Raw genomic sequence first — 54,779 nt, forward strand, 5'->3', positions numbered from 1 at the left:
ACGCTGATGTCGCTGTCTTCCCACTGGTGCACCAGGGCACGGGTCTCGGCGTCGTCGACGCTGACCGTGATCGCCTCGCCCTACCGCGAAATCACCCGGCCGGTGCTGGATTACGTCAAACGGGTGACGAAGGAATCGCCGCGCACGGTGGTGACGGTGTTCATCCCCGAATATGTGGTGGGGCACTGGTGGGAGCAGGTGCTGCACAACCAGAGCGCGTTGCGGCTCAAGGGCCGGCTGCTGTTCATGCCGAACGTGATGGTGACTTCGGTTCCGTGGCAACTGAATTCGTCGGAGCGGCTCAAGGCGCTGCAGCCTCGTGCCACTCCGGGCGACGCGCGCAGGGGATTTCTGGAATGACGGAACTGACTCTGACCACGGGCCCGGCGGCCAACGGCGGCAGCTGCGTGGCCCGCCACGACGGCCGCGTGGTGTTCGTCCGCTATGCCCTGCCCGGCGAGACCGTACGGGTCAAGGTGCTCGACGAGCGCGGATCGTATTGGCACGCAGAGGTTGTCGAGGTGATAGATCCGTCACCGGACCGGGTCGCGTCGCTGTGCCGGATCGCCGGCGTCGACGGTGCCGGGTGCTGCGATCTGGCATTCGCCGAGCCCGGTGCGGCGCGTCGGCTCAAGGGCGCGGTGGTGGCCAACCAGCTGGCCCGGCTGGGCGGATACACCTGGGGCGACGAGCAGAGCGACGAGCCGCCCGCGGCCGAGCCGGTGGGTGCCGGTGACGTACTCGGCTGGCGCACCCGGGTACGGCTGGACACGACCGGCGACGGCCGGGCCGGGTTCCACCGCTACCACAGCGCGGAGCTGGTGACCGACCTCGACTGCGCACAGCTGCCGGCCGAGCTGACCGACGGATTGGCAGAGATGCGTTGGACCCCCGGCGCGCATGTGCACGCGGTGCTGGATTCCGACGGACGCAGGCACATCGTTCAGTCGGGCCCCAAGACCGGCCGCCGAGACGGTCGTGCGGCCGGTGCGAAGAGTCAGACGCGCGTGATCGAAGGCGAGTACGAGGCGGTGCAGCGCATCGGTGACCGGCAGTGGATGCTGCCGGTGACGGCGTTCTGGCAGGCCCACCGTGACGCGGCCGCCCTCTACAGCGGACTGGTAGCCGATCGGTCCGGCCTGCAGCCGGGCATGACGGCGTGGGATCTGTACGGCGGTGCCGGGGTCTTCGCCGCCGCGTTGGCCGAGCAGGTCGGGCCTGACGGACGGGTGCTGACGGTCGACACCTCCCGGGGGGCGTCGCGTGCCGCGCGCAGCGCGTTGGCCGACCTGCCCTGGGTCTCGGTGGTCACCGATTCGGTGCGGCGTGCGCTGTCCGCGCAGTCGGGACATCCCGATGTCGTGGTGCTCGATCCGCCGCGCACCGGTGCCGGGCGTGAGGTGATCGACGCGCTGGCCGCCACCGAGGCGCCGAGGGTCATCCACATCGGTTGTGAGGCTGCGTCATTCGCCCGCGACGTGGGGCTGTATCTGCGGCACGGGTACGCCGTGGAGGAATTGCGGGTGTTCGATTCCTTCCCGCTCACCCATCACGTGGAGTGCGTCGCCGTGCTGACCCGCTGAACGGGCCCGACTCATTCCTGGGCGTCGGGGCCCATCGTGGGGGTGGGGAAGTGGGCGTAGGTGGCGCGATTACCGCCCTCGGCCTTCGACTGATTCATCGCCGTGTGGGCCAGGGTCACCAGGGCGTCGACGATCTGCGGAGTGGGCAGTTCGGTCAGCGGACGCAGCTGGCTGCACGCGCTGCCGATGCTGGCGGTCAACCGCATGGGCGTGGTGGTCAGCGCCATGCGGATCCGGTTCACCAGGGGTGACGGATCGTTGGTCTTGAACACGTCGGCGATCAGGAACTCGCTGTCGGACACGTGGGCCAGTGGGACCTTGTGGCGTACGGTCTCGCGGATCGCCTGGGCGACCGCGACGCGGGCGTGCAACGTGCTGTGGCTGCCGTCCATGTCGCTGAGCAGCGCCATGTCATCGATGCCGACGGCCACGACCACCAGGTACTGGTCGTCGTGGCGGCTGTGGGAGCCGAGCATCGTGGCGGTGTGCATGTCGAAGGCCTCGCGGTTGAGCAGACCGGTCAGCGGGTCGATCTCGCTCGGATGCTGGACGCGGTCGGGTTCGATCAGCTCGACCGCCATCCGGCACAGCGCCGAAGTGCTCAGGATCACCAGGAGCGCGACCAGCGTGCCGACGGCCCCCAGCCAGACGTCGGTGAGGCCCACCCGGACCCCGAGGAAGGCCACCACGGCGCCGGAGGCCACCCAGGTCAGGTGCAGTACCCGGCGGCTGTGCAGGAATGCGGTGTAGGCGGTGATCAGGCTCAACGAACTGGAACCCATGAGGCCGACTACCGGATCCACCAGCAGGATGCAGGTCGCCGCGATGCAGGCCGTCCCGAGGGTCACGACGGCCCACGACTGGGTGCGGCTGGGCCACTGCCGCCGCCACCACCACTGCGCCAGGGTCAGGCCGCCGATGCCGACCGCCACCGCGACGTACTGGAGGCCGCCGCGTGGCCCCATCGGACTGACCAGCAACAGCAATGGCACCAGACTCAGTCCGACGATGGTGACCCCGACGAGGCGCTGCATACCGGCGCGCTTGCCCTGCGCTGCCAGCAAGGCAGTACGCGCGTAATAGTGATCGAATGGACTCAACCAGCACCCCGGAGTAATCGACTTCGCCTACACCCTACGTAATCATGATGGTCGGCGTTTCGCCGCCGGTTCGAGGCGCTGCCACGGACTTCGTCGATATTTGCTCACGTACCGCACCTGTTAGCGTGAACCGCAGGTGTGCCGGGAAGTCTGGTCGGCGTTCGATGCATGCTGACCTCAGGAGCCCGATGACCAATCGCCGTTTACCCACCAGCCGACGCCTGCTCGCGCGCGGGTCGTGGCCGGAGTGGCAGCGGGTCTCTGATCTGCTGCGCACCGAGACCGTCGGCGGGGCGTTGCTGCTGGCCGCCGCCGGCGCGGCGCTGGTCTGGGCGAACTCCCCGTGGTCGAGCGGCTATCACCGGCTCTCGGAATTTGTCGTCGGCCCGCAGTCGCTGCACCTGAACCTGAGCCTGTCGGCCTGGGCCGCCGACGGGCTGTTGGCCGTCTTCTTCTTCGTCGTGGGCGTGGAGCTCAAGCGTGAATTCGTCGCGGGCGACCTGCGTGACCCGGCCCGTGCCGCGCTGCCGATCGCGGCGGCCGTCGGCGGCATGGTGGTGCCCGCGGCGATCTTCGTCGGGATCAACATGTTCTCGGGCCATCCGGAGAACCTCGGCGGGTGGGCGGTCCCCATCGCCACCGACATCGCTTTCGCGTTGGCGGTGCTGGCCGTGGTGTCCACCCACCTGCCCGCGGCGCTGCGGATCTTCCTGCTGACCCTGGCAGTGGTCGACGACCTGCTGGCCATCACGGTGATCGCCGTTTTCTTCACCGATGACGTGGCGCTCGGGCCGTTGGCCGCCGCGCTGATTCCCATCGCGCTGTATGCGTTTGCTGTGCAGCGGGGTGTGCGCCAGTGGTGGATCCTGATGCCGCCGGCGATCGTGGCCTGGGCGCTCGTCCATGCCAGTGGTGTGCACGCCACCGTGGCCGGGGTGGTGCTCGGGTTCACCGTTCCGGTCCTGGGCCGCCACGCGTCGGCCAAGCACTTCGAACACCTCGTACGCCCGCTGTCGGCAGGGTTTGCCGTGCCGGTGTTCGCGTTCTTCGCGGCGGGCGTGACGGTCGGTGGTTGGTCGGGTTTCGCCGGCGCCCTGTCACACCCGGTGACCATCGGGGTGATCGCCGGCCTGGTGCTCGGTAAACCCATCGGCGTGCTGGCCACCACGTATCTGCTGGCCCGCTTCACCCACGCGAGCCTGGACGAGGATCTCGCCTGGCGGGACGTGCTCGGTGTGGCGATGTTGGCCGGGATCGGATTCACGGTCTCGCTGCTCATCGGTGAACTGGCCTTCGGGCACTCCACCGTGGCCGACGACGACGTGAAGATCGCTGTGGTCACCGGATCGGTCGTGGCAGGCCTGCTCGCGTCGGTCGTCCTGGTGTCGCGCAATGCCGCATATCGCCGTATTCACCAGCTGGAGACGGTCGACGCCGACAACGACGGTGTGCCCGATATCTATCAGCCTCGACAGGACTGACTTCGGGATGCGTGCGTACACTGGCTGGATGCTTGAACAGGTCCGCGGTCCCGCTGATCTGCAGCACCTGTCACAGTCCGAGTTGACTGATTTGGCACAGGAAATCCGTCAGTTCCTGATCCACAAGGTCGCTGCAACCGGCGGACATCTCGGCCCCAACCTGGGGGTCGTCGAACTCACCTTGGCGCTGCATCGCGTGTTCGATTCGCCACACGATCCGATCGTCTTCGACACCGGTCATCAGGCCTACGTGCACAAGATGCTGACCGGCCGCGCACAGGATTTCGACAGCCTGCGGTGCAAGGACGGTCTGTCCGGGTACCCGTCGCGCAGCGAGAGCGAGCACGACTGGGTGGAGTCCAGCCACGCCAGCACGGCGCTGTCCTATGCCGACGGTCTGGCCAAGGCCTTCGAGCTGACCGGGCACCGCAATCGCCACGTGGTGGCGGTGGTCGGTGACGGCGCTCTGACCGGTGGCATGTGCTGGGAGGCGCTGAACAACATCGCCACGGGTGGCCGGCCGGTGGTCATCGTCGTCAACGACAACGGCCGCAGCTACGCGCCCACCATCGGCGGCTTCGCCGACCATCTCGCGGGCCTGCGGTTGCAGCCGGGCTACGAGCGGATCCTGGAGGAGGGCCGCAAGGCGGTCCGTGGGCTGCCCGTCGTCGGCGAGTTCTGCTACCAGTGCATGCACAGCATCAAGGCCGGCATCAAAGATGCGATCGCCCCGCAGGTGATGTTCACCGATCTGGGCATCAAGTACGTCGGCCCGATCGACGGTCACGACGAGCATGCCGTGGAGAACGCGCTGCGCCATGCCCGCGGCTTCAAGGCCCCGGTGATCGTGCACGTGGTGACCCGCAAGGGGATGGGCTACGCGCATGCCGAGAACGACGAGGCCGATCAGATGCACGCCTGTGGCGTCATCGATCCCGAGACGGGGCTGCCGACGAAGGCTTCCGCTCCCGGTTGGACGTCGGTGTTCTCCGACGAGCTGGTCAAGGCCGGCGCCAAACGGCGCGATGTCGTGGCGATCACCGCGGCCATGCCGGGGCCCACGGGTTTGAGTGCGTTCCGGGACCGGTTCCCGGACAGGTTCTTTGACGTGGGTATCGCCGAGCAGCACGCCATGACCTCGGCGGCCGGCCTGGCCATGGGTGGCCTGCATCCGGTCGTGGCCCTCTACTCCACGTTCCTCAACCGCGCGTTCGACCAGCTGATGATGGATGTGGCACTGCACAAGCTGCCGGTCACCATGGTGCTGGACCGGGCCGGTGTCACCGGGCCCGACGGGGCCAGCCACAACGGGGTCTGGGACCTGTCGGTGCTGGGCATCATCCCGGGCATCCGGGTCGCGGCCCCTCGTGACGGTGCCTCCTTGCGGGAGGAATTCGGGGAGGCGCTCGCGGTCAACGACGGCCCGACGGCGCTGCGGTTCCCCAAGGGTGATGTGGGCGAAGACATTCCGGCGCTTGAGCGGCGCGGCGGCATCGACGTTCTTGCCGTTCCGGCCGAAGGGCTGACCGACGACGTGCTGCTGGTCGCGGTGGGATCGTTCGCGTCGATGGCGTTGGCCGTCGCCGAGCGGCTGCGCAACCAGGGCATCGGTGTCACCGTGGTCGATCCGCGCTGGGTGCTACCGGTTCCGGATGTCGTCGGTGAGTTGGCCCGTCGGCACAAGCTGGTGGTCACGGTCGAGGACAACGGCGTGCACGGCGGCATCGGTTCCTCGGTGTCGGCGGCGCTGCGCCACGCCGAGATCGACGTGCCATGCCGGGATCTCGGTGTCCCGCAGGTGTTCCAGGAGCATGCCTCGCGTGGGGAGGTGCTCGCTGCCGTCGGTCTGACCGATCAGCACATCGCCCGCCAGATCACGGGGTGGATCGCCGCGATCGGCGCGCGGGTGGGCGAGCAGGAAGTCAGCCACCAGGTCGACTAGGAATCGTCCGGTTTGTCGCGCATGTGGTCGGCGCCGCGGCGCTGCAGTCGCAACACGTAGATGGCGATCGCCAGGACGAGCACCAGGCCGCCGAGCACGCCGACCTGAACGATCGCTCGGGCGAACTCCGGCCCTTTGTCGAGCAGCTTGGCCGCGTCCACCGACACCACGACGATTTCCTTGATGCAGGCCAGGATGCCGACGATCAGGAACGGCTCGGCAACCAGCTCACGCGAGCGCAGTGAGGTCCGCACCGCGTAGAGCAGTTCCACGAAGATGAAGACCAGTAACAGTCCGTCGAGCAATTCCAGCATGACGGGGGTGGTCGGACTGCCGCCCAGTCGCAGCAAGGTGTTGACCTGCGCGACGATCAGCACGACGGACCCGACGAGCAGTAGTGCCGCGATCGACCAGTAGACCCCGTCCTCGGCGATCCTCAGGGCACGGTCGGCGAAACGCTCTCGTTCCTGTTCGTCTTCGGCTTCCTGCTGCTGCGCCACCGCACTGACGATATGCCAGTCCCCGCGTCACCACGGGCGAATCAGGTCGCGATCGCCGGCCGCGGAGCAGGCGTCACCCCTCCTCAACTACGTTGCAGAGATGGACGGCGAACTGCAGAACTGGAAGGACGCCGGGCAGTCTTTCGACTACCTGGGCTTCGACATCTTCTACCGGGTCGAGGGTAGTGGGCCGAATCTTCTTCTCATCCACGGCTATCCGTTCAACTCCTGGGACTGGTCACTGATCTGGCCCACGTTGACCGAGCGGTTCACCGTCATCGCGCCGGACATGATCGGGATGGGGTTCTCCGACAAGCCCGTGGCTTACGGCTACACGGTGCCCGACCACGCCGACATGCACGAGGCGCTGCTGGATCACCTCGGCGTCGGCAGTGCCCACATCCTGGCCCACGACCTGGGGGATTCGGTGGGCCAGGAACTGCTGGCCCGCCACCGGTTCGGTGACCGGTCCTACGGCGCACTGAACATCGAATCGATCACCTGGCTCAACGGCGGACTGTTCAACGAGGCCTACACGCCGCGGCTGCTGCAGAAGGCGATGTCACGAACCCCGTTGGGCGACATCATGAGTCCGCTGCAGGGCAGCCGGTTCTCACGTCGGCTGGTGGAGCCCACCATCCGGGAAATGTTCGGGGTGAATACCAAACCGTCGCAGGAGCTGATGGAGAAGTTCCACCAGATCCTTGAGTTCAACGACGGGAAGCGGGTCGTCCACAAGGTCGGTCGGTTCGTCAACGACCGCTATACCCACCGCAACCGGTGGGTGCGGGCCATGCGGGAGACCGACGTGTCGATGCGGCTGATCGACGGGCCGTCGGACCCGAACTCCGGGCGGCACATGGCGAAGCGCTACCTCGAGGTCATCCCTGACCCGGACGTGGTGATGCTTGCCGATGACATCGCGCACTGGCCGCAGATCGAGGATCCGCAGGGCGTGCTGACGCACTTCCTCGCCCACATCGACCGGGTGGGCGGATGAAGTATCGGTGGTTCAGTCGGTACTGAGCGCGGCGGCCAGCACCGGCACCGTCAGTTCCCGCTGCCACGGCCGGACGTTGGCCTCGACGAGGAATTCCTCCACTGCTGTGGCCACATCGGCGACAGGACGCCAGTCCCAGCACAGCCGGCGCACCACTTCTGGCGTGATGAGGTTCTCGGCGGGTACCGAGACCCGTTGCGACAGTTCGGCCAGACCGGCCTTGGCGGCTTCGAGGCGGGCCGCGGCTTCCGGTTTGCGTCTGGCCCACCGCGCCGCGGGTGGCGGCCCGCTCTGAGCCTCGTTGGCCTCGGGCGGATCGGTGTTGTCCCTGGCCCGGGCCAGCGCGTCCAGCCAGACCTTCGCGCTCTTGCGCTGTTTGGCGCCGCCGAAGACCGGCAGGGCGATCAGTTCCTCGACCGTCTTGGGGTCGGTCGTGGCGGCGTTGATGATCGCCGCGTCGGGCAGGATCCGTCCGGGTGCGATGTCGCGTCCGCGGGCGATGGTGTCGCGGGTGGTCCACAACTCGCGTACCGCCGCCAGTGCCTGCGGGTTGCGCACCTTGTGGATACCAGAGGTGCGCCGCCACCGGTCACGCCGGGTGGGTTGGGCGACGTAGGTGCGCAGATACTCGAATTCTTGTGTCGCCCAGTCGGTCTTGCCCTGCTCATCGAGGACCGCGGCGATTGCGTTGCGCAGCTCCAGCAGCACCTCGACGTCCAGGGCGGCGTAGTTGAGCCAATCCGCGGGCAGCGGGCGTTTGGACCAGTCGGCCGCGCCGTGGCCCTTCATCAGCTGCAGGCCGAGCAGCCGCTGGACCATCGCCGCGAGGTTCACCCGCTCGAAACCGGCCAGTCGGCCGGCCAGTTCGGTGTCATAGAGCTTGCCCGGGCGCAGGCCGATCTCGGACAGGCACGGCAGGTCCTGGTCGGCGGCGTGCAGGACCCATTCGTCCTGGGACAGGGCATCGGCCACCGGCGCCATCGCGTCGATGGGGGAGCCGCCGTGGTTGACCGGGTCGATCAGCGCGGTACCCGAACCCACGCGGCGGATCTGCACCAGATATGCGCGGTTGGAGTAGCGGAAGCCCGAGGCGCGTTCCGCGTCGATCGCGAACGGGCCGCTGCCCTTGGCCAGAGATGTTGCCGCAGAGGAGATTTCACTCGCGGTGACGCAGACATCGGGTACCCCTTCGGCAGGGGAGAGCAGCGGGGTCGATTCGGCCTCGTCGGGCTCGGCAGCGCCTGGGTCTGTTGAGACTTGAGGGTTTTCGTCGGTCATGTCAAGCGCGCGTGCGGGAACTCAGGTCGGTGACACCGGCCGGCGGCAACCCGGCGGCGTGCTCGAGAACTTCGCAGAATGCCTCCACATGCGGCCCCAACTCCAGATCGGTGGCGGTCCAGGAGGCCCGCAGCTCGAGCTGATGTGCCCGTGGCGGGCCGGAGATGTCGCCGTAGCGGACCGAGGTGGTGGCGGTGACGGTGCCGCCCAGCGCGGTGACGTGCTCGGCGCGGGTCTCCAGGGCGTCCACCAACCAGCTCCAGGCCACCTCGGGCAGGAGCGGGTCGACGGCCTCGCTGGAGTCCAGGTCGGCCTGGATGTAGGCGACCAGCCGCATGGTGCCGTCCCAGGCCTCGGCGCCTTCGGGGTCGTGCAGCAGGATCAACCGCCCGAACGCGTCGCCCTCGGAGCGCTCCGGGACGACCGTCGTCTCGGGATGTCGGACCTCGGCGCCCAGCGCATAGCTGTACGGCGCCAGCCGCTGGGGCGGTCGTATCGGACCCAGCTCGATTTCCGGCCGTACGGTGGTGGCGCTCATCGCCGCCACCGCCGTCCGGAACTGGGCCGGTTCGGCAGAGGTCACGGCTTTTGACGCTAGCTGATAAGGCAACGACGGTACGCAGGCGCGCCGGAGTGAGGCAGTCACGAACCGGCAACGGCCCGCGTCAGACGGGTCGTGGCACCATAGGAGCCGATGAGTACCCGCCGGGAGCTGCCCGAATCCCCCTACCTTGCCGCCGTCAGTGGCCGCACTCCGCACCGTGTGCCGGTGTGGTTCATGCGCCAGGCCGGCCGGTCATTGCCGGAATATCGTGCGTTGCGCGCCCAGCACCGCATGCTGGACGCCTGCTTCGACCCGGAACTGGTCTGCGAGATCACCCTGCAACCGGTGCGCAGGCACGGCGTGGACGCCGCGATCCTGTTCTCCGACATCGTGGTGCCGCTGAAAGCCGCCGGGATCGGCCTGGACATCGTGCCCGACGTGGGCCCGGTGATCGAACAGCCGATCCGGACGTCGGCAGATGTCGAGGCCATGAAACCGCTTGATGCGGCGCAGGTCTCGTCGGTCACCGAAGCGGTCTCGATGCTCGTGCGCGAGCTGGGCGAGGTGCCGCTGATCGGGTTCGCGGGCGCCCCGTTCACGCTGGCCTCCTATCTGGTCGAGGGCGGTCCGAGCCGTCACCACGAGCGCACCAAGGCGATGATGCTGGGCGAGTCGGCCACCTGGCATGCCCTGATGGCCGCGCTGACCGATCTGACCATCGCGTTCCTGCAGGCCCAGGTCGACGCCGGGGTCGACGCGCTGCAGGTGTTCGACTCCTGGGCCGGCACGTTGTCGCTGGCCGACTACCGCGCCTACGTGCTGCCGCACACCACGCGGGTGTTCGCCGCCATGGCCGGGGCCGGCGTACCGATGACACATTTCGGGGTCGGCACGGCAGAACTGCTGGGAGCCATGTCCGAGGCGTTGGGTCCCGCGCCGGCCACCATGGTCGGGGTGGACTGGCGCACCTCTCTGGTGGACGCCGCGGCCCGGGTCGAGCCGGGCCGCGCCCTGCAGGGCAACCTGGATCCGGTGGTGTTGCTGGCCGGTTGGCCGGTAGCCGAGGAGGCGGTGCGCCGTGTGGTCGCCGACGGGCGGGCCGCAGTGGCCGCCGGGGCGGCAGGGCACGTCTTCAACCTGGGCCACGGTGTGCTGCCGGCGACCGATCCCGGCATCATCACCGAGGCGGTGACCCTGGTGCACTCCCTGTGAGTGCGTCCTACTGCGTTGTCGGCGGCGGTATTTCAGGGCTCGTCGCCGCCTACCGGTTGAGGCTGGCAGCCGGACCCCGGGCACAGATCACGCTGCTCGATCCGGCGGACCGGCTGGGTGGCGTGCTGCGCACCGAACGGGTCGGCGGGCAGCCGTTCGACGTCGGCGCCGAGGCGTTCATCGTGCGCAGGCCAGAGATGCTCGACCTGCTCGACGAGCTGGGTCTGGCCGGCCGCCGGCTCAGCCCGACCGGCACCCGCCCACTGATCTACAGCGGCGCGCGGATGCATCAGCTGCCGCAAGGCACCGTGCAGGGCATTCCGGCGCAGGCGTCGTCGTTGCTCGGTCTCGTCGACGACCAGACCGTGGCCCGCATCCTCGACGAGCGGGCGCGGCCACTGAAGTGGACGCCGGGCGCCGATCCGTCGGTCGCCGAGCTGGTCGGTGACCGGTTCGGCCCACAGGTGGTGACGCGGTCCGTCGACCCCCTGCTCACCGGCGTGTACGCCGGATCGTCGACGACTATCGGGGTGCGATCGGCGGTGCCGTCGGTGGCCGCCGCGCTGGACCGCGGGGCCCGCAGCCTCACCGAGGCGGTGCGCGAGGCGCTGCCGCCGCCGTCGAACGCACCGGTGTTCGGCGCGGTCGACGGCGGCTACACCGTGTTGCTCGAGGAGCTGCGACGCCGGGCCGATGTGCGGTGGGCCCAGGTCACCGCGGTGCGGGTGGATCGGCACGGACGTGGCTGGTCGGTGCTCGACGACGAGGGGGCCAGCTGGTACGCCGACGGGGTGGTGCTGGCGGTACCGGCGCCGCACCTGCCGTTGCTGATCGAGCACATCGCACCGCAGACGGCCGCCGCAGCCCGGCGCATCCGGGTGGCGTCGGCGGCGGTGGTGGCCCTGGCGCTGCCGGGTGGGACACCGTTGCCGCAGCAATCGGGCGTGCTCGTGACCGCGGGGGAGCGCCTCAACGCCAAGGCGATCACCATGTCCTCCCGCAAGTGGGGCCGGCGCGGGAATGTCGAAATGGTGCGGTTGTCGTTCGGCCGGTACGGCGACGATATGGCCGCCAACACCGGCGATGACGACCTGCTGGCCTGGTCGGCACGCGATCTGAACACGCTGTTCGGCGTCACCGTGGATCCGGTGGACAGCCACGTGCACCGCTGGATCGACGCGATGCCACAGTACGGTCCGGGCCACGGCGAACTGGTCGCCGAACTGCGCGCCGGGCTGCCACCGACCCTGGCGGTGGCCGGTGCTTACCTCGACGGGATCGGGGTGCCCGCATGTGTGGGCACCGCCACCCGGGCGGCCGCGGAACTGGTGCGCGGCGGCGTGGCACGATAGGCGCATGGCCAAGCTCGACTACGACGAACTGAACTCCACCCTCCGCTACCTGATGTTCTCGGTGTTCGCGGTGAGCCCCGGGGAACTGGGTGAAGAACGCACCCAGGTGACCGACGAGGCGGCGGCGTTCTTCAAGACCCAGGAAGAGCGCGGAGTCGTCGTGCGCGGCCTGTATGACGTGGCCGGCCTGCGGGCCGACGCCGACTTCATGGTCTGGACCCACGCCGAGACCATCGAGGCGCTGCAGGCGACCTATTCGGACTTCCGCCGCACCACCGCACTGGGCCGCATCAGCGACCCGGTGTGGAGCAGCGTGGCGCTGCACCGGCCGGCCGAGTTCAACAAGAGCCACGTCCCGGCATTCATCGCCGGCGAGGATCCGGGCGACTACATCTGCGTGTACCCGTTCGTGCGGTCCTACGAGTGGTACCTGCTTCCCGAAGAAGAGCGTCGCCGCATGCTGTCCGAGCACGGCATGGCCGCCCGCGGCTACAAGGATGTGCGGGCCAACACAGTGCCGGCGTTCGCCCTGGGCGACTACGAGTGGATCCTCGCCTTCGAGGCTCCACAACTCGATCGCATCGTCGACCTGATGCGCGATCTGCGGGCCACCGACGCCCGCCGCCACACCCGCGAGGAGACGCCGTTCTTCACCGGCCCGCGGGTCAGCGTCGAGGATCTCGTCGCCAAGCTGCCCTAGCATTCTCTTCGTTTTGTCACGCTGGAGTGGCTGTCGAACCCGACAGCCACTCCAGCGTGACAACGGGGGTTTGGTTCGGTGCCCGTTGTCACGCCAGAGTGACCCTGGCCGTCGAGCGCCACTCCAGCGTGACAGTGTGCGCGTGACAGTGGGTGTGACTGGTGGCAGGTGGATTGACCTGGGCCTTCAGCCAGCGGGTCTACCCTCGCGGACATGACTGCTCCGCAAGAATCCGATCGCTTCGAAGAGATGTACCGCGACGAGCGGACGGCGCACGGACTGCCCGCCGCGACCCCGTGGGACATCGGCGGGCCGCAACCGGTCGTGCAGCAGCTCGTCGCGCTGGGCGCCGTCAAGGGTGAGGTGCTCGATCCTGGCACCGGGCCCGGTCACCATGCCATCCACTACGCGTCAAAGGGCTTGTCGGCCACGGGTATCGACGCCTCACCGGCCGCGATCGAGCGGGCGAGACAGAACGCGCAGAAGGCCGGCGTGACGGTGGACTTCCGGGTGGCCGATGCGACCAAGCTCGAGGGGCTGGAAGGGAAGTTCGACACCGTCGTCGACACCGCCTTCTATCACGTCTTCACCGATGACCCCGAGCTGCAGAACTCGTACGTGCGGGCCTTGCACCGGGCCACGAAACCCGGTGCGCGGCTGTACATGTACGAGTTCGGCGACCACACCGTCAACGGCTTCAAGATGCCGCGTTCGATGACGGCCGACGATTTCCGCGGGGTGCTTCCCGACGCCGGCTGGGAGATCACCTATCTCGGCACGACCACCTACCAGGGCAACGTCAGCGTCGAGGTCTTCGAGATGATGGCGGCCCGCAACCCTGACATGGCCGATCAGATGACGCCGCTGCTGGAACGGTTGCGGGTCATCGAGCCGTGGTTGGTCGACGGCCGGGTGCACATGCCGTTCTGGGAGGTACACGCCACCCGGGTCGATTGAAGGCCCGGCCTTACTCCGTCTTGGGCACCAGCTTCAGTGAGATGGAGTTGATGCAGTACCGCTGATCAGTGGGGGTGGGGTAGCCCTCGCCCTCGAAAACGTGGCCCAGGTGGCTGTGGCAGTTGGCGCAGAGCACCTCGACCCGGCGCATGCCCAGCGAGGTGTCCGACCGAAGGATCACCGCGGCCGAATCGGCCGGGTCGAAGAATGACGGCCAGCCGCAGTGGGATTCGAACTTCTCGGTGCTGCGGAACAACTCGGCGCCGCAGGCCCGGCACTCGTATACCCCTTCGGTCTTGGTGTCGGTGTACTCACCGACGAACGGGCGCTCGGTGCCCGCCCGGCGCAGCACGGCGAACTCCTCGGAGCTGAGCTTGGCGCGCCACTCGTCGTCGGTCAGTTGCACCTTGGGGCCCTCGGTCGTCATATTCCCAAGTTACGTTCTGTCCGGTGGTCGGCGCCACCGATCTCGCCCACGGCGATCAGGCAGATCGTCTGTTATGCCCACACCAGTTCTCGGCTGGCCTGGCTCGGCGCCATCCCGAACATCTCGTGACAGACCCGGTTGGCGTGTGCGCTGTCGGTGAACCCGGCGGCATGGGCGGCGTCGGTGAGCGATGCCCCGTCGCGCAGGGCTTCCACAGCGCAGCGTAGGCGCGCCCAGCGCACATACGTCGGAAACGACTGTCCCACCTGCTCGTTGAACAGTCGACCGAGCCGGCTCGGTGACAGTGCGACCCGTTGTGCGACGTCGGTGAGCCGGACCGGGTCCGGAAGCAGGCGCGGGATCAACTCGACCGCGGCGAGCACGCTCGCGTGCCAGCTGTCTGCCGTCGGCCGGGCGTACCCGGTGGGCGGAGCGGCCATCAGCTCGTCGAGCAGCTGCTCCGGTGGCAACGGACTTGTCCAGCAGGGAAGTTCGCGACCGGTTGACACCCATTCGGCCACATCGTCACTGTCGGGGGAGGTACGACTGAAGGCGCTCGGATCGAGGAAGACGAGCACCCCCGATGTGGGCGTGAGGATCCGGATCGAATGCTCCCGCCCCGGCGGGATGACCGCAGCGGAGGTCACCTCCCGGCGTCCGTGGCCGTCGGCCAGCTCGAACGGGTCTGCCCAGGACCGCACCACCTGGGCGGCCGCGTGGCGATGTCGGCGCGCATCGGACAACTTGCCGGTGTAGCACAGGGCGCCCGCAACGACCGCCAGTGCACCTGACCAGGCGGCGCGGTCTTCGCTCATCACCTCAATCTCTCATACGACCGATCGGTACAAGCGATGGCGGCGACAACCGGTCAGGGTGGAGTATCAGCACATCGACGAGGGGAGCCCCCATGCCGGCAATGTCACGGATCGAGCGCGCATTCTGCAAGACGGCGCTGTGGCGCGGAGGCACCGGGCAGGCTGTGCTCGGCAGCATCCCGGTTGATCGGCTCGGCCACGATGTGCTCGAAATCGGCTCGGGCAGCGGCGATATCGCGGCCCGGCTACGCCAGGCCAACCCGGAGCTGGCCATCACCGCCACCGACTTCGATCCGGCCATGGTGCGCTCGGCGGCCAGGCGGTTGCAGGCGTTCGGCGATGTGACCGTGTGCGGGGCGGACGCCACCGACCTGCCGTTCGGCGACGACTCGTTCGATTCGGTGCTCAGCTGCCTGATGCTGCACCACATCGTGGACTGGGAGAAAGCGATCGCCGAGATCGCCCGGGTGCTGCGGCCCGGCGGGGTGTTCACCGGCTATGACCTGACCCGCACCCCGATGGCGACCGCGGTCCACCGGCTCGACCGGTCACCGTTCCGCCTGGTCAATCCCGACGAACTCGACGAGGTGTGTGCGCGGCACGGCCTGGCGATGCAGACCCGTACCCGATTGGCGGGACAGGTCATGCAGTTCACCTCAGACTGATTCGGCTTCCTTGGGGCGGCTCAGCCAGGGCGGGTCGATGCCGTCGTCGAGTCGCCCGTCCTGCTTGGCGTCCAGGTAGCGGAAGTACAGCACACAGAACACCACGATCAGCATCAGTGACCAGCCGTAGGTGATCTTCATGTACTCCAGGAACCGGCCGGTGGTCGGCCAACGCCACAACAGCCAGCGGTCCATGGTCATGAATCCGTAGACGGCCAGCCACGCCGGCCAGTTGCGGATCACCGAGTTCGGCAGCACCACCGTCATCAGGAACGGGAACAGCATCATCGAGTAGTAGCCCTGGGCCAGTCCGAGCACCAGCCACGAGCTGATCAGCAGGACACCCGAGGAGGTCAGCATCCAGAACAGCTGATCGCGTTCGCGGTAGTAGCGGTACAGCAACCAGAGGCTGACCACTGCCAGCACCACGGCCGCCACGCGCAGCGCGATGATCAACCACATCGGCAGCCCGTAGTAGATGCCGTTGCCCAGGATCGAGGAGTTGAAGTAGTCGCGGGTCTCAAGGATGTAGGGCGCGGTGTTGCGTACGAAGCCCATCGGGTCGGCCGACAGCGGCCAGGCCACGGCATTGAACACCAGGGGCACACCGATGGCCGTGATCAGGGCGCGCCACTGCCGGTTCAGCAGCGGCAGCAGCAAAAGCACCACCAGCAGCGGTTTGACCACCAAGGTCAGACCGATCGCCGCGCCGGCGATCAGGACGTTGCGGGTGCCGCCCTTGAGCAGGAACCAGAAGAACAGCACCTCACCGAGCAGCACGCAGCCGTTGATGTTGGTGAAAACCAGTGTGTTGGTGACCGATTCGGTGCAGAACATGGCCAACAGCAGGGCCGGTAGCGCCACCGAGGTCAGGGAGAACTTGAACAGCCGTACCAGAAAGCAGGCCGCGATGATCACGGCCACGGCGTTGAACGCGACAAACCAGAAGCGCGACGCGAACTCCGGCAGGAACCCGAACGGAGCCAGCAGCAGTGTGCCGCCCGGCGGGTACAGGTAGTGCGGGTCGACGAAGTTGAAATGCTCGTTGTAGATGGCCCAGTGCCGGCGGAAATTCGAGACCGCGCGGTACACCGGCCCGAAGTCGTCGGTGATGTAACCGTTGGTCGCCAGCACGTAGCTGCGATGGATGATCGACAGGATCGCGAGCGGCCACAACACCGAGCGCAGCACCGTGGCGGTGCTCGGCGGGGAGGTGCGGGGACGGAATGCGCTCACGAAACCGGAGATGATGGAATCTGCTGCCGCCACCAGCGAACCTTATACCGACGCCGATCGGGCCCCGCGTCAGGCGGGACAGTACGTGTCGGTCTCGGGCAGTTTGCCGCTGTCGAGGTAGCCCGTCAGCGGGGGCAGCGCGCACGGCGTGTAGATGCTGGCGCCGTGGCCGATGCCCTGCCACATCACTCGTCGGTTGTTGGCGCCGGCGTTGATGATCGTCGCGGCGACGGCGGCGACGCCCTCGCTGCCGACGATCGGGTCGTTGCGCACGCCGAGCAGCAGCACCGGAATCTTGAGGTCCTGCGGGTCTTTCGGTGCCGTCCCGCTGGGCCAGTTGAGGCATTTGACGAGATTCAGCGCTCCGACGGCGCCGAACTGCGGGTAGAGCTTGCCCCAGGCGACCACCAGTTCGCGGACGCGGTCCGGGGTGGGCCGGTTGAGCGCATCGCTGCAGGAGTTGACGAACTGGCCGTCGGTTTGGCGCAGGTTGTCCGCCTGGGTGATGAGGCCCGAGATCGGGCCGGCGTCACCGGCGCGAGCCGCCGCCAGGGCGTTCGCCAGGTTGTTGGTGGCGGCCACGCGGTCGCCCTGCGGGAAGCCCAGGCCCGTGGTGATCGCGTCGGCCAGGGTGGCCACCGAGGCTCCGCCGGGGCCGCGACCGGCCCGGGCGTCGGCCAGCAGGGCGTCGACGGCGGCCTTCGGATCTGGCGCCAGCGGGCAGTTGGTGGCCACACACTGCGCGGCGAAGGCGTCCAGTGCGGCCTGCTGTCCCTTGACGCGCTGCTCGGCCGCGGCCTCGGCGCCGACGGCCAGCGGCAGCGGGGAGTCCAGGATGAGCCGGGCCACCTTGTTGGGGTGTGACCCGGCGTAGGCGAGTGCCACCTGGGCGCCGTTGCCGACGCCCATCAGCGCCAGGGCGGGCACATCCCAGGTGCTGCGCAGCCGTTCCAGATCTTCGGCGGCGTGGGAGTTGTCGTAGGCCGAGTCGCCCGGGGCGATGGTGTCGGTGCAACTGGTCGTGGCGGTCATGGTGACCGCCCCCAGGTTGGCCACCGGATCATTGCCGGCCTGAAACTGCGTCTGGTCCAGCATCTCCTGACGGTCGTAGACGTCGCGGCAGTCCAGTGCGCCGGACATCCCGATGCCGCGCCGGTCCACTGCGACGATGGGGTGAGATTTGAGAACGTCGGTTCCCGAGTGCGCCAGCCATGTCGGCAGCTGCACCGAGGAGGGGATGTCCGTTCCGGTGGTCATCACCAGCGGGCCGGCATCCGGCGGGGTCTGCGTGGATCGGGCCCGGACCACGCCGATGCTGAGCGTGCCGGTGGCCCCGTTGATCGAGTCCAGGTCGGCGTCGTAGGTCGCGCAGTCCAGCGTGATGTCGGGCAGCGGCTGGATGCCGGCACCGTTGAACACGCGCGGCGTGCAGTCCCGCCAGGACAGGTCGTTCTTGGGTGCATCGATGCCGGGTTGGCCGGGTGGGGCCGCCGAGGTGGTTTCGGGCTGTCCCTGCGGGTGGGCGCCGGAGTTGGTGGCATAGCGCGGATCTGCGGCCAACAGGGGTGAGCAAGCGGTGAGCAGGAGTGACAGGACGGGCGCGGCGACCGCCGACCTCCGCAGGGCTTTCACCAGCTGATGACGCATGCTGACCACAGTAGCGACACGTACGGAGCAGATGCTCCTCGCGCAAGCGCTCGTCGGAACTAGCCGCGGACGTAGCGGGTGTACAGGTAGCCCTCGTCGTCGGTGAGCAGGTGAGCGGGCCGCATCCGGGTGTGCGCATGGCCCGGACCTGTGGCGATGCGTCGAGCCACCCCGCCGACCAGGATCGGTGCCACGGTCAGGCACAACTCGTCGAGCAGATCGTTTTCGATAAGCAGGCTCAGCAGCGACGGGCCGCCCTCGGTGAGCACCCGGAAGAGCTTGCGTTCGGCGAGGATTCGCAGCGCAACGGCCGGTTCGACGCGGGCCGGGTCCGCGCCGGAGGCATCGAGCACCTCGGCGACCCCGCCCAGCCGCCGACGCGCATCGGCGACGGTCTGGGTGGCGGTGAGGATCAACGGTGGGACCTCGGTGCGCTTGAAGAATTTGGCTTCGTGGTCGAGCGCGGCCGACGCGGTGACGACGGCGATCGGCGGCACTTCGGCCTGCCCGCGCCGCTGGCGTTCCTGCCGTTGGGCTGCGGACAGCTGTACGCCGGAGTAGTTCTCGATCCGCACCGTCGCCGCGCCCATCAGGATGACGTCGGCGCAGTGGCGCATGAGATTGAACACAGCCCGGTCACCCGGACCGCCCAGCCCGCCGGACTTGCCGTCCTCGGTGGCACCGCCGTCCAGACTGCTGATCATGTTGCCCCGGACCCAACATCGCTGCAGGTCATCGGGGTAGGCGTAGTACTGAGCCAGCTGACCGTCGGCGATCTTGTCGACGTTTCCCAGCACGGTCAGGTCTGTCCCGGCGATGTCATCGGACATGAACTGAATTGGAGCACGTCGTTACGCTGCCTGAATGCACGGGTCCAGCGGCGTCGCTCATCTCGCCGATCGTCATCCCACCGTCACTCCGGAGCGGTTGGTCGCACAGTTGATTCCGCCGCCGACGTTCGCCGACGTCAGCTACGACAGCTACCGGCCGGACCCGGCCGAACCGTCCCAGGCCGCCGCGGTCGAATCCTGCCGCAGATTCTGCGAGCAGGCTGCGATTCGGCGGGCGGGCAAGAAGAAGCTGTTCGGCAAGCGGGAGGTGCTGCCCGGGGTCGGTCTGTACCTGGACGGCGGGTTCGGCGTCGGCAAGACCCACCTGTTGGCCTCGACGTATTACACGCTCTCACAGGGGGAGGCCCCCACGGCGTTCGCCACGTTCGGCGAGCTGACGCAGCTGGCCGGTGTGTTCGGCTACAACGAGTGCATCGACCTGCTCTCCGAGTATTCGGTGGTGTGCATCGACGAGTTCGAACTCGATGACCCGGGCAATACGACACTGATCTCGCGGTTGCTCTCGGCGTTGGTGGAGCGCGGCGTCTCGATCGCGGCTACCTCGAACACGCTGCCCGAGCAGTTGGGCGAGGGCCGGTTCGCCGCCCAGGACTTCCTGCGCGAGATCAACACGCTGGCCCAGATATTCACGACCGTCCGGATCGAGGGGCCCGACTACCGGCATCGTGATCTGCCGCCGGCGCCCGAGCCGTTGTCCGATGACGAGGTGGCGCAACGGGCCGAGGACGTCGTCGGGGCGACCCTCGACGACTTCGACGTGCTGTGTGCGCACCTGGCGACCATGCATCCGTCGCGCTATCACGCGCTGATCGAGGATGTCACCGAGGTGTTCATCACCGGTGTGCACCCGATCGAGGACCAGAGCGTGGCACTGCGACTGGTCGCACTGACCGACCGGCTCTACGACGCGGGTATCCCGGTGCTGGCGTCGGGGACCAAGCTGGACACCATTTTCAGCCCCGAGATGGTCGCCGGAGGTTTCCGGAAGAAGTACCTGCGGGCCACCTCGCGCCTGCTGGCGTTGACGGCTGCCGCGCAGCGAACGCCCTAGACGGGCCGGACCATCACGTAGTCGTTCTCCACACCCGTCCCGAGCCGGAACGTCTTGGTGCCGCTGACGGTGAAACCGTTCTTGGCGTAGAAGCGCTGGGCGCGCTGGTTTTCCTGGTTGACCCCCAGCCACACGCAGCCGACTCCGGATTCGGTCGCGGTCCGCAGCGTCTCGGTCATCAGTGCCTGCGCGGCACCGCCGCCGTGGCGGTCGGGCAGCACATAGATCTTGGACAGTTCGAGCGCGGGACGATGCGTCACTGCCCGCTGCACGTCGACGTCGTCGGGAACACCGTGAATCAGCATGGCGTAGCCCGTGATCGAGCCGTCACGCGCCACCAGAACGATCCGGTCCGGATCGGTGAGGTACTCGCCGAAGCGGGCCTCGGAGAGGTTCTCGGCGATGAAGGCGGCGACGTTGTCGGGAGTCACCGACGGGGGACAGGCCAGCGGAAAGGTGGCGGCCGCCACCGCGGCGAGTTCGGGAAGGTCCGCCGCCGTGGCACGGGCGATCATCAAGGCAGGGGCGCGCCTGGCTGCCACAGGTTCCACTGCGCCAGATGCTTGCCCGTCTTGGTATCGGTCAACACCACGTTGGTGACCAGTGCGCGGTAGACGTCCCAGTAGACGTCGCCGTTGACGGTGGCTCCCGGGGGCGCGTTGCGCAGCGCTGCCTCGAGCCGGTTGGGCGCATCGGTGTGTTTGGGTACATAGGCGTCGGCGTAGGGGGTGACGCCGTTGAACGTGAACGCCAGCGCCATCGCGTAGGGATTGGGTGCAGCGATGGTGGTCACGGTGACCGGGGCCCGCCACGGGCTGCCCTGGGCGCGCCAGCGCGGCGAGCCGTTCCAGCCCCAGCCGGGAGGTACGTCGCTGGCGAGCACGTCGTGCACGGTGACGTCGGCGACGATGCCGTTGTCGGTCTCCACCCGCAGTGTCTGGCCGACGTTGCCGATCGGGGCGCTTTCGGCCGAGGCCGTCGGCGGGGCCACCAGGGCGGCGACGGCGGCGACCACAGCCGTGAACAGGAGCGCAAACCAGCGAGGCATGCCAGGCATGATCGCACAAATTGAAACGTGTTACAGCCGGATGGGTCAGGACACCCAGGGGCCGACGCCGCCGACCTTGTCGATCCGGATGCGGGTGAGCCAACCGGGCGGCGCGTCCTTGGGGGGAAACGGAACATCGGGGGCGGCCAGGGTCTGCGCCAGCTCTTTGAGGAGCTCTGGTGCTCCGCCCTCGACGATGCGGGCCGTGCCGGTGATCGCCAGGTAGGGGCGCATCGCTTCGCCCACCCGCCCGGGATCGATGATCGTCAGGGCCACGCGAGGGTCGCGTCGGACATTGCGCACCTTCTTGTGCTCGGCCAGGTGCGCGGTCACCAGCTCGTCGCCGTCCGGCGTGGACTGCAGCGCCACCCAGACCAGGGTGACCTGTGGGCTCCCGTCCGGATTCAAGGTGACCAGCGTGGCATCGGCACCCGCGCCGATGAGTTCGCGTGCGGCGTCGTTGAGTAACACGTCAGGTTCTACGGTTGCGCGGGCGCTTTCATTCCCGGTTTCACTGTCCGGCGCTGTCCTGGCCTTTCGCGATGAACGGCGCCAGGGCCGCGGCGAGTTCGGTCTCGAACCGTTCGGGGTCGGCGCCGAGTCGGTGCAGGGGCCCGTCCTCGCCTTCGGCCTCGGCGAGGGCGAGCAGGATGTGTTCGGTCCCGATGTAGTTGTGGCCGAGCCGAAGTGCCTGGCGGAACGTGAGTTCCAGCGCCTTCTTGGCCGCGGCGCTGAACGGGATCAGTGCCGGGACCGTCCCGGCGGGCGGCGGCAGGGTGATGGTCGCGCGAGCCGTATCAGCGGTGATTCCTTGACTGACAAGGAGTTTGGCGGCCAGGCCGTCGGGTTCGGCGAACAGTGCCAGCAGCAGGTGATCGGGGGTGATCTCGGTGTTGCCGGCTTCGTGTGCGGTGTTCTGGGAGACCACGACGACGTTGCGGGCCCTTGGGGTGAACCGGCCGAATCCGGCGTTGGGGTCAAGGGCGGCCGGGTCGAAATCGGGGACTTTCGGCACGAAGCGTTTCTGGGCGGCCTGCTTGGTGACGCCCATGGCCTTGCCGATGTCGGTCCAGGACGCGCCCGAGCGCCGGGCCTGGTCGACGAAATGCCCGATGAGGTGGTCGGCGATCTCGCCGAGGGCATCGGCGGCGATCACGGCATCGATCAACTGCTCGAGTGGTTCGGTATGAGCCTTCTTGATCGCACCGATGAGGTCGTCGAGGCGGACGGGGTTGGAGATGGTGACGGGTTTGCTCATGCGTCAACTGTAGGTTGACGATAGGTCATCGTCAACCATGAGTTGACGATGATTGGTGTGGGCGGTCCGGTGCTCGCGGCGCCGGTCCGCACGGATCGGGCAAGATAGCGCCGGTGAATCTCGAAGATCGCGTCCTGACGCTGCTGCGCCCCGTGCTGCGGCCGGTGATGCGCGTGTTGTCGTTGCGCACGATCGTCATCGTGGGTGCGCTGTCGGTGGTGGTCACCGTCATCACGCTCGGTACCTGGGTGTGGATCGGCGTGACCAACGACCAGTACAGCCAGCTGGATCGGAGACTCGATTCATTGAGCAGCCTCGGCGATGTCAGCACGCTGCTCACCGCCACGAAGCAGGGATCGGCGGACAAGGCCATGCCCGACGACGGCGGTCTCGTCCGCACCGCCCACATCGGTGGCGTCAGCGTCTCGGTGCCCAGCGACATCGTCCTGCCGCGGCTGGAAAACGGTTACACGAACACGACGATCGACGGGGTCGAGTACCGCGTGCGCACCTTCACGGCCGGCCCCGCGACCATCGCCCTCGGTGCGCCACTGGCCGAGACGCAGCGCCGGATCGACGAACTGCACCTGCGTGTCCTGCTGATCTGCGGTGGCGTCATCGGCAGCACCATCGTGGTGGGCTGGATGATCTCGTTGGTGATGATCACGCCGTTCCGGCTGCTGGCGCAGCAGGCCCGCGCCATCAACGCCCAGTCCAAGCCCGACGAGGTACAGGTCCGCGGTGTGCGTGAGGCCGTGCAGATCGCCGAGGCGGTCGAGGGCATGCTGGCGCGCATCGGCAACGAACAGGAGCGCACCAAGGCCGCGCTCGAATCGGCCCGTGATTTCGCCGCGGTCGCCTCCCATGAACTTCGGACTCCGCTCACCGCGATGCGCACCAACCTGGAAGTGCTGTCGACACTGGACATGACCGACGAGCAGCGCAAGGAGGTGATCGGGGACGTCATGCGTACGCAGAGCCGCATCGAGGGCACCCTGACCGCCCTGGAGCGACTGGCGCAGGGGGAGCTGACCACGGTCGAGGACTTCGTGCCGATGGATGTCACCGAATTGCTCGACCGCGCGGCGCACGATGCGTTGCGCACGTATCCGGGCCTGCGGGCCACACTGATGCCGTCGCCGACGGTATTGATGCTGGGCATGCCTGCGGGCCTGCGTCTGGTGATCGACAATGCCATCGCCAACGCCGTCAAGCACGGTGGCGCCACCGAAATCAGGCTGAGCGCCGTCAGTTCGGCCGACGACGTGCAGATCGTGGTCGACGACAACGGTTCCGGGGTGCCCGAGGTCGAGCGGGCCGAGGTGTTCGAGCGGTTCGCCCGCGGATCCACGGCGTCGCGGTCGGGATCCGGTCTGGGTCTGGCGCTGGTCGCCCAGCAAGCCGAATTGCACGGTGGCACAGCTGCTTTGACGGAGAGCCCGCTGGGGGGCGCGCGGTTGCTGTTGCAGCTGCCGTTGACCCGGCGGGTGGAGGATGCGCCCTTCTGAATCAGGGGTGCGCGGCAGCGACGTAATCGGCACCGCCGACATACACGGTGTCACCTGAGGTAGCCGGTTCGAGAGCGGCGTCGACGATCGCCCCGGCGAACTCCTCGATGGTGGGCAGGGCGCCGTGAATCTGCCTGGCCGAAACGGCATCAGGGTCGCGGCGGGCCAGCAACCGCACGATGATCGTGCCCTCGATCATGTCGCCGGACACCACGACGAACGACACTCCGGCTTCATCGAAACGGGACTGCATCGCGCGCAGCGCGTCCTCGCCGGCGCGCTTACTCGCGGCGATGGGCTGGTAATCGTCGGGAACCGGCTGCTGCCCGTGGAAGTGGGCCTGATGGCTGGTGACGAACACGATGCGGCCGCCCGGGCTGAGCAGCGGCAGCGCCAGTTCGGCCAGGCGTACCTGGGCATCGCGGTTGATCCGCATCGCGTAGCCGGCGTCGGCGCCACGCTCCAGTCCGCCGGAAGCGTTGAGTACCAACATGTCCAGGCGGCCGAACGTGTCCCTGATGTGATTGATCAGGTCGGCGGTTGCGTCGGGATCGCAGACATCCGCGCCCGCAACGGACCCGTGGCCGCCTGCCGCCGTGATGGCATCCACAATCGCGTTGGCCCGCTTGATCTTCTCGCGGTAGTTGACGATCACGTGCACGCCGGCCGCGCCGAGTTGGTGGGCGACCTCGGCGCCGATCCCACGTGCTGCGCCGGTGACGAGCGCGACTTTCATGACAGGCCTCCGTGCTTCTGATTTAGAACCAATATGATGGTTCTAAATGAGAAGCGCAAGTGGGCCCGAGTTTGTCCGTCGTGGTGAAGACCCGGCGAATGCGCCGATGCTGGCAGTCATGGAGCTGCTGGGTCAGCGCTGGGTGTTGAGGGTGATCTGGGAGCTCGAACCGGGGTCGTTGGGATTCCTCGAACTGCGCCGACACATGGGCAATTGCTCGTCGAGCATGTTGTCGGAGCGGCTGCAACAACTCTTGGCGGCCGGACTGGTCGTCAAGAACGAAACCGGGGCATGGGAACTGACGGTCGCCGGTGCCGGGTTGGGGGCGGCGCTGTCGGGATTGTGGGACTGGTCGGAATCCTGGAAGGCGGGGGAGGCTCAGCAGTCCTGAGCCGGGGACCTCTCCAGCAGTTCGTCGAGGAAGCCCGCGGCCTCCTGCCCGGCACGTTCCACATCGCCGGCTGCGATCGCGTCGACCAGATCGTCGTGCGGGAACATCCCGCCGGGACCCGCGCTCGTCGTCGCGACGCTGGCGGTGATCGCCTCAAGGAGCCCGCGGTAGATCTCGACGAGTACCGGATTGTGCGACGCCCGCACCACGGCCAGGTGGAATTCGGTGTCGGAGTGGGTGAATTGCGCGTGGTCGGTGGTGTCCGTGTGTGCCAGGTGGGCGCGTAGTTCGACAAGGTCCTCTTCGGTGCGCGCGACGGCGGCCAGACGGGCCCCTTCAACCTCAAGGCAGCGCCGGACCTGCAGCACGTCGCGTAGCTCGGATCCGCACAGCCGGCGCAGGGCCGCGGATACCTCGCTGGTGGCGCGCACATAGGTGCCGTCGCCCTGCCGGACTTCGAAGATGCCGTTGTGCGCCAGGGCTCGGACCGCCTCGCGCACGGTGTTGCGTCCCACGCCGAGGGCTTCGACCAGTTCGGGCTCGGTGGGGATGCGGCTGTCGACCGGCCATTCGCCCGAGGTGACCAGGGTGCGAAGTTGCTCGATCACCTGGTCGACCAGGCCCGTGCGTCGCGTTGTGGCGAGCGGCACTCTGAAAGTCCTTTCATCCAATCATGGGATGTATGGCATCATAACCGGGTGAGTAGGTCTCTGCGCAAGGAAACGCTGAACGGTTACGAGCACGATCTGGAGCTCGAACTCGACGGCGCCGTAGAGGTCCGCCCAGCTCAGATGGCTGCGGGTGGCGCCCTGCTGATCGTGGCGGTGATCCTGACCGCGCTGAACCTGCGCCCGGCGATCACCAGCATCGGGCCGGTTCTCGGGGAGATGCGCGAGACCCTCGGCGCGTCCGCCGTGTGGGCCGGCGTGCTGACCACTCTGCCCGGGCTGTGCTTCGCTGCGGCGGGTCTGACCGCGCCGTGGCTGGCCCGCCGCATCGGCCTGGGCCGGGCGATCTCGGTCGCCCTGATGATTCTGAGCGTCGGTCTGGTGGCCCGGGTGCTGGACGGACCGTACGTGGTGATCGGCGGAACACTGGTCGCCACTGGGGGCATCGCGCTGGTCAACGTGCTCATCCCGGTCGTGATCAAGGGCTCGTTCCCTGCCCAGATCGGACTGATGACCGGCGTCTACACCGCGGCCCTGCAGGGCGGCGGGGCGCTGGGCTCTGCGGTCACCCCACCGCTGGAGCCCCTGCTCGGCGGGTGGCGGGGCGCGTTGGGTGCCTGGGCCCTGGTGGCCATTCTCGCGCTGCTGTTCTGGTTGGTGGGCGCGCGGGGAATCAGCACGGCCCGTACCGAAGCGGCCTCGTCGGGGACTGCCGGTCGCTCGCTGCTGCGCAGTCCGTTGGCCTGGACGATCACGTTGTTCTTCGGCTGCCAGTCGTTCCTGGCCTACATCGTCATGGGCTGGCTGCCCGAGGTGTTCATCGACAGCGGGGTCAGCAAGACCGACGCCGGCCTGCTGCTCGGGTTGGTGTCCATCCTGGCCGTCCCGATCAGCCTGATCGTTCCGCCGCTGGCGGCCAAGCAGAAGAACCAGAGTGGCTGGATCGTGGGGCTCGGCGTGGTCGGCATGATCGGCATGATCGGCCTGCTCGTCGATCCCGGTGCGGCGCCGCTGCTGTGGAGCTTCTTCGTGGGCATCGGGATGAGCGTGTTCTCGTTGGCGCTCACGGTGATTGCTCTGCGTGCGCGTAACGCCGAGGACACCGCGCGACTCTCCGGCATGGCGCAGGGTTTCGGCTATCTTCTGGCCGGCGTGGGTCCGTTCTCGTTCGGGCTGCTTCATGACATGACCGCCGGCTGGACGGCGCCGTTTGCCATGGTGATGGTCATCTACCTGGTGCAGATGGTGGCGGGCGCGCTGGCCGGCCGGAACCGATATGTCTGAGTCACAAGCCTGGCTTGTGGCGCCACAAGATCGTGGCACCTACCGCTGATCGGTCGCACCCACCAGCATTGGTGAGGTGACCACCTACACGGCGACTTACACCGCGGCAAGGCCGTTCCACACCGCCCTGCTGGCCGAATTGGACAGTGCGAGTTCGGCCTTCCGGCACATCACGCCGAACTGGTTCGCCTCGGTGATGGGCACCGGAATCGTCGCGACGGCGGCGGCCACCCTGCCGCTGCACCTGTCGGGCCTGCACGAGTTCGCCACTGCGGTATGGATTCTCGCCGCCACCGTGCTGGTGATCCTGACCGCGGCGTTCGCCACGCACTGGATCCGCCATCGGGAACAGGCGAAGGCCTACGCCGGGCACCAGGTGATGGGGCAGTTCTACGGTGCCCCGGCGATGGCGCTGCTCACCGTCGGAGCGGGTGCGCTGCTGCTCGGGCCGGGCATCATCGGCCCGTCCGCGGCGCTGGCCCTCGACGTAGTGCTGTGGATCGCCGGTACGGCGCTGGGATTGGTTGTGAGTCTGTGGCTTCCGTACGCGATGATCACCCGTGAGGATCACACCGACGTCGAGGCGGTGCCGGCCTGGATGATGCCGGTGGTGTCGCCGATGGTCTCGGCCTCCACCGGCGCCCTGCTGCTGTCGCATCTCGGTCCGGGACAAGCGGGGATGACCTTGTTGGTCGCCTGCTATGCCATGTTCGGTCTGAGCCTGCTGGCCGGTCTGATCACCACCACCATGGTGTATTCGCGGCTCATGCACGGCGGCTTCAGCCAGGTGCAGGCGATTCCGACGGTGTGGATCGTGCTCGGCGTCGTCGGCCAGTCGATCACCGCGGCCAATCTGCTGGCGGCCCATGCCGGCTCGGTGCTCACCGACAGCGCCACGGTCTCTGCTCTGCACGCCTTCGGGATCGTCTACGGCCTGGTGATGGGCGGCTTCGGAGCGTTTGTGTTCTGCCTCGCGACGGCACTCACCGTGCACGGTGCGCGCCGCGGGCTGTCATTCAGCCTGACCTGGTGGAGCTTCACCTTCCCGGTGGGGACCTGCGTGACGGGAGCATCAGCACTGGGCGTCGCCACCGGTGCCGTCGCCATTTCCTGGCTGGCGGTCGCACTGTACGTGGTGCTGCTCGGGGCCTGGGCCACCGTCGCGACCAACACCCTTCGCGGGGTGCGGACCGGACGGCTACTGCGCGGCTGAGGTCAGCGCATCTACCGAGAACAACGCCATGGTCGCGATCCGGCAGCGGGAGCGACCACGGCGTTGTTTTCGTGACGGTTCCTGGCCCGGCTCAACGCGCCGAGGCGATGTGGCTGAGCAGTTCGCGCACCGCCCCGGCCGGCGGGGTGCGGCCACCCGACCAGATGGCACGCAGTTCCCGGTGCAGATCCAGTCCGGCGACGGGTACCTCACACAGCCGGCCCAGGGTGAGATCGTCTTCGACGGCGAGCCGGCTCATCACGGCGGGCCCGGCCCCGGCCAGCACCGCGGCACGCATCGCGGTTGCCGACGACAATTCGATCGCGGGGTCGGCCTGCCGGCTCGACGGGCCAAGCGCGGACCGCAGCGCAGAACTGAGGGCATCCCTGGTGCCCGAACCGATTTCCCTTGACACCAAAGGTGTCTCGCTGAGTTCGACGGGGCTGACCGGGGCGGATCTGCGGGCCCACTTGTGATCCGGGGGTACCACGGCGACCAGCTCGTCACGGGCGATCACTCGGCTGTGCAGTCCGGTCGGGACGCCTGGAGATTCGATGAAGCCGAGGTCGGCCGACCCGTCCTGGACGCCGGCGATCACCTGATCGCTGTTGGCCGCGGTGAGGATGACCTGGGGTGCGTTCACTCCGCGGTGTGCCGCGTCGGCCTGCAGCGACACCAGCCAGCGCGGCATGAGTTGTTCTGCGATGGTGAGGCTGGCCGCGACGGTGACGCGATCGCGGCTCTCGGTACGCATCGAGGCCAGCCCGGCGTCCACCCGCTCCGCGACGTCGAGCAATTGGTCGGCCCACTCGGCGACGACCGCACCGGCCGCGGTCAGCTGCGAACCGCGGGGACTGCGCTGTACCAGCCGCACGCCGGTCTGCGATTCGATCGAGGCCAGCCGCGCGGACACCGCCTGTTGGGTGAGACCCAGCTCACGCCCGGCGGCTCCGATGCTGCCGGTACGCGCGATCGCCAGCAGCACTTCGAACGCTGCCAGCTCGGGCATTCGGGGGCTGAGCGGCATGCCCAGGATCGTAGGGCGTGGTCACAAATGGCGGTTGTGAACGCACCGGTTGGGGCGTCGCGCCGGACGTGGTGTAACCTGGCCGACGTGACTATCGGCGTGTGTGCCAGCTATTGGCGCTTTATCGAGGCTCCGGGCGGAGCCGATAAAGCGCAGCACTAAGCACGCATCCACCCGGAGCCCAGGCAGTGACCATCGGTCGCTGCCTTTCGTCGTTACAGGGCGCCGGAACTCTTGCAGGTGCCCACCACCAGGAAGGCACCCCAAAAATGAACTTGGCGCAGATCGCCAACGCCCCAGCCACATCGGACCGACGGGTTCGCAGTTTCAGCGCGATTCCCAGCCCGCACGATGTGCTGACCGAATTCCCGCTGGGGGAGCGCCGCGCGGAGCGGGTGGCCCGCGACCGCGATGAGATCGCCGACATCCTGGCAGGTCGGGACGACCGGCTGCTGGTCGTCGTCGGTCCGTGTTCGGTGCACGATCCCGCAGCCGCGCTGGAGTACGCCAGCCGCCTGGTGAAGGTGGCCGACGAGCTCAAAGATCAGCTCAAGATCGTCATGCGGGTGTACTTCGAGAAGCCACGCACCACGATCGGCTGGAAGGGTCTGATCAACGACCCCGGCATGGACGGCACCTACGACGTCGCGCGTGGCCTCCGTGTGGCCCGTCGACTGCTGCTCGACATCATCGACATCGGCCTGCCCGTCGGGTGCGAGTTCCTGGAACCGACCAGCCCGCAGTACATTGCCGACGCTGTGGCGTGGGGAGCCATCGGCGCCAGGACCACCGAGTCGCAGGTACACCGCCAGTTGGCGTCGGGCCTGTCGATGCCGGTCGGCTTCAAGAACGGCACCGACGGAAACATCCAGGTCGCGGTCGACGGCGTGAAAGCCGCTGCCGCTCAACATGTCTTCTTCGGAATGGACGATATGGGCCGTGGTGCGCTGGTGAGCACCGCAGGCAACGAGGACTGCCACGTGATCCTGCGCGGTGGCACCGGGGGACCGAACTACGGCGCCGATGCGGTGGCCTCGACCGCGGCCAAGCTGAGCGGTGCCGGTCTGCCCGGCCGTGTGGTGATCGATTGCAGCCACGCCAATTCCGGCAAGGATCACGTCCGTCAGGCAGTGGTGGCCACCGAGGTCGCTCAGATGGTGCGTGACGGGCTGCCGGTCAGCGGTGTGATGTTGGAGAGCTTCCTGGTCGCCGGGGCGCAGTCACCCGAGGCGCGGCCGCTCACCTACGGTCAGTCGGTCACCGACAAGTGCATGGATTGGGACGCAACCGATCTGGTGCTGCGCGAGCTTGCCAGGCGCGAGGGCTAGCTTCCGCTCGGCTTGCGGTACCGGCCGCCGGGGTCGCGGTCGAACTTGGGCGGTTCGGCGGGGTCGAGTTCGATGAGGACGTCATCGTCGGTGTCGTGAGGCGCACTGAAGACCACGACGCGTGAGCCGGCCAGCGGAACCCGGGAGTGATGGGCGACCATGTTCGCCGTCACCACCCGACGTCCGGTCGGGCCTTCGAACGCGACGGTGACGGTGAATTGAGGATCGTCCGCAGTCCACCGCTGCTTGAACTCCACATTGCGCAACTCGCCTGGTGAACGCACACCGTGCCGGCGCAGGGCCGCCAGCCGGTCTTGCCTGCGACGGGTATAGCCGATGCCCCGCCCCGCCGCCGCGTCGGCGGCCGCCGCGGCGGCCGAGCACACCACGCTGACCAGCGCCAGGACCCCGCCGGTGACACCCCCTATCCACAGTGCGGCTCCCAACAGGCCGACCGCGACGCCGGCGAGGGCGGGTATGACGGCCACCCGGTTGGCGGTACTGCGCTGGCCGAAAGTGTCGAGGGCCTCGTCGGCGAGGATGCCGGCGAGGATGGCCGGAAGAAACGAGCCGACGATCGCGGCGAGGCCCAACCAGGTCGACGGGTTGTGGGTCTGCATGCTGTGAATCCAGAATGCTGCGCCGACGGCGACCGGTACCCACAGGATGAAGGTGAGGACGGCGAAGAATCGCAGCGTTTCTGACGGTCGGGCGACGGGCACGGTGATGTGGCCGTGCTTTTCGACGGTGGAGAAGTGCGGCAGCGTGCTCTCCCATATGGAGGACTGCGCGGTGTCACTGCTCACCTGGTGCTCCCTTCCAACGGAATCACCAGTATTGGCATGACCTCCCGACGGTCGCGCGCCGTGGACGGAAGATCACGCGGGTTCTCACGAATTACTCACCGCCTCAACATGGATCGGTTAGGCATCGTCCTCTGTCGCCGGCGCGGCGTCCACCTCGGGCTGCCAGCTGCCCGGCACCATCGGGATCGTCGTTCCGTCGCCGAAGGCGTCGTCGGCCAACGTGGTCAGCCCGGCCGGTCCGGCCACCGTCGATTTCACTGCGGTTCCGGTGAATCCGAGGTTTCCGGCCCCACTCTCGGAGGCGCTCGTGTTGACCGCTTGCTCGGGCGGCGGTGCGGCGACACCGTCGGCCGTCAGGAACTCATAGCGGTAACCGCGATCTTTGGCGGTTCCGCCGCGTCGCTTGCGGGCCTGCGACCGGCGCTTGTTGATCGCCGCGGCTGTGGCGGCGGCCGCGGCGGACGCGCCTACGGAGTCCGAAGCCTTGGCGGTGGCGCTGTACCGCGACGTCGCGCCATGACCGAATCCGGCGCCCCCGCCCGGCACCGCATACAGGGAGGTCTCGGTCCCGGCGGGCATCGGAGTGGGAGTTGACGGTGCAGGGGCGGCGGGCGCGGAGGTGGGAGTGGACGTCGGTGCGGCGCCCGCCGCCACCGATGCCGGCGCCGCGGAGCCGGGCAACGCGGCGACTGCGGGCGGCTCGGCACGGGCGATTTCCTCGGCCGGAGCGTCGATCGGAATGTCGTAGGCCTGGGCCAGTCCGACGATCCCGAGTAGTCCGAGCATGGCCGGGGACGCGGCCGCGACCGCAGCGGCGTACAGCGGAGTGCCCAGCACAGCGAAGACGGCCGTGTACGCACCCAGGAAGAACACGTTGATGTAGGTGCTGAACAACAAGGACGGGTCAGCGATGATCTCGGCGAGGATCTGCGGGATCCGCCAGGGTTCAAGAATGAATTCCCTGAGCTGGTCGTACATCCCGTAGAAATGCTCAGACTGCTCGGCCAGCCAGTTCCCGATCGGATCGTTGGCCTTGATCCACTCGATGAACTCCTCGTACGAACTGAGCACATCGCTCAGGCTGAGGGAAGAGCCCGATTCGCCGGCCCGGGCCACGGCGGCAGACTGCATCATCGTCGCCGACCCGGAGCCCGCTTCCCCGACCCCCGGCGCCAGCAGTACCGGTGCCGCCGTGGACGGCGGCGCGGTCGCCACCGCAACCTCGGTGGACGCCTGGTAGACCGTCATCGTGGTCGCGGCCTGGATCCACATGCGGACGTAGTCGGCCTCGTTGACCGCGATGGGGACGGTGTTGATCCCGAAGAAGTTGGTGGCCACCAGCACACCGAGGGTCGTGCGGTTGGCGGCGAGTTCGGCCAGCGTCGGCATCGCTGCCAGGGCGGTGGTGTAGGAGGCGGCCGCGGTCTCGATCTGGGCGGCCACCCGTGCGCTGCTCGCGCTGGTGGCGCCCAGCCAGGCCAGGTAGGGCAGGTGTGCCGCCGCGTACCGATCGGCGCTGGGCCCCTCCCATGACCCGGCCTGGACCGTACCCATCAGCGTTGTCAATTCGGTTGCGGCCGAGGAGTATTCGGTACTCAACGAGGTCCATGCCCCGGCCGCCGCCAGCAGTGGCCCGGCGCCCGGACCGCTGCTGAGCAGAGCTGAATGCACTTCGGGCGGCAGCGCCATCCACACGGGGGCGGTCATCGCAGACCCCCCAGGACGGGCGAAGTGGCGTCGTTTGCCGACGGAGGGACGGGGGTGCAGATAGTCATCGCGTTGTCCGGGATGCAGCGCGTGCCGGCGGCCCGGTTCTCCTCTCGATCGCTTTGCTCCCCCAGTGGCTAAGTATGGTTAGCATAAGCTAACTTTTGCCGATTTGGGGTATGAACTTCCTATGTGCCGACACAGTCGTCAGTTGGTGTGTGCGCGGGTCAGCGGCGGTAAGCGGGCAGGTTGGCGGTGAGTTCGTCGAACAGTGCCTGGTTCAGCGCGAAGGCCACCTTGACCTCGTCGACGACGCGGTCGATGTCGTCCTGATCGAGGTCGAGACCGTCGAGTCGGGCCCGGTAGGCGTCCTTGTACGGCTTGGCCCGCATCGGGAATTCGTAGAACGACAGGCCTGCGCCGTCCAGGTCGAAGGACCGGTCGAGCACTCGACCGATGGCCTGGCCGCCGGACAGGTCGCCGAGGTAGCGGGTGTAGTGGTGGGCCAGAAGTGCTCCGCCCCAATCGGATTCGGCGATCCGGGTGCAGTAGGCCTGGGCGGCGGGGGAGTCGACCTCGTGCGCTGAGCCCGGGGCCCAATGGTCGAGGTCGGCGTCGATGGTGGCCAACCGTTCCAGCATCGGGTCATGGAACGCGCCGACGACCGGGTCGGTACGTCGGGCTCGGACCGTGTCCTCCAGGCTGCGATAGACCGCGCGCAGTCGCAGCAGGTAATCAACGTAGCCCTGGCCGTTGACCCGCCCGCTGAGCAACTCCGACATGAACGACGACTGCTCGGCGGCCTCGTGCTCGCTTCGCGAGTCCTCGCGCATGGCGACGGACAGCGATCGGACGGTCTCGGGGGCAACGGCGCTCGGCATACTCTGGCTCCAGGTGTTTTAACGACAGGTTGTCAACATCATGCCGACAATCTGTCAGGAAACCTAGCACCGGGTCGCGCGGCGTGGGGATCTACGTTTTTGCGGACAGTGCGCGCAGGACAAACTGCTCGATGGCGGCTACTGGAAGGTGCCGTGGCGCCAGGCACGCATGGATCAGTGACATGGTGGCGGCCTCGTCGTCGATGACGAACTTCCCGTCGGCCACACCCTGCGCGAGGATCTCGCGCAGCACGTCCTCCACCGCCACCACGTGATCGCGGATGGCCAGCATGGTCTCGTTCGACAAGGCGCCATACAGCTGCATGCCCATGCCCATGTGGAATTCCTGTCCGGCTTCGAGCTGGTGCCGGATGTAAACCCTAAGTCGCCCAACGGGATCGTTCACCTCGGACAGCGCGTTGCGCAGCCCGTCGAGGTAGCGGCTCGTCTCATGCGACGCGAATGCGATCACCACCGACTCTTTGTCCGGGAAGTGGTGATAGATCGCGGTCCGTCCGATGCCGGCCTCGGCCGCGAGCTTGGCCATGGTGATCGCGTCGAAGCTGTGCTCGGTCATCAGGGCGGCGAATGCTTCGAAGATGCGCTGCTGGATCTGCTCGCGGTGTTCTTCGACCGATGAGGCGCTGATCCTGGGCACGCTCGAGTCTAACGCCCGCCCTGCCTGCGGATTCTGTTAGTCCAGCCTTAGCCGGCAGGTGGGGAACCCGCCGTCCATTACAGTCTCGATACTCATCTGGATGAAGGGCGGTACTTCGTGCTGCGAGCCTTGCGGGACTTACCCATCCCGGCGCCCGTGACGTCCGCGGCACGCACCCTGCATCCGGTCGGACTGGCCGTCGCGCTGCTGTTCTTCGCCTGGTCGATGAGCCCGTCTCTGTTACCGCGGGCGTGGTACCTGCAGGGGGTCGCGACGGGTATCAGTGTCGGGATCGGATACGGGTTGGGGTGCGCGACGGCATGGGTCGTGCGGCGTTGCGGGATCAGTCCGCAATGGTCCGTGCGCATCCGACGGATCGGGTGGTGGGCACTGGCCGGTGCCGCCGCCGTGGTTGTCCCGACGTTCCTGGTGCTCGGGTCGTGGTGGCAGCAGATCGTGCGCGACCTGATCGGCATGCCACGTGCCGAGCGGTCGTTCTACCTCCTGGTGCTGCTCCTCGCTCTGGTGATCGCACTGGCGCTTGTGGCGATCGGGCGTGGATTACGTTGGGCCACCCATCGTTTGACTGATTTCGGTGGCCGGTTCGTGCCCGGCCCGGTGGCCCGGTTGGCTGCCGTGGTGATCGTGGTGACGCTGGTGGTGACGGGGCTCGACGGCGCCCTGCACCGCGGCCTGCTGAGCATCGCCGAACATTCCGCGAAGACGGCTGACAAGAGCACCGCGGAGGGCGTGACGCAACCGAGTGCGCCGGAGCGTTCCGGTTCGCCGGCCTCGGCGCAGCCGTGGGACTCCCTCGGGCGCGAAGGCCGAAGTTTCGTGGCCGGTGGCCCCAACGTCGAACAGATCTCGAAAGTGACCGGCGCGCCGGCACGTACGCCGATCCGGGTGTACGCCGGCCGCACCTCCGCCGACAGCGTCGAAGGCATCGCCGGGCAGGTGATCGCCGAGCTGCACCGCACCCACGCCTTCGAGCGCAAGGTGCTGGCCGTGGTGACCACCACCGGGCGCGGCTGGGTGAACCCGAATGTGGCGGCCGCCCTCGAATACGTCAACGGCGGGGATACCGCGATCGCGTCGATGCAGTATTCGTTCCTGCCCAGCGCGCTGTCCTTCATCGCCGACCGGGAGACCCCACCGCTGGCAGGGCAGGCACTGTTCGAAGCGGTGCACCGGGTCTGGGTGGCGCTGCCAGAGGTCAAACGGCCGAAACTGGTGGTGTTCGGGGAGAGCCTTGGTTCGTTCGGCGGCCAGTCGGCGTTCGCCTCCGGCGCCGATATCGTCAGCCGCACCGATGGCGCGTTGTTGGTGGGAACGCCCAACTTCGCGCAGCCGTGGGGGAGACTCACCGCCAACAGGGATCCCGGCTCGCTGCAACGACTACCGGTGATCGACGGAGGACGCCATATCCGCTTCGCCTCCCGGACCTCCGATGTGAATCTCGCTGGGCACTGGGAGTTTCCGCGTGTGGTGTTCTGGCAGCACGCCAGCGATCCGATCACGTGGTGGTCGTTCGACCTGCTGCTGCACCGGCCGGACTGGTTGCGGGAACCGCTGGGACCCGATGTGGACCCGGGGATGCGCTGGCTACCGTTGGTCACCTTCTGGCAGGTCACGCTGGACATGATTTTCTCCGCCGACGTGCCCTACGGGTATGGGCATGCGTTCGGACCGGATGCCGCTGACCTGTGGGTCGACATCCTCGCGCCGAAGGGTTGGGATCCCGCAGTGACCCAGCGGATTCAGGACGCGATCGGCCGCTTCGCGTAGTCTGCGCGTTTGTGGGAGGACTGTTCGGGTGGATTGTCGGCGTGGTGTTCTTGTTCTGGCCGATCTTGCTCGCGATCGGTGCTGTGGCGTGGCGCAACGAAGTGCTCGCCAAGCGGATTCGTGTGAACCAGGCTCAGCTCGGGATCCTCATCGGACAGGCGATGGAGGAAGCGGCCCGCGGTCGCGAGCTGGGCACGGAGAAGTCGTTCGTCGCGTGGCGCGTCGCCTGGGCCGAAGACGGTGTCATGCGAGTGGAAACAAGGCTCGCTCGGTCACGGCAAAGGCTTCGAACTCCTCGGGGTCGGCCGAAAAAACCGTGAGTTCGGTGGATCCGGGTGACTCCGTCAGCCTCGGTGTTGTGTTGTCCGCCGCGGGAGACACCGAGGTCGAGGTCACCTGGCGCACAGAACTGGGCCGTTGGACAACCGAACGGTACGCGGTCAAGCGCTGATCGCACCTTCTGAGCGGATGACGGGATTCGAACCCGCGACCCTCACCTTGGCAAGGTGATGCGCTACCAACTGCGCTACATCCGCGCGCCACGAGCGAGATCGTCGCCCGTCGCGAAGCCGAACAGTAGCCCACGGACGCACGCAGACACAAATCCCGCGGTTTGACTTGCATTGCGGGGCAACGTAACCAGTCCGGGCCCGGGAAACGGTGTCGTGATCCGGATGCCGGCGACAGGCGTCGGAGTGCAGTTCGTAGGATTCCTGGATGGCGCTCAACGTCGATGAGACGTTCTCCGTGTTCCGGATCGTTCGACCGCTGGGGCCAGACGGGGCGGGGGAGGTCTACGTCGCTCAGCATCCGAGGCGTCGTGGCACTGAGGTGCTGAGGGTGCTGCCCAGGGACTGGTCCGACGAGCCCGGGTACCGGGAGCGGTTTCACCGTGAGGCGGATGTGGCCGCCGCGTTGTGGCATCCCAGCATCGCCAGAGTCCGGGGCCGCGGGGAACACGACGGTCAGTTCTGGATATCGAGGGACTTCGTCGACGGCACGGATCTCGCTGGTCTTCTCGATCAGCGGTACCCCGACGGCCTGCCGCGCGAACAGGTTTTCCGCATCGTCATCGCGGTCGCCGGCGCGCTCGACTACGCCCACAAGCACGGTTCCCTGCATCGCGACGTCGGGCCGGCCAACATCATCGTCACCGACGCCGATGGTGATGCGGAGCCGCGCGCGGTGCTGGTCGACCTCGGTGTCGCACGCAACGGCGAGGCTGCGGACAACCCCGGCTATGCCGCGCCCGAACAACTGATGGGGGAGGACGTCGATGGCCGCGCAGATCAGTACGCGCTGGCCTGCACCGCCTACCACCTGTTGACCGGAACGCAGCTGTTCGACCATCCCAATCCTGCTGTCGTCGTCAGCCGCCACGTCAACTCCAAGCCGACGGCGTTGGCCGACATGCGGCCCGAGCTGGCCGACCTCGATCCGGTGCTGGCCAAAGCTCTGGCCAAGAACCCGGCCGACCGATTCGTCAGCTGCGGCACTTTTGCCCACGCCCTGGCCGATGAAACCCCGTTGCCCGCGGTGACTTTGACGCCGGCATCGGCCGCCCCGGCGCCCCAGCCCGGGTTTCGGTTACCCCAGATGCCAGGCTGGGTGCCCATAGCGGCGACCGCCGCCGTCTGCGTCGTCGCCGGCGTCGGGATGTGGCAGCTGTGGCCATCGGCTGACGCCGCAACCAGTGAGCAGCCGAGCCCACCACCGAGCACAGCCGTTGCCGGCGCCACGATTGCAGCGGCCGTCCCAGCGCCCAGCAGCCCGGTCTTCGACGGCCTTTACCGCCTCGACTACGACAACATCCACGCCACACTCAACGGCAGCCCTTGGCCCGCGGCGGGCAACCAGATCGCGAGCTACTGGTGGGCATTCCGATCGGCCTGTACACCGGCGGGATGTGTCACGACCTCGACACGCATGGACAGCATCAACCATGCCGTTCCCTACCTCGAGGGCGGCGGCATGACGGCGGTGTTCCGCTTCCTCAACGATTCTTGGCAGGGTGATCCGGGGCGGGGCTCACTGCCCTGCGAGGCGCCGAACGTCGGGCTGGCACAGGCAACGGATACGGCGTTGGCCTTGACACCCCAGCCGGACGGCGGGCTGGCCGGCGCTCAAACCACCACCATCCAGTCCAACGAGTGTGGGCTGCAAGGTGCGGTGATCACCGTGCCGGTTCTCGCGACCCGGCTCGACGAAGTTCCACCGGGCAGCCCGATTGCCGACCCTGCCGCGGTTGCGGATCCGTTGCCACCCGCTCCGCAATTGCCCCCGCCGCTGCCGCCGGGCCCTGAGGTGCCTCCTCCGCTGCCGCCCGCCCCTCCGCTGCCGCCCGCCCCTCCGGTGGCGCCACCGCCGGCGATCGGCGCGATCATCCCGAACCCCATTCCGCCCGCTGCGCCCCTCCCACCGGCATAGGTGCCCGCTCCGAGCGGCAACAGGAGTTCAGCAGCTTTGCCGAAAAGCGCCGCCCGGCTGCTACTTACGTGTGGTCCAGGCGTGGCTGCGGATGTCAGGTTTTCCGGTTTCGAGGATTCGCTGTGCGCCACCGACCAAGATGCCAACCATGCCATTGAGAAATGATTGGACCATCGGTGACTTGTTCACCGCGTCGGATCAGAATGCCGTTGCAGACGCGGTCAATCAGAACACCACGGACCTCGCCGCGGCTGTCACCGCGTTGTCAGGGAAAGCTGACAAAGCCACGACGATCACGGCGGGCACGGGCCTGACCGGTGGTGGTGACCTGTCGGCCAACCGCACGCTGGCGGTGTCGTACGGTGCGACGGCGGGAACGGCGTGCCAGGGCAACGACTCCCGCGTCACCGGGGCTGTTCAATCCGGCGCAGCGGGCAGCGTCATCGTCGGAACGCTTCCCACGTCTGGGGTAACCGGCGTGCTCTATGTGGTGCCCTGATGCCTGACCTCAAGGTGTGGAACGGCTCCGCGTTCGTCAACGGCGCCCCGAAGATCTGGAATGGGTCGGCGTTCGTCACCCCGTCATCGATCTGCATCTGGGACGGGTACGCATTTCAGCAGGTGTGGCCACATGCCGTCGAGTACGGATCGGCAGCGTTCTGATCAGCTTCGGCGGCGACGCTTTCGAAGACCTTTTGAAGCCTTTTCTCCTTGTCCCTCATGAGGCTTGAGTACCCATGCGGGGATCCAGTGGGTCACGGTTTTTTCGTTCGCTCCGAAACGGATGGGGTAGGTGACTAGGCCCCACCACTGGCCTTGTTCGCACAGCGCCCAGCAGCTCAGCTTGCCTTCGACGACCTTGCTCATCTGGATGCCCAACGGGTGGTAGCGACCCGCCAGGTGTGGTTCGCGGGGGAACAGAGCGACCAGATCGACCAGGACGGGCGCGGGTGGCCGCACGACGCGGAACGCGTCGCGGACGGGTTGCCCGCCGTAGCCGATGGCCTGCATGTCGCCCACGGATCGATCATATGTTCGAACAATCAGGTGATCGAACGAACCGCCTTATTGGCTCACTACGTCCGACAGTGGTATCAGTCGCCTAGTCGATCGTGTCGGGACAGAGCTCGAGTTGCGCCGCGTCGACCAGGTCGTTTATCTGCTCCAGGGTCACCTGACGCTCCGGGGACTGCTGATCGTTGTACGCCTTGAACAGTCCCACGACATCCTCGCGGGGTGTCCCATCGTGCATCAAGTCGCAGGAGAAATGCCCGGTTTTCAGTGCGTATTGCTCTTTGTCCGGCGCGAGTTCGGAGCCGAAGTCGACTCTGAGGCGCTCCATATAACTGGCATCGCTGGCGTGCGCGGTCCCGATCGGCGCGGCGACGGTGAGCAGGGTCGAGGCGACCGCTGCGTATTTGACGGGGATCACCTGTGAATTATTGCTGAAGCCACCCCGCGTGTTGGCGAATTATCGGGGGCCGCAAGGAAAGTCGAACATGTGGCAGAGACAAGAAAGGCCCGGTCGAAACCGGGCCTCATCTGCGGAGAATGTGGTGCGCGATACTGGGATTGAACCAGTGACCTCTTCCGTGTCAGGGAAGCGCTCTCCCGCTGAGCTAATCGCGCGGGTCGAAAACCTTCTTGGAGGTGGAGACGGGAATCGAACCCGTGTGCACGGCTTTGCAGGCCGTTGCCTCACCACTCGGCCACTCCACCACTGGGGTTGATGCCACAAATCGCACCTTCGAGCGGATGACGGGATTCGAACCCGCGACCCTCACCTTGGCAAGGTGATGCGCTACCAACTGCGCTACATCCGCGCGCCACGAGCGAGATCGTCGCCCGTCGCGATGCAGAACATTAGTCCACCGACGTGCGCAGACACAAATCCCCATTACGGGAGGGCAAAGCGCGGCCAAAAACGGTGTTTCAGAACAGGTGATAGGCGTGCCGGGAGAGGGTGAACCCGTGGCGGCTCTTCACGTCGAGACATGTGATGCCTGTCGCAGTGCCCTCGCAGCGCAGCGTTCCTGCGGTGATCGAGTCTCGGTCGGCCAGTTGGAGGTCCGCGCGCGGCGCGGCGTCGCCGGCGCATGCGAATTGCGCGGGGCGCCCGGGGCTCAGCGTGATCCCGTGGCCGTAGTCGAACGCGCAACTGGCCGGTCGCAGGGGCGGGGCCCAGTTACGTTCGATGATGTCGCAACGCGCCGTCGCGGTATCGAGGTAGCACCGCACGTTGCCCGACGGCGAGTCGAAGCTCGTCGGCCCCGTGACCTGCCGGTTCACCAGGTCGGCGACGCTCAGGATGTTGGGCGTTACGACCGGGGCCTGATCTGTCATGGCGTCTGGGGCGCTGTGGCAGCCGGAAAATAGTGCACTAGCAGCAAAAACTGCGCCGCTGACCGCCGGCCAGCGGACCTGCAGGTGAACCATGACGGGTGACCATACGCCCGCATCGGCGTGCATATTTGGCAAATCAAACAAGTCGATCGGGTGGATACCGATTCGGGTCTGACCGGAAACGCGTGCTAGTGTTCGACGTCGTTCCCACGGTCTCGTAGCTCAGTGGGAGAGCGTCCGCCTCACACGCGGAAGGTCGCTGGTTCGAACCCAGCCGGGACCACCATCACCTCAGGCGGCTTCGGAGAAATCCGGGGCCGTTTTTTCGTGGCCGGACACACACGCGGCGGTGACGGAGTGTTGTCCGTCCGATTCGGTAGGGTCCTCCGACGTGACTCAGAGCGTGACCGTCGGAACCATCAAATCCGTAACTGCCCGTCTGGCCGAGGAACTCGCCGTGGGCGAGGGGCAGGTCGTCGCCACCGTGGCGCTGCTGGACGAGGGCGCGACGGTCCCGTTCATCGCCCGGTACCGCAAGGAGGTCACCGGCAGTCTCGACGACGGACAGCTGCGCACGCTCGAAGAACGCCTCGGCTACCTGCGTGAGCTCGACCAGCGTCGGGAGGCCGTGCTGGCTTCGATCGAGGAGCAGGGCAAGCTCACCGACGAGCTGAGGGCGGCCCTGATGGCCGCCGACACCAAGGCGCGGGTCGAAGATATATACCTGCCGTACAAGCCCAAGCGGCGCACCAAGGCCCAGATCGCCAAGGAGGCCGGCCTGGAGCCGCTGGCGGAGCGGCTGTTGGCCGATCCGTCGCTGGTGCCCGACGAGGCGGCCGGTGAGTTCCTCAACGACGACGTCGCAGACGCGGCCGCCGCACTGGAAGGTGCCCGTCACATCATCATCGAGCGGGCCTCCGAGGATGCCGAATTGGTCGGCGCGACCCGTGAGAAATTCTGGAAAGACGGCTCGCTGCGTACCGGCCCGTGGTCGGATGAGGCGGCGAAAAGCCCTGCTGCGCAGAAATTCCGGGACTACTTCGAGTTCTCCGAGCCGCTCGAGAACATGCCTTCTCACCGGGTGCTCGCGGTGCTGCGCGGCGAGAAGGAACAGGCACTGTCGCTCAACTTCGACGGCGGTGAGGACGACCTCTACCAGGCGATGATCGCGCAGTCTCTCGGCATCGACATGGCTGCCAAGGCCCCCGCCACTCCGTGGCTGACCACCACTGTGCGGTTGGCCTGGCGCGCCAAGCTGATGATCTCGGCCGCTGTGGACGCCCGCATCCGGCTTCGGCAGCGTGCGGAGGAGGAGGCGGTGGCCGTATTCGCCCGCAACCTCAAGGATCTGCTGCTGGCTGCGCCGGCCGGCACCCGCGCCACCCTCGGTCTGGATCCGGGTTTCCGCACGGGCGTCAAGGTTGCCGTCGTCGACGCGACCGGCAAGGTGGTCGACACCTGCGCGATCTTCCCGCACCAGCCGCAGAAGCAGTGGGACCAGGCCAAGGCCACTCTGGCGGCGCTGATCGCCCGGCACAACGTTGAGTTGATCGCGGTCGGCAACGGCACCGCCTCGCGCGAGACCGACGCGTTGGCCGGTGAGCTGATCGCCGACATCCGGTCAGCTGGGGCAAAAGCGCCGGCGAAGGCCATGGTCAGCGAGGCCGGCGCCTCGGTGTACTCGGCGTCCGAATACGCGGCCCGGGAGATGCCCAACCTCGACGTGACCCTGCGCGGCGCAGTCTCGATCGCCCGACGTCTGCAGGATCCGCTGGCTGAGCTGGTCAAGATCGACCCGAAGTCGATCGGGGTGGGGCAGTACCAGCACGACGTGACGCCGGGCTCGCTGGCGCGCAGCCTCAATGCCGTCGTCGAAGACGCGGTGAACGCGGTGGGTGTGGATCTCAACACCGCCTCGGTGCCGCTGTTGGCCCGGGTGTCGGGAGTTACCGAATCCCTGGCCGAGGCCATCGTGGCCCACCGTGAGAGCGCCGGTGCCTTCCGCAGCCGCAAGGCGCTGCTGGACGTTCCGCGCCTGGGTCCCAAGGCCTTCGAACAGTGTGCGGGCTTCCTGCGGATCCGCGACGGTGAGGATCCGCTGGACGCCTCGGGTGTGCACCCGGAGTCCTACCCGGTGGTGCGGCGCATCCTTGACCGTTCCAACGTCACGCTCGCCGAGCTCATCGGTGACGAACGCACCCTGCGGGGGCTCAAGCCCGCCGACTTCGCCGACGAGCGGTTCGGTGTGCCCACCGTGACCGACATCCTGGCCGAACTGGAGAAGCCCGGGCGTGATCCCCGGCCGGCGTTCTCCACTGCCACCTTTGCCGCCGGGGTCGAGAAGGTCGCCCACCTCAAGCCCGGCATGGTGCTCGAGGGCGTGGTGACCAACGTGGCCGCCTTCGGCGCGTTCGTCGACGTGGGCGTGCACCAGGACGGACTGGTGCACGTCTCGGCGATGGCCGACCGGTTCATCTCCGACCCGCACGAGGTGGTGAAGTCGGGCCAGGTGGTCAAGGTCAAGGTGGTCGAGGTCGACGTGGAGCGGCAGCGGATCGGACTGACCCTGCGGCTCAACGACACTCCGCAGCAGGGAAAGCGACCCGACCGCAACGATCGTGGCGGCCAGGGTGGCCAGAACCGTCGTGACGGTGGCGGTAATCAAGGTCGCGGCAATCAGGGGCGCGGCGGTGACCGGCGAAACCAGAACCGCGGCAACAACTCCGGCCGCCGGGACTCGAATCAGCCGATGGGTTCGATGGCCGAGGCGCTGCGCAACGCGGGCTTCGGTAAGTAGCGGCTACGCGGTCTGCTCCGGGGCCTGATCGGCCCCGGAGTGGTGGCGGCGCCAGGAGCGGTAGCCGCGGTGGGCGGCGAACGCCCCGACGACGGCGGTGACACACCACACCCCGATCGCGGTGTAGGCAAGCGGGGCCGACAGATCACCGATCGACGCGCCCAGCGCGGTGTAGACGAAGGCGCGCGGCACCGAGCCGATGAACGCCCCGACTGCCATCTGCCACAACGGCACCCCGAAGGCTCCGAACGCATAGGACGCCAGGGCGTCGGACAGTCCGGGGACGAACCGCTGTCCGACCACCGCCCACAGACCACCCCGTTCGATCTGATGGTCCAGCCGATCGGCCCGTTGCGCCCCGAGCAGAGCCCGGGCGCTGTCGCGGCCGGCGCGTCGCCCGATCAGGCTGGCCACCACCGCGGTGCCCACCGTCGCGCCCAAGGTCACGAAGGTGCCCAACACCGGACCGAACAACACCCCGCTGCCCGCGGCCAGGATTGGGCCCGGCACGAACAGTGCGCCGAGGCAAGCCGACACCACGACATACGCCAGCGGTGCGGCGGGCCCCGTCGAGGCGACCAGGGCCCGGATGTCGTCGACGTCGATCACGCGCGCGACGGCCACGAGATAGAAAAGGCCGAACAGAAAGGCCGCGAACGCGACGAGCCGCAGGATGTGCGGCCGCCGGCTGATGGCGGGGGGATCGTCGTCGTCAGTCATGGCGCCCACGATTCTTCCCCACGGCCGTACCGTCATCGCGGGGCGCGGTCACCTGCCGTCGGGTTGCCACAGCTGCAGCGCGGCGTCTTGGCGCAGCCGTCCTAGGCTGTCGATCCTCCTTGTTCAGCTCGCGGCGCTGTGACTCTTGGCTTTCCGTGCTGCGACGGTGGCCCGGACCTGGTCCATGTCGAGTGCTGCGACCTGCGAGATCAGATCCTCGAGTGCCGCCGGCGGCAGAACCCCGGGCTGGCTGAAGACCAGGACGCCCTCGCGGAAGGCCGCGATGGTGGGGATGGACCGGATTTTCATCAGCGCCGCCAGCTCTTGTTCCTGCTCGGTGTCGACCTTGGCATGCACGATCTCGGGGTGGTTGGTGGCCGACCGCTCGAAGGTCGGGGCGAAAGCGCGGCATGGGCCACACCAAGAAGCCCAGAAGTCGACGAGCACGATGTCGTTGTCCCGGATCGTGGACTCGAAATCCGCGTAGCCGATGTTTCGGGTGGTCATTCTGATCTCCTTGTCTCGCGTTGAAGTGCCGGCGATGTCCGCAGGTCGATTCGTTCGACCACTTCCAACATACCCCCAGGGGTATTTATTCCGTGGCCTCGTTCGCCCTCTGGGCGATGTATCCGCGGGTAGCGTGGCGGCAGAATGAGCACTCGCTTGGTATGGGACGAAAGGAATCGAGAGATGGACATCGCCATGGTGGCCACCACGAGAGGCCCGTTCGACGAGGCTGTCGCTCGTACGCGAGACGCGCTCGCCGAGCAGGGATTCGGTGTGTTGACCGAGATCGACATCAGGGCCACGCTCAACGCCAAACTGGGCGGTGGTGCCGGTGACGAGGTGGGGGACTATCTGATCCTGGGCGCCTGCAATCCTCAGTTCGCCCAGAAGGCACTCGGTGCCTACCCACCGATCGGCGTGCTGTTGCCGTGCAATGTGGTGTTGCGCACGGGGCCGGAGGGGGACGCGGTGGTCGTCGTCGAGGCGATGAACCCCAACCTGATGGCCGAGGTGACCGACGAGCCGGCGCTGGCCGATATCGCAGCCGAGGTCGGCCGACGCCTGCAGGCGGCGCTCGACAGTCTTTAGATCACTCCGAGGCCGCGTCGATCACGCCGTCGAGAATCTCGCGTGAGGTCGACAGGTCCCTGATTGCCTGCTCGAGCCGGTTGCGTTCGGCGGTCAGCTCGCTGAGGAGCCGGGGCGTGGCCTGAGGGGCCGGTCCGCCGTCGGTGTCGCGCATACACGGTAGGAGCGACGAGATGGTGCGACTGTGCAGCCCGGCGGCGTAGAGCTCCTGGATGCGGATCACGCGGTCGACAGCCTTCTCCGGATACTCGCGTTGCCCACCAGACGTGCGGTCGGACGCCAACAGTCCCTGCTCTTCGTAATAGCGCAGCGACCGTTGGCTGACCCCGGTGCGACGTGCGAGTTCGCCTATGCGCATATGCCAGTTATACCCACGCGACTTGACCCTGACATTGGTGTGAGCTCGTAAGGTTCGCCATGACCACGTCGCAACCGCCTTTCGCCTACAGCCCGATCACTGAACGCCCGCCGATCTGTTGGCCCGGTGGCGCGAGAGTGGCGGTGTACATCGGGCTCAACGTCGAGCACTTCCTCGTCGATCGGCCCTCGACGAGCATCTGGCCGGGGACAGCGGAGCTGACCCCGGATGCGCTCAACTACGGCTGGCGGGATTACGGCGCGCGGGTGGGGATTTGGCGCACCATCGACACCCTCGACCGGCACGGTATTCGTCCCAGTGTGCTGCTGAACACGGCCGTCATCGAGCATCATCCGCAGATCGTCGCCGCCGGTGTGGAACGGAACTGGGCATGGCTGGCGCACGGGCAGACCAACTCGATTCTGCACACCGGGTTGGCTGTCGACGAGGAGCGTCGGATTCTCACCTCGATCGCCGACGACATCGCCGATGCGACGGGCCGGCGCCCGCTGGGCTGGATGGGGCCAGGCCTGACCGAAACCGCGCACACTCCGGACCTGTTGGCCGAACTCGGTTTTCACTATGTCCTCGATTGGACCAACGATGACCAGCCCTATCCGCTGACGGTCCCTGGCATGCTCAGTGTGCCGTATTCGGTCGAGCTCAACGACCTACTGATCTTCGGGAAAGGTTTCACCGGGGGTGAATTCGTGCAGATGGTGATCGATCAGTATGAGCAGCTACACGCGGATTCGGCCACCAGCGGTCGGGTGATGGCCCTGGCGCTGCACCCGTTCGTGATCGGGCAACCGTTCCGGCACAAGTACTTCGATCAGGTTCTGCAGTTTCTGGCCGCTCAACCCGACGTGTGGTTGACGACCAGTGACGAGATCGCCGCGCATGTGCGGAATGATTGCGAACGCCAATAGCCGCAGCACGATTCGGCTCGCAATCCTGGACCGGCGCTGTACGGGGTGTCACACTGCGGTAGGGCGGTGGGGCCGGTGACCGGTGGTCCGCGTCGCCGAGAACGTCGGGAGGACCACGATGACAGCAATCGCCGGCATCGCCCACCGTGAAAACGGTGCCGCACCACCATCGGTGCCTCTCGCCGAGATCGACCTCGGATCGCTCGACTTCTGGGGGCGTGACGACGATGCGCGCGACGGCGCCTTCGCCACGCTGCGTCACGACGCGCCGATCTCGTTCTTCGAGGTGGCCGAGTACGCCGGATTTCCCGGCGGCGCCGGGCATTGGGCATTCACCCGCTACGACGATGTGCACTTCGCCAGCCGGCACCCTGAGCTGTTCAGCTCCAGCCCGACCAGCACCACACTCAACGACGTTCCCGCCGAGATTGCCGAGTTCTTCGGGTCGATGATCACATTGGACGATCCCCGCCACACCCGGCTGCGGTGCATCGTCAACCGGGCCTTCACACCCAAGGTGATCGCGCGGATCGAGCAGAGCGTGCGGGACCGAGCGCATCGGCTGGTGTCCGCCATGGTGGGTGCACACCCTGATGGCACCGCGGACTTCGTCGAGGAGGTGGCTTCGCCGCTGCCGCTGCAGATCATCTGCGACATGATGGGCGTCCCGGAGGAAGATCAGGCCAAGCTCTTTCACTGGACCTCGGTGCTCATGGGGGCCGGGGACGACGAGGTTTCCACCGACGATTTCAGTGGGTATCTGCAGGTGGCCACCGAGTTGGCCGGCTACGGCGTGGCGTTGGCCGAACAGCGCCGCGCGCATCCCGGAGACGATCTGACGACGAGTCTCGTGGAGGCGGAAGTCGACGGAGAACGGTTGTCGTCCAACGAGATCGCCTCCTTCTTCATTCTGCTGACGGCGGCGGGCAACGATACGACCCGCAACGCCATCAGTCATGGCATGGTGGCGCTGAGCCGCTATCCCGACGAACGCGCCAAGTGGTGGAACGACTTCGATGCGGTATCGCCGACGGCGGTCGAAGAGATCGTTCGGTGGGCGTCACCGATCATCTTCATGCGGCGCACACTCACCGAGGACGTGGAGCGCAGCGGCGTTCAGATGAAGGCGGGAGACAAGGTCTCGATGTGGTACAACTCGGCCAACCGTGACGAGCAGACCTTCGCCGACCCGTGGCGGTTCGACGTGCTGAGAAATCCCAATCCGCACATCGGGTTCGGCGGCGGCGGAGTGCACTTCTGTCTGGGAGCCAACCTCGCCCGGCGGGAGATCCGGGTGGCCTTCGACGAACTGCGTCGCCAGGTTCCCGACATCGTGGCGATCGGCGAACCGGCCATCCTGCGTTCAGCGTTCGTGCACGGCGTCAAACACCTGCCGGTCGCGTGGACCGCGGTTGACTAGCGCGAGGTTCCTCGAACTCGTGGGTCCGCCGGGGATTCGTAGCCGCCCCGAGCTTCTTGAGGGCGGCGGTCGCGTCCAGGGAGCGCACCGGGCGGCCCACCCGGGCATGTTCGGCGGTGACTCGCTGGATCAGTTCGTTGACGGGGGCCCGCAGACCGTGCAGGCGGGCCTGAAGCACGATCTCACCGTTGAACCAGTCGGTTTCTACCTGGGTGTGGCCCCGGGCCACGCTCTGCCACGTGGAGCTCAAATAGTCGTCGTTGACCCTGCCCTGCAGTAGATCCCCACGCCGTAGCGCATCCTCTTCGGCCGTGACGAAGGGAATGCCGGCCGCGGTGAGAACGTGTTCGGCCTCGGTGCGGGCGCGGGCGACCAGTTCGTCGGCGTCCGGTCCCGGACGGTATGCCGCGATCACGCCATTGCCGAGGTTGGCGATCAGCTTGCGGTGTTTCCACGCCATGACGTCGTCGCGTACCGAGGAACTGAACCCGGATGCGCGGAGCGTGGCGGCGACCAGTTCGGCCGGCTCGTCATGGCCGGTGGGGTAGCGGCCGAGATCGAGGATCCCCGCCACCGGGTGACTCTGTTGAATGACCACACCGGGGTCGAGGTGAGCCGCCGGGAGCATCACCGTGACGCCGTATACATTGGCGAAACTCCGCAGCGCGGCAGGCTCGTTGGCCACTCCGTTCTGGGCGACGAACACCGCGGTCTCCGGCGGGGCATGAGCGCTGAGATCATCCAGGGCCGAGGCGGTTTGGTGACTCTTGACCGCGAGCATCACCACCGGGTCGGCCGACCAGTCGACCTCGCGGGCGCTCGGTGCGGCCGGGAGTGCCACTGCATCGGTACCGGCCTGTGTCACCAGCGTGAGGCCTCGGGCGCGGATCGCGGAGAGGTGTTCGCCGCGGGCGACAGCTGTCACGTCGAACCCGGCGAGCCGCAACCGTGCGGCGATCACGCCGCCTATCGCGCCGACCCCGTACACCACGAGCGGTCGGGGCGTGGTCACGATGCGACACCGAGCGGCTCGGTGGAGTGTCCGGGCAAAGCCTGTTCGGCGATCGTCCGCAGGGTGCGCAGGATCAGTGCGATGTTGGGATCGCGCTGCCGGCCGGCGCGCACCACGGCACTGATGGTGCGGCCGCCGAGGGTGAGGTCGTCCACGAGCAGTCCTTCCAGCCTGGAGGGAACCGACAGCCGGGGCACAATGGCCGACGCTACCTCGGTGGCGGCCAGCTCGCAGATGTTCTGAGCGCCGATCAGCCGGTGCTTGACCTGTGGGGTGAACCCGGCGCTCTGGCACGCATGCGTCGCGGCGATCTCGAGGCCGGAGCCCTGAGGGCCCGTCACCCAGAATCCGTCGGCCAGGGCAGACAGGCCCTGAGTGCGGATTCTCAGGTGGGACTGCGTGGGCGCCAGCAGCACGTGTGGTTCGAACAACAAGGGCACGGTGGTCAGTCCGCCGGCGGAGTCGGGCCCGAGGACGTCGTAGTGGCAGGTGATCGCGACGTCCACCTCACTCTGACGCAGCAGGCGCAGCGCGCCCGAACTCGTGTCCTGCTGAACGTGCACACGCAGATCCGGTTCGGTGATGCTGAGCCGTTGCATCAGGGGAACGGCCAGCGTCGGAATCCCCATGTTGAACGTGGCGATGGCGACCTGCCCTGCCACCCGGTCCCTGGTTTCGGCGACCGCGCTCATGGCGTCGTCGACGGCGGCCAGGACACGACGCACATGCTCGGCGAGGACCTGGCCGCTGCGGGTCAGTCCGAGGGTTCGCCCGTCCCGACGGAACAGGACTGCGCCTGCTTCTTCCTCCAGGACACGAAGTTGTTGGGATACTGCAGAACTCGTGATGTTGCGATGTTCGGCCACGGCGGTCACCGAGCCGAGGTCTGCGAGATCGGACAGCAGCATCATCCGACGTAAGTCCAGCATCAGGCACCTCCTGCGAGGTGATGATCGCAGAACAGGTCGCGCTGTCGCTGACATGTGCAGCCGGTTGGGGCCCGTCCCACCGCCCTGATCAGGGGTTTTATGACACGTCGGGTGCAGGAATCACGCCGGTTGTAATTCTCGCGCCTGCGGGCGGTGCCTGAGATGTTAAGTCGCACTGAAAGGTTCCGGTAGCCACAGACGCTTGTTCGCCACCACCTGCGCGTCGATTCTGACCTGAGCGAGTCGGTCGAGTACGCCTCGCCAGCCCACCATCACGCCACCACAAGGGAGTCCACAGATGACCGATGTCACCGAAAAGCCGCTCACCGATACGGGTCTGGACATCGTGCCGGTTGCCGGCTACATCGGCGCCGAAGTCCGCGGCGTCGATCTGCGCAACGAGTTGGAGGCCGGTGTCGTGGACGAGATCCGCGATGCGCTGCACACGTACAAGGTCATCTTCTTCCGGGACCAGGAGATCGGCCACGCCGAACAGGTCGCCTTCGCGCGGAAGTTCGGCAAGGTGACTCCAGCCCATCCGCACGAGGAAGAAGCGCCGGAAGGGTTCCCCGAGATCCTGCCGATCGACAGCCGCCGCTACGAGCGCCACCTGGGCCGGAAACGTACCTCCTACGACAACAGCTGGCACACCGACGTCACCGCACTGGTGAACCCGCCCGCGGCTTCGATCCTGCGGGCACACATCCTGCCGCCATACGGTGGCGATACAGCCTGGACCAATCTCGTTGCGGCGTATGAGAACCTGCCCAAGGATCTACGTGACTTCGCCGACAAGCTCGACATCAGGCACCAGTTCAACACCCGGGCAGTGGCCGGCAGCCAGCGGGACCGCAAGGTGCGCGAGGCAAACCTGGTGACGTATCACCCCGCGGTCCGGGTGCATCCGGTCACGGGGGAGCGCGCACTGTTCGTCAGCCCCGGATTCACCCGCGGGGCCCGGGAGATCCGCGGTTACTCGCCGACGCAGAGCGAGGCGATCCTGAAGCTGCTGTGGGACGAGGCGACCCGCACCGAGTACACCGTCCGGTTCCGCTGGGCGCCGGGCAGCATCGCGTTCTGGGACAACCGGGCCACCGCGCACCTGGCGATCGACGACGCCGGTCACCTCGATTACGACCGGGTGCTGTACCGCGTCACCCTCGAAGGCGATGTCCCCACCGGTGTCGACGGACGTTCGTCCGAGTCGGTGTCCGGCGTGCCGTTCTACGGATCCTGATGACGGTCATCGCACGCTACGGCGATGTCGACGCCGCGCTCGAGGTTCACAACGCCACACTCGCCCTGCAACTCGCGCACCGGTCTGTGCGCAAGTTCAGCGGCCAACCTGTGAGCGACGCGCAACTCTCGGCGCTGGTCGCCGCGGCCCAGTCCGCGGCGACCTCGTCGAACCTGCAGCCGTGGAGCGTGATCGCCGTACGGGATCCGCAGCGCAAGGCCCGCTTGGCGATCCTGGCCAACAACCAGCAGTTCATCAACGAGGCCCCGTTGTTCCTGGTGTGGGTGGCCGACCTGGGGCGTGCCCGCCGGTTGGCGCAGCGGACCGGGGTCACGCTGGACGGCGCAGACTACCTGGAATCCACGATCATCGGTTTCGTCGACACCGCGCTCGCTGCGCAGAACGCGGTGGTGGCTGCCGAATCCCAGGGTCTGGGAACAGTTTTCGTCGGGGCCGTCCGCAACCATCCCGAGGAGGTCGCGGCGGAGCTCGGGCTGCCGCCGCACGCAGTCGCAACTTTCGGGCTCGCGGTTGGTACACCCGATCCGACGGAGAACGCCGGGATCAAACCACGGTTACCCCAGGCTGCCGTGCTGCATCACGAGCAGTACGACGCCGCGGCCGCCGATTCGCATCTGCCCGGCTACGACGAACGACTGGCGGTCTACAACACCCGTTACGGGTTGTCGGGCAGTTGGAGTGAGCGGGTGTTGAGCCGGTTGGCCGGTCCGCACTCGCTGTCCGGGCGGCACCGGCTCCGCGAGCAACTCGAACGGCTGGGGCTCCCGTCGCGCTGACCGGTGTGCCCACCCGGCGAAACCCCCCGTAGGTTGATAACCGTGGATACCCCGATCGCTGTTGTCACGGGGGCGAGTCGCGGCGCGGGCCGCGGGATCGCCGCGGCCCTGCTCGCCTCGGGTTGGCGGGTGTATGTCACCGGACGTACAGTGACCGATCCGGGGGAGGGCGGTATCGCCGTACCCCTCGACCACTCCGACGACGCCGCGGTGGGCGCACTGTTCGAGCGGATCGGCGAGCAGGAGGGCCGGCTGGACCTCCTGGTCAACAACGCCGCCGCGGTCCACGATGACCTGGTCAACCCGAAACCGTTCTGGGAGAAGCCGATCGAGCTGGCCGACGTGCTCGACGTCGGACTGCGTTCGGCCTATGTGGCGTCCTGGTACGCCGCGCCGCTACTGCTGGCCGCCGAGCGCGGCCTGATCGCGTTCACCTCCTCACCCGGCTCGGTCTGCTACATGCACGGCCCCGCGTATGGGGCGCAGAAGGCCGGGGTGGACAAGCTGGCCGCGGACATGGCAGTCGACTTCGCCGATACCGGAGTGTCGACGGTTTCGATCTGGATGGGAATCCTGCTCACCGAGAAATTCAAGGCCGCCTTCGCCGGCCACCCCGGCGCGCTGGCCAAGACCGCCGAGCATGCCGAAACCCCGGAGTTCACCGGCTATCTCATCGACGCGCTGTACCGGGACCCGGACCTGGCGCAGCTGTCCGGGCACACGGTGATCGGTGCCGAGCTCGCGACCCGCTACGGCATCACCGACGAAGGTGGCCGGGTGCCCCCGTCGCACCGGGACATGCTCGGTGCGCCGAGAGAACCCAGCTCGGCCGTGGTCAGGTAGTCACCGGCGCCGAAACCCGGTGTGGCTGCGGATCAGTGGCAGCGTCGCGAGCGTGGCGAACCCGGGCGCGGCGTCACACACCTCCGGTACCGCATTGAGGACCTGCATCGCCGTGGCGACGTTGGCTGCCCGCACGTGCTCGGCCATCGTGGCCTCGCGGGTGAAGCTGGCCAGGCTGAAGAAATGGGTCTGCATGGACGGGTCGCCCTCGATGGTCAGCGTCCAGCCGTGCTTGGGCCGGGGCCAGTGATCGGGATACTCGTTGCCGACGGTCCAGAGGGTCTCGATCTCGACGAGTGGCTCGCCGTCGCGAACTCCGACCCAGTTCCACCGCTGCCCGGCCGTGGTACCGGCTTCCAGCACGTGGTCGAAGATCTGATGGTCGTGGCGTGCGGGGACAGCCTCAACCGACGAGGTGACCTCGTCGATGTCGGCACCCAGTGCGTCGGCCAGAAGCCACACCTGCTCGGTGAAAAGTTCGTTGTTGAACGCCAGGAATTCGGTTGTGTCGACACCGATCTCGTCGACGGGACGGCCGAAGGACATGTTGTCGAAGGTGATGTGGGTGCTGTCGTAATCCGACCAGTCGGCGCGTTCCTGCAGTGTGATCTTGTCGATGCGCCGGCTCATGCCCGACAGGACCAACGGCAGGGCACCGGACAGGTTGCCGGGATTGAGGCCACTGCCGTGCACTGTCGTCCCGCCTGCTGTGCAGGCGGCCATCAACCGCTCGCGGGCGGCCTCGGGCAGGCGCTGCGGATGGAACAGAAACGCCGTCGTCACCACGTTCTTGCCGCCGGCCAGCAGTGCGCACACGTCGTCGAGGTTCGTGGTCCGCGGGGTGTACACGACGCAGTCGGCCTCCAGGTCCAAGATGGCCTGGACATCGCTCGTGGCGCGGAGCCCGATCGGCGCCCGGCCCAGCAGGTCGCCGACGTCGATACCGTTCTTGGCATCCGAATACACCCGAACGCCGACCAGATCGAGATCGGGACGGTCGTCCAGCGTCGCCGCCAGCGTCTCGATCCCGACCGCGCCCGTGCCCCACTGAATCACCCGGTATGTCATCGGGCTATTGAAGCTCAGATGCCGGTGAGATACCGGCGTGTCACGATCTGCTGGAGCAGCCGCGTCACCGGCCCGCCCAAACGGCTCCACCAGGTGGCCGGACGGGAGAACGCAGCCACCTCGGCATGCACGGTGTCGGTCTCCGGGTCGTAGCGGACCGAG

General features: G+C 67.4%; 57 protein-coding genes, 5 tRNA genes and 1 pseudogene (1 of these 63 running past the window's edge). 29 read left to right on the forward strand and 34 right to left on the reverse strand.

The window, feature by feature from the left end; all coding sequences use genetic code 11:
- Positions 1-360 (forward strand): annotated as a pseudogene (locus tag A5779_RS03935) (hypothetical protein); the annotation flags it as partial.
- The gene (locus A5779_RS03940) at positions 357-1,583 is read left to right on the forward strand and encodes a class I SAM-dependent RNA methyltransferase (protein ID WP_064879185.1); all 1,227 of its coding nucleotides are present in this window, start codon (positions 357-359) and stop codon (positions 1,581-1,583) included. The pseudogene A5779_RS03935 and the gene A5779_RS03940, both read left to right, overlap by 4 nt.
- 11 nt (positions 1,584-1,594) lie before the next feature.
- Here A5779_RS03940 and A5779_RS03945 read toward each other — a convergent pair whose 3' ends face one another.
- A complete protein-coding gene (locus A5779_RS03945; RefSeq protein WP_064879187.1) occupies positions 1,595-2,683 on the reverse strand; it encodes a GGDEF domain-containing protein in 1,089 nt (362 codons plus the stop codon).
- Between the two features lie 188 nt (positions 2,684-2,871).
- Between A5779_RS03945 and nhaA the strand changes: the two genes are divergently transcribed.
- Positions 2,872-4,164 carry a Na+/H+ antiporter NhaA gene (gene nhaA, locus A5779_RS03950; RefSeq protein ID WP_064879188.1) on the forward strand — a complete coding sequence of 431 codons (1,293 nt, stop codon included), beginning with the start codon at positions 2,872-2,874 and terminating at the stop codon, positions 4,162-4,164.
- 28 nt (positions 4,165-4,192) lie between these two features.
- A complete protein-coding gene (gene dxs, locus A5779_RS03955) occupies positions 4,193-6,106 on the forward strand; it encodes a 1-deoxy-D-xylulose-5-phosphate synthase (protein ID WP_064879277.1) in 1,914 nt (637 codons plus the stop codon).
- Here the strand turns inward: dxs and A5779_RS03960 are convergent.
- Positions 6,103-6,606 carry a phosphate-starvation-inducible PsiE family protein gene (locus tag A5779_RS03960; protein ID WP_064879190.1) on the reverse strand — a complete coding sequence of 168 codons (504 nt, stop codon included), beginning with the start codon at positions 6,604-6,606 and terminating at the stop codon, positions 6,103-6,105. The two genes, dxs and A5779_RS03960, sit on opposite strands and share 4 nt — an antisense overlap.
- 100 nt (positions 6,607-6,706) lie before the next feature.
- On the opposite strand from A5779_RS03960, the gene A5779_RS03965 reads away from it, so the two are divergent.
- Positions 6,707-7,606 carry an alpha/beta fold hydrolase gene (locus A5779_RS03965; protein WP_064879192.1) on the forward strand — a complete coding sequence of 300 codons (900 nt, stop codon included), beginning with the start codon at positions 6,707-6,709 and terminating at the stop codon, positions 7,604-7,606.
- A 12-nt stretch (positions 7,607-7,618) separates the two neighbouring features.
- Here A5779_RS03965 and A5779_RS03970 read toward each other — a convergent pair whose 3' ends face one another.
- Entirely contained in the window at positions 7,619-8,884 is a 1,266-nt protein-coding gene (locus A5779_RS03970; protein WP_064879194.1) for an HRDC domain-containing protein, read from the reverse strand.
- Between the two features lies 1 nt (position 8,885).
- Positions 8,886-9,494: a DUF3000 domain-containing protein gene (locus A5779_RS03975; protein ID WP_276029242.1), complete on the reverse strand. Its 609-nt coding sequence runs from the start codon at positions 9,492-9,494 to the stop codon at positions 8,886-8,888.
- An 84-nt stretch (positions 9,495-9,578) separates the two neighbouring features.
- Between A5779_RS03975 and hemE the strand changes: the two genes are divergently transcribed.
- From hemE to A5779_RS03995, 4 genes are all read left to right on the forward strand, one after another.
- Positions 9,579-10,640, forward strand: a complete 1,062-nt coding sequence (gene hemE / locus A5779_RS03980; RefSeq protein ID WP_064879196.1) for a uroporphyrinogen decarboxylase — start codon at positions 9,579-9,581, stop codon at positions 10,638-10,640.
- On the forward strand, positions 10,637-11,992 hold the full coding sequence (locus tag A5779_RS03985) for a protoporphyrinogen oxidase (RefSeq protein ID WP_064879199.1): 1,356 nt from the start codon (positions 10,637-10,639) through the stop codon (positions 11,990-11,992). The genes hemE and A5779_RS03985 overlap by 4 nt, the downstream gene beginning before the upstream one ends.
- A gap of 4 nt (positions 11,993-11,996) precedes the next feature.
- Positions 11,997-12,692: a hydrogen peroxide-dependent heme synthase gene (gene hemQ, locus A5779_RS03990; RefSeq protein WP_055113328.1), complete on the forward strand. Its 696-nt coding sequence runs from the start codon at positions 11,997-11,999 to the stop codon at positions 12,690-12,692.
- A 213-nt stretch (positions 12,693-12,905) separates the two neighbouring features.
- On the forward strand, positions 12,906-13,649 hold the full coding sequence (locus tag A5779_RS03995) for a class I SAM-dependent methyltransferase (protein WP_064879201.1): 744 nt from the start codon (positions 12,906-12,908) through the stop codon (positions 13,647-13,649).
- Between the two features lie 10 nt (positions 13,650-13,659).
- On the opposite strand, the gene msrB is transcribed toward A5779_RS03995, so the two are convergent.
- Both msrB and A5779_RS04005 read right to left on the reverse strand, forming a co-directional pair.
- Positions 13,660-14,076, reverse strand: coding sequence for a peptide-methionine (R)-S-oxide reductase MsrB (gene msrB, locus A5779_RS04000; protein WP_055113332.1), 417 nt, complete (start codon positions 14,074-14,076; stop codon positions 13,660-13,662).
- 71 nt (positions 14,077-14,147) lie between these two features.
- On the reverse strand, positions 14,148-14,891 hold the full coding sequence (locus tag A5779_RS04005; RefSeq protein WP_064879203.1) for a helix-turn-helix transcriptional regulator: 744 nt from the start codon (positions 14,889-14,891) through the stop codon (positions 14,148-14,150).
- A 92-nt stretch (positions 14,892-14,983) separates the two neighbouring features.
- Between A5779_RS04005 and A5779_RS04010 the strand changes: the two genes are divergently transcribed.
- On the forward strand, positions 14,984-15,556 hold the full coding sequence (locus A5779_RS04010; RefSeq protein ID WP_064879205.1) for a class I SAM-dependent methyltransferase: 573 nt from the start codon (positions 14,984-14,986) through the stop codon (positions 15,554-15,556).
- On the opposite strand, the gene aftC is transcribed toward A5779_RS04010, so the two are convergent.
- From aftC to A5779_RS04025, 3 genes are read right to left on the reverse strand one after another with little or no spacing between them, the layout of a single operon-like run.
- Positions 15,548-16,825: an arabinofuranan 3-O-arabinosyltransferase gene (aftC, locus tag A5779_RS04015; protein WP_064879206.1), complete on the reverse strand. Its 1,278-nt coding sequence runs from the start codon at positions 16,823-16,825 to the stop codon at positions 15,548-15,550. The genes A5779_RS04010 and aftC overlap by 9 nt on opposite strands.
- A gap of 36 nt (positions 16,826-16,861) precedes the next feature.
- Positions 16,862-18,439 (reverse strand): alpha/beta hydrolase, encoded by a 1,578-nt coding sequence (locus tag A5779_RS04020; protein WP_064879279.1) that lies wholly within the window; start codon positions 18,437-18,439, stop codon positions 16,862-16,864.
- Between the two features lie 59 nt (positions 18,440-18,498).
- Positions 18,499-19,269, reverse strand: a complete 771-nt coding sequence (locus A5779_RS04025; protein ID WP_064879208.1) for a pyrimidine reductase family protein — start codon at positions 19,267-19,269, stop codon at positions 18,499-18,501.
- Positions 19,270-19,303: 34 nt separating this feature from the next.
- Between A5779_RS04025 and zapE the strand changes: the two genes are divergently transcribed.
- On the forward strand, positions 19,304-20,341 hold the full coding sequence (gene zapE / locus A5779_RS04030; RefSeq protein ID WP_064879210.1) for a cell division protein ZapE: 1,038 nt from the start codon (positions 19,304-19,306) through the stop codon (positions 20,339-20,341).
- Here zapE and A5779_RS04035 read toward each other — a convergent pair.
- From A5779_RS04035 to A5779_RS04050, 4 genes are read right to left on the reverse strand one after another with little or no spacing between them, the layout of a single operon-like run.
- Positions 20,338-20,856, reverse strand: a complete 519-nt coding sequence (locus A5779_RS04035) for a GNAT family N-acetyltransferase (protein ID WP_064879213.1) — start codon at positions 20,854-20,856, stop codon at positions 20,338-20,340. The genes zapE and A5779_RS04035 overlap by 4 nt on opposite strands.
- Positions 20,856-21,389: a hypothetical protein gene (locus A5779_RS04040; RefSeq protein ID WP_064879215.1), complete on the reverse strand. Its 534-nt coding sequence runs from the start codon at positions 21,387-21,389 to the stop codon at positions 20,856-20,858. The genes A5779_RS04035 and A5779_RS04040 overlap by 1 nt, the downstream gene beginning before the upstream one ends.
- Positions 21,390-21,434: 45 nt before the next feature.
- A complete protein-coding gene (locus A5779_RS04045) occupies positions 21,435-21,860 on the reverse strand; it encodes a PPOX class F420-dependent oxidoreductase (RefSeq protein WP_064879217.1) in 426 nt (141 codons plus the stop codon).
- Between the two features lie 40 nt (positions 21,861-21,900).
- Complete coding sequence (locus tag A5779_RS04050) at positions 21,901-22,647, reverse strand: Clp protease N-terminal domain-containing protein (protein ID WP_064879219.1); 747 nt, start codon at positions 22,645-22,647, stop codon at positions 21,901-21,903.
- Positions 22,648-22,814: 167 nt separating this feature from the next.
- Here A5779_RS04050 and A5779_RS04055 point away from each other — a divergent pair, with 167 nt between their 5' ends.
- A complete protein-coding gene (locus tag A5779_RS04055; RefSeq protein WP_064879281.1) occupies positions 22,815-24,155 on the forward strand; it encodes a sensor histidine kinase in 1,341 nt (446 codons plus the stop codon).
- Position 24,156: 1 nt separating this feature from the next.
- Here the strand turns inward: A5779_RS04055 and A5779_RS04060 are convergent, their stop codons facing one another.
- A complete protein-coding gene (locus tag A5779_RS04060; protein ID WP_064879221.1) occupies positions 24,157-24,891 on the reverse strand; it encodes an SDR family oxidoreductase in 735 nt (244 codons plus the stop codon).
- Between the two features lie 46 nt (positions 24,892-24,937).
- On the opposite strand from A5779_RS04060, the gene A5779_RS04065 reads away from it, so the two are divergent.
- Positions 24,938-25,282 carry a winged helix-turn-helix transcriptional regulator gene (locus A5779_RS04065; RefSeq protein ID WP_064879223.1) on the forward strand — a complete coding sequence of 115 codons (345 nt, stop codon included), beginning with the start codon at positions 24,938-24,940 and terminating at the stop codon, positions 25,280-25,282.
- Here the strand turns inward: A5779_RS04065 and A5779_RS04070 are convergent.
- Entirely contained in the window at positions 25,270-25,932 is a 663-nt protein-coding gene (locus tag A5779_RS04070) for a FadR/GntR family transcriptional regulator (protein WP_064879225.1), read from the reverse strand. The two genes, A5779_RS04065 and A5779_RS04070, sit on opposite strands and share 13 nt — an antisense overlap.
- Positions 25,933-26,073: 141 nt before the next feature.
- On the opposite strand from A5779_RS04070, the gene A5779_RS04075 reads away from it, so the two are divergent.
- Complete coding sequence (locus A5779_RS04075; RefSeq protein WP_064879283.1) at positions 26,074-27,234, forward strand: CynX/NimT family MFS transporter; 1,161 nt, start codon at positions 26,074-26,076, stop codon at positions 27,232-27,234.
- A 76-nt stretch (positions 27,235-27,310) separates the two neighbouring features.
- Positions 27,311-28,447 carry a TDT family transporter gene (locus A5779_RS04080; protein ID WP_236734640.1) on the forward strand — a complete coding sequence of 379 codons (1,137 nt, stop codon included), beginning with the start codon at positions 27,311-27,313 and terminating at the stop codon, positions 28,445-28,447.
- 91 nt (positions 28,448-28,538) lie between these two features.
- Here the strand turns inward: A5779_RS04080 and A5779_RS04085 are convergent, their stop codons facing one another.
- On the reverse strand, positions 28,539-29,474 hold the full coding sequence (locus A5779_RS04085) for a LysR family transcriptional regulator (RefSeq protein ID WP_064879229.1): 936 nt from the start codon (positions 29,472-29,474) through the stop codon (positions 28,539-28,541).
- A 269-nt stretch (positions 29,475-29,743) separates the two neighbouring features.
- Between A5779_RS04085 and A5779_RS04090 the strand changes: the two genes are divergently transcribed.
- The gene (locus A5779_RS04090; RefSeq protein WP_064879231.1) at positions 29,744-30,802 is read left to right on the forward strand and encodes a 3-deoxy-7-phosphoheptulonate synthase; all 1,059 of its coding nucleotides are present in this window, start codon (positions 29,744-29,746) and stop codon (positions 30,800-30,802) included.
- Here A5779_RS04090 and A5779_RS04095 read toward each other — a convergent pair.
- From A5779_RS04095 to A5779_RS04110, 4 genes are all read right to left on the reverse strand, one after another.
- Entirely contained in the window at positions 30,799-31,608 is an 810-nt protein-coding gene (locus tag A5779_RS04095) for a hypothetical protein (protein ID WP_064879233.1), read from the reverse strand. The genes A5779_RS04090 and A5779_RS04095 overlap by 4 nt on opposite strands.
- Positions 31,609-31,725: 117 nt before the next feature.
- Positions 31,726-33,315 (reverse strand): PPE family protein, encoded by a 1,590-nt coding sequence (locus A5779_RS04100; RefSeq protein ID WP_064879235.1) that lies wholly within the window; start codon positions 33,313-33,315, stop codon positions 31,726-31,728.
- 227 nt (positions 33,316-33,542) lie between these two features.
- On the reverse strand, positions 33,543-34,196 hold the full coding sequence (locus tag A5779_RS04105; protein ID WP_064879237.1) for a biliverdin-producing heme oxygenase: 654 nt from the start codon (positions 34,194-34,196) through the stop codon (positions 33,543-33,545).
- Between the two features lie 91 nt (positions 34,197-34,287).
- Entirely contained in the window at positions 34,288-34,854 is a 567-nt protein-coding gene (locus A5779_RS04110; protein ID WP_064879239.1) for a TetR/AcrR family transcriptional regulator, read from the reverse strand.
- Positions 34,855-35,010: 156 nt separating this feature from the next.
- Between A5779_RS04110 and A5779_RS04115 the strand changes: the two genes are divergently transcribed.
- Positions 35,011-36,642: an alpha/beta hydrolase gene (locus tag A5779_RS04115; RefSeq protein WP_236734641.1), complete on the forward strand. Its 1,632-nt coding sequence runs from the start codon at positions 35,011-35,013 to the stop codon at positions 36,640-36,642.
- Positions 36,643-36,967: 325 nt separating this feature from the next.
- A complete protein-coding gene (locus tag A5779_RS34770) occupies positions 36,968-37,093 on the forward strand; it encodes a hypothetical protein (RefSeq protein WP_269085834.1) in 126 nt (41 codons plus the stop codon).
- A gap of 12 nt (positions 37,094-37,105) precedes the next feature.
- Here A5779_RS34770 and A5779_RS04125 read toward each other — a convergent pair.
- Positions 37,106-37,178, reverse strand: a tRNA-Gly gene (locus tag A5779_RS04125).
- A 181-nt stretch (positions 37,179-37,359) separates the two neighbouring features.
- Here A5779_RS04125 and A5779_RS04130 point away from each other — a divergent pair.
- From A5779_RS04130 to A5779_RS33965, 3 genes are all read left to right on the forward strand, one after another.
- Positions 37,360-39,069, forward strand: coding sequence for a serine/threonine-protein kinase (locus tag A5779_RS04130; protein WP_064879243.1), 1,710 nt, complete (start codon positions 37,360-37,362; stop codon positions 39,067-39,069).
- Positions 39,070-39,217: 148 nt separating this feature from the next.
- Positions 39,218-39,568: a hypothetical protein gene (locus A5779_RS04135; protein ID WP_064879245.1), complete on the forward strand. Its 351-nt coding sequence runs from the start codon at positions 39,218-39,220 to the stop codon at positions 39,566-39,568.
- Positions 39,568-39,732, forward strand: a complete 165-nt coding sequence (locus tag A5779_RS33965; protein ID WP_165609738.1) for a hypothetical protein — start codon at positions 39,568-39,570, stop codon at positions 39,730-39,732. The genes A5779_RS04135 and A5779_RS33965 overlap by 1 nt, the downstream gene beginning before the upstream one ends.
- Here A5779_RS33965 and A5779_RS04140 read toward each other — a convergent pair whose 3' ends face one another.
- From A5779_RS04140 to A5779_RS04165, 6 genes are all read right to left on the reverse strand, one after another.
- On the reverse strand, positions 39,733-40,080 hold the full coding sequence (locus A5779_RS04140; RefSeq protein ID WP_413784891.1) for a hypothetical protein: 348 nt from the start codon (positions 40,078-40,080) through the stop codon (positions 39,733-39,735).
- 91 nt (positions 40,081-40,171) lie between these two features.
- The gene (locus tag A5779_RS04145; RefSeq protein WP_082941519.1) at positions 40,172-40,501 is read right to left on the reverse strand and encodes a DUF732 domain-containing protein; all 330 of its coding nucleotides are present in this window, start codon (positions 40,499-40,501) and stop codon (positions 40,172-40,174) included.
- Between the two features lie 122 nt (positions 40,502-40,623).
- A tRNA-Val gene (locus A5779_RS04150) sits at positions 40,624-40,698 on the reverse strand.
- A gap of 16 nt (positions 40,699-40,714) precedes the next feature.
- Positions 40,715-40,788: transfer RNA gene (locus tag A5779_RS04155), tRNA-Cys, on the reverse strand.
- Positions 40,789-40,819: 31 nt separating this feature from the next.
- Positions 40,820-40,892: transfer RNA gene (locus tag A5779_RS04160), tRNA-Gly, on the reverse strand.
- Between the two features lie 109 nt (positions 40,893-41,001).
- Positions 41,002-41,412: a hypothetical protein gene (locus A5779_RS04165; RefSeq protein ID WP_082941520.1), complete on the reverse strand. Its 411-nt coding sequence runs from the start codon at positions 41,410-41,412 to the stop codon at positions 41,002-41,004.
- 211 nt (positions 41,413-41,623) lie between these two features.
- Between A5779_RS04165 and A5779_RS04170 the strand changes: the two genes are divergently transcribed.
- Both A5779_RS04170 and A5779_RS04175 read left to right on the forward strand, forming a co-directional pair.
- A tRNA-Val gene (locus tag A5779_RS04170) sits at positions 41,624-41,698 on the forward strand.
- Between the two features lie 105 nt (positions 41,699-41,803).
- Positions 41,804-44,209 (forward strand): Tex family protein, encoded by a 2,406-nt coding sequence (locus tag A5779_RS04175; protein WP_064879250.1) that lies wholly within the window; start codon positions 41,804-41,806, stop codon positions 44,207-44,209.
- A 3-nt stretch (positions 44,210-44,212) separates the two neighbouring features.
- Here A5779_RS04175 and A5779_RS04180 read toward each other — a convergent pair whose 3' ends face one another.
- The gene (locus A5779_RS04180; protein ID WP_064879252.1) at positions 44,213-44,929 is read right to left on the reverse strand and encodes a TVP38/TMEM64 family protein; all 717 of its coding nucleotides are present in this window, start codon (positions 44,927-44,929) and stop codon (positions 44,213-44,215) included.
- A gap of 123 nt (positions 44,930-45,052) precedes the next feature.
- A complete protein-coding gene (gene trxA, locus A5779_RS04185) occupies positions 45,053-45,436 on the reverse strand; it encodes a thioredoxin (RefSeq protein ID WP_064879254.1) in 384 nt (127 codons plus the stop codon).
- Positions 45,437-45,619: 183 nt separating this feature from the next.
- On the opposite strand from trxA, the gene A5779_RS04190 reads away from it, so the two are divergent.
- Positions 45,620-46,024, forward strand: a complete 405-nt coding sequence (locus A5779_RS04190) for a DUF302 domain-containing protein (protein WP_064879256.1) — start codon at positions 45,620-45,622, stop codon at positions 46,022-46,024.
- 1 nt (position 46,025) lies between these two features.
- Here the strand turns inward: A5779_RS04190 and A5779_RS04195 are convergent, their stop codons facing one another.
- Positions 46,026-46,382 (reverse strand): MerR family transcriptional regulator, encoded by a 357-nt coding sequence (locus A5779_RS04195; RefSeq protein WP_064879258.1) that lies wholly within the window; start codon positions 46,380-46,382, stop codon positions 46,026-46,028.
- Positions 46,383-46,441: 59 nt separating this feature from the next.
- On the opposite strand from A5779_RS04195, the gene A5779_RS04200 reads away from it, so the two are divergent.
- Complete coding sequence (locus A5779_RS04200) at positions 46,442-47,311, forward strand: polysaccharide deacetylase family protein (protein WP_064879260.1); 870 nt, start codon at positions 46,442-46,444, stop codon at positions 47,309-47,311.
- Between the two features lie 118 nt (positions 47,312-47,429).
- Positions 47,430-48,731: a cytochrome P450 gene (locus A5779_RS04205; RefSeq protein WP_064879291.1), complete on the forward strand. Its 1,302-nt coding sequence runs from the start codon at positions 47,430-47,432 to the stop codon at positions 48,729-48,731.
- On the opposite strand, the gene A5779_RS04210 is transcribed toward A5779_RS04205, so the two are convergent.
- Entirely contained in the window at positions 48,694-49,743 is a 1,050-nt protein-coding gene (locus A5779_RS04210) for a ketopantoate reductase family protein (RefSeq protein WP_064879263.1), read from the reverse strand. The two genes, A5779_RS04205 and A5779_RS04210, sit on opposite strands and share 38 nt — an antisense overlap.
- The gene (locus A5779_RS04215) at positions 49,740-50,672 is read right to left on the reverse strand and encodes a LysR family transcriptional regulator (RefSeq protein ID WP_064879265.1); all 933 of its coding nucleotides are present in this window, start codon (positions 50,670-50,672) and stop codon (positions 49,740-49,742) included. Before A5779_RS04215 ends, A5779_RS04210 begins: the two co-directional genes overlap by 4 nt.
- 298 nt (positions 50,673-50,970) lie before the next feature.
- On the opposite strand from A5779_RS04215, the gene A5779_RS04220 reads away from it, so the two are divergent.
- Genes A5779_RS04220 through A5779_RS04230 form a run of 3 tightly spaced genes read left to right on the forward strand, consistent with a single transcriptional unit; the run spans position 50,971 to position 53,549 of the window.
- Entirely contained in the window at positions 50,971-51,909 is a 939-nt protein-coding gene (locus tag A5779_RS04220; protein ID WP_064879267.1) for a TauD/TfdA dioxygenase family protein, read from the forward strand.
- On the forward strand, positions 51,909-52,706 hold the full coding sequence (locus A5779_RS04225; protein ID WP_064879269.1) for an NADPH-dependent oxidoreductase: 798 nt from the start codon (positions 51,909-51,911) through the stop codon (positions 52,704-52,706). The genes A5779_RS04220 and A5779_RS04225 overlap by 1 nt, the downstream gene beginning before the upstream one ends.
- 42 nt (positions 52,707-52,748) lie before the next feature.
- Entirely contained in the window at positions 52,749-53,549 is an 801-nt protein-coding gene (locus A5779_RS04230) for an SDR family NAD(P)-dependent oxidoreductase (protein WP_110776873.1), read from the forward strand.
- On the opposite strand, the gene A5779_RS04235 is transcribed toward A5779_RS04230, so the two are convergent.
- On the reverse strand, positions 53,550-54,617 hold the full coding sequence (locus tag A5779_RS04235; RefSeq protein ID WP_064879270.1) for an NAD(P)H-dependent amine dehydrogenase family protein: 1,068 nt from the start codon (positions 54,615-54,617) through the stop codon (positions 53,550-53,552).
- A gap of 14 nt (positions 54,618-54,631) precedes the next feature.
- A protein-coding gene (locus A5779_RS04240; RefSeq protein ID WP_064879272.1) for a DUF1990 domain-containing protein crosses the window boundary here: on the reverse strand, positions 54,632-54,779 show its end. 350 nt of this gene lie beyond the right edge of the window; 148 of the gene's 498 nt are visible here — the last part of the coding sequence; its start codon lies beyond the right edge, outside the window; the stop codon is at positions 54,632-54,634.

This window comes from Mycolicibacterium peregrinum, assembly GCF_001665625.1.
Lineage (GTDB): Bacteria > Actinomycetota > Actinomycetes > Mycobacteriales > Mycobacteriaceae > Mycobacterium > Mycobacterium peregrinum_B.

Bases quoted from the DNA above. Each gene is read 5' to 3' on its own strand.
- A5779_RS03940 (WP_064879185.1), top strand. From the start codon at position 357: ATGACGGAACTGACTCTGACCACGGGCCCGGCGGCCAACGGCGGCAGC.
- nhaA (WP_064879188.1), top strand. From the start codon at position 2,872: ATGACCAATCGCCGTTTACCCACCAGCCGACGCCTGCTCGCGCGCGGG.
- dxs (WP_064879277.1), top strand. From the start codon at position 4,193: ATGCTTGAACAGGTCCGCGGTCCCGCTGATCTGCAGCACCTGTCACAG.
- A5779_RS03965 (WP_064879192.1), top strand. From the start codon at position 6,707: ATGGACGGCGAACTGCAGAACTGGAAGGACGCCGGGCAGTCTTTCGAC.
- A5779_RS03970 (WP_064879194.1), bottom strand. From the start codon at position 8,884: ATGACCGACGAAAACCCTCAAGTCTCAACAGACCCAGGCGCTGCCGAG.
- hemE (WP_064879196.1), top strand. From the start codon at position 9,579: ATGAGTACCCGCCGGGAGCTGCCCGAATCCCCCTACCTTGCCGCCGTC.
- hemQ (WP_055113328.1), top strand. From the start codon at position 11,997: ATGGCCAAGCTCGACTACGACGAACTGAACTCCACCCTCCGCTACCTG.
- A5779_RS03995 (WP_064879201.1), top strand. From the start codon at position 12,906: ATGACTGCTCCGCAAGAATCCGATCGCTTCGAAGAGATGTACCGCGAC.
- msrB (WP_055113332.1), bottom strand. From the start codon at position 14,076: ATGACGACCGAGGGCCCCAAGGTGCAACTGACCGACGACGAGTGGCGC.
- A5779_RS04005 (WP_064879203.1), bottom strand. From the start codon at position 14,891: ATGAGCGAAGACCGCGCCGCCTGGTCAGGTGCACTGGCGGTCGTTGCG.
- A5779_RS04010 (WP_064879205.1), top strand. From the start codon at position 14,984: ATGCCGGCAATGTCACGGATCGAGCGCGCATTCTGCAAGACGGCGCTG.
- A5779_RS04020 (WP_064879279.1), bottom strand. From the start codon at position 18,439: ATGCGTCATCAGCTGGTGAAAGCCCTGCGGAGGTCGGCGGTCGCCGCG.
- A5779_RS04025 (WP_064879208.1), bottom strand. From the start codon at position 19,269: ATGTCCGATGACATCGCCGGGACAGACCTGACCGTGCTGGGAAACGTC.
- zapE (WP_064879210.1), top strand. From the start codon at position 19,304: ATGCACGGGTCCAGCGGCGTCGCTCATCTCGCCGATCGTCATCCCACC.
- A5779_RS04035 (WP_064879213.1), bottom strand. From the start codon at position 20,856: ATGATCGCCCGTGCCACGGCGGCGGACCTTCCCGAACTCGCCGCGGTG.
- A5779_RS04040 (WP_064879215.1), bottom strand. From the start codon at position 21,389: ATGCCTCGCTGGTTTGCGCTCCTGTTCACGGCTGTGGTCGCCGCCGTC.
- A5779_RS04050 (WP_064879219.1), bottom strand. From the start codon at position 22,647: ATGAGCAAACCCGTCACCATCTCCAACCCCGTCCGCCTCGACGACCTC.
- A5779_RS04055 (WP_064879281.1), top strand. From the start codon at position 22,815: ATGCGCGTGTTGTCGTTGCGCACGATCGTCATCGTGGGTGCGCTGTCG.
- A5779_RS04060 (WP_064879221.1), bottom strand. From the start codon at position 24,891: ATGAAAGTCGCGCTCGTCACCGGCGCAGCACGTGGGATCGGCGCCGAG.
- A5779_RS04065 (WP_064879223.1), top strand. From the start codon at position 24,938: ATGAGAAGCGCAAGTGGGCCCGAGTTTGTCCGTCGTGGTGAAGACCCG.
- A5779_RS04075 (WP_064879283.1), top strand. From the start codon at position 26,074: ATGGCTGCGGGTGGCGCCCTGCTGATCGTGGCGGTGATCCTGACCGCG.
- A5779_RS04085 (WP_064879229.1), bottom strand. From the start codon at position 29,474: ATGCCGCTCAGCCCCCGAATGCCCGAGCTGGCAGCGTTCGAAGTGCTG.
- A5779_RS04090 (WP_064879231.1), top strand. From the start codon at position 29,744: ATGAACTTGGCGCAGATCGCCAACGCCCCAGCCACATCGGACCGACGG.
- A5779_RS04100 (WP_064879235.1), bottom strand. From the start codon at position 33,315: ATGACCGCCCCCGTGTGGATGGCGCTGCCGCCCGAAGTGCATTCAGCT.
- A5779_RS04105 (WP_064879237.1), bottom strand. From the start codon at position 34,196: ATGCCGAGCGCCGTTGCCCCCGAGACCGTCCGATCGCTGTCCGTCGCC.
- A5779_RS04130 (WP_064879243.1), top strand. From the start codon at position 37,360: ATGGCGCTCAACGTCGATGAGACGTTCTCCGTGTTCCGGATCGTTCGA.
- A5779_RS04135 (WP_064879245.1), top strand. From the start codon at position 39,218: ATGCCATTGAGAAATGATTGGACCATCGGTGACTTGTTCACCGCGTCG.
- A5779_RS33965 (WP_165609738.1), top strand. From the start codon at position 39,568: ATGCCTGACCTCAAGGTGTGGAACGGCTCCGCGTTCGTCAACGGCGCC.
- A5779_RS04140 (WP_413784891.1), bottom strand. From the start codon at position 40,080: ATGCAGGCCATCGGCTACGGCGGGCAACCCGTCCGCGACGCGTTCCGC.
- A5779_RS04165 (WP_082941520.1), bottom strand. From the start codon at position 41,412: ATGACAGATCAGGCCCCGGTCGTAACGCCCAACATCCTGAGCGTCGCC.
- A5779_RS04180 (WP_064879252.1), bottom strand. From the start codon at position 44,929: ATGACTGACGACGACGATCCCCCCGCCATCAGCCGGCGGCCGCACATC.
- trxA (WP_064879254.1), bottom strand. From the start codon at position 45,436: ATGACCACCCGAAACATCGGCTACGCGGATTTCGAGTCCACGATCCGG.
- A5779_RS04190 (WP_064879256.1), top strand. From the start codon at position 45,620: ATGGACATCGCCATGGTGGCCACCACGAGAGGCCCGTTCGACGAGGCT.
- A5779_RS04195 (WP_064879258.1), bottom strand. From the start codon at position 46,382: ATGCGCATAGGCGAACTCGCACGTCGCACCGGGGTCAGCCAACGGTCG.
- A5779_RS04200 (WP_064879260.1), top strand. From the start codon at position 46,442: ATGACCACGTCGCAACCGCCTTTCGCCTACAGCCCGATCACTGAACGC.
- A5779_RS04205 (WP_064879291.1), top strand. From the start codon at position 47,430: ATGACAGCAATCGCCGGCATCGCCCACCGTGAAAACGGTGCCGCACCA.
- A5779_RS04215 (WP_064879265.1), bottom strand. From the start codon at position 50,672: ATGCTGGACTTACGTCGGATGATGCTGCTGTCCGATCTCGCAGACCTC.
- A5779_RS04220 (WP_064879267.1), top strand. From the start codon at position 50,971: ATGACCGATGTCACCGAAAAGCCGCTCACCGATACGGGTCTGGACATC.
- A5779_RS04225 (WP_064879269.1), top strand. From the start codon at position 51,909: ATGACGGTCATCGCACGCTACGGCGATGTCGACGCCGCGCTCGAGGTT.
- A5779_RS04235 (WP_064879270.1), bottom strand. From the start codon at position 54,617: ATGACATACCGGGTGATTCAGTGGGGCACGGGCGCGGTCGGGATCGAG.